The organism is Burkholderia sp. B10, from assembly GCF_004368385.1.
Taxonomy (GTDB): Bacteria; Pseudomonadota; Gammaproteobacteria; order Burkholderiales; family Burkholderiaceae; genus Burkholderia; species Burkholderia vietnamiensis.
On sequence record NZ_PQMX01000003.1, the window covers coordinates 114,581 to 172,251 of the forward strand.

Consider the following 57,671-nt stretch of genomic DNA (forward strand, 5'->3'; position numbering starts at 1 on the left):
GTTCGGCAACGGCTGTTCGGACGGCCGCTCCGAGGGGAGCCTGTTCAGTCCGAAGAAAGGCGCGAAAACCATTCCGATCAACGAGGTATCGCGATGAGCGGCGCACCCGATCCGACCTATGCGGCGTTCGCGGCGCTGCTCGACTATCCCGACGACACGCTCGTCGACGTGCTCGATTCGATCGACGGCCACCTGCGCGAGCGGGCGCAGCTGCCGAAGCGCGCGCGCACCGGCCTCGAGCGGTTTTTCGCGTACGTGCGTGCGCGCGACCTGCTCACGCTGCAGGAGAACTACGTCGCGCTGTTCGACCGCGGCCGCGCGACGTCGCTGCATCTGTTCGAGCACGTGCACGGTGAATCGCGCGACCGCGGGCAGGCGATGGTCGACCTTCTGCAGATGTACGAGCGCCACGGGCTGACGCTGAACCCCGGCGAGCTGCCCGATTATCTGCCCGTGTTCCTCGAATACCTGTCGCGCCTGCCCGCGCCCGACGCACGCACGCTGCTCGCCGAGACCGGCGACATCCTCACCGCGCTTGCCGGCCAGCTCGCGCGGCGCGGCAGCCATTACAGCTTCGTCGTCGGCGCGCTGCTGCCGCTCGCCGGCCTCGCGCCGGTCGAGCCGCCGGCCGCCGCGGACGACGACGTGGCGGCCGTGACGCCCGGTGCGGACGACTACCGCGCGCTCGACGCGTCGTATGCGGACGAAGCCGTGCGCTTCGTCGGCGCGGCGACGCCGGCCGAGCAGACGATCCAGTTCCACGACAAGCGGCCCGCCCGCAGCGCGTGAGCGCGGGCCCACACTTGGGGAAACACATGAACGCTTACTTGCATCAGTTCCTGTTCGGGATCTACCCGTACATCTGTCTCGCCGTGCTGCTGGTGGGCAGCCTGATCCGCTTCGACCGCGAGCAGTACACGTGGAAAAGCGACTCGTCCCAGCTGCTGCGGCACGGCATGCTGCGGCTCGGCAGCAACCTGTTCCATTGGGGCGTGCTCGTCGTCGTGCTCGGGCACTTCGGCGGGTTTCTCGCGCCGCACTGGCTGGTGTCGCCGTTCATGTCGGCGTCCGGGCACCAGCTCGTCGCGATGGTCGCGGGCGGCGCGGCCGGCGTCGCGGGGATCGTCGGGCTGACGATCCTGATCTGGCGGCGCCTCGGCGACGCGCGCATCCGCAGCAACAGCCGCACGTCCGACATCGTGATCGTGCTGATGCTGTGGGTGCAGCTCGCGCTCGGGCTCGGCACCGTCGTGCTGTCGACGCGTCACATGGACGGCGCGATGTTCGAGCAGCTGACCGACTACGTGAAGGGCGTCGTCACGTTCCGCCCGAACGTCGCGAGCCTGCTCGTCGGCGTGCCGCTCACGTACCGGCTCCACATCCTGCTCGGCTTCACGATCTTCCTCGTGTCGCCGTTCACGCGGATGGTTCACATCTGGAGCGGGATCGCTTCGGTTGCGTACCTGATCCGCCCATACCAGCTCGTGCGCAAGCGCTGAGGAGACCCGCATGAACGACGTTCTCTGCGAAGCCGCGACCGCGCCGCTCGCCATCAACGGCGTCGCCTTCGACGCCGCCGCCATCGCGGCCGAAGCCGAACATCACGGCGATGCGCGCGATCCGCTCGATGCGGCGCGCCATGCGCTGGCCGTGCGTGAACTGCTGCGGCAGCGCGCGGTCGCGCTCGCGCTGATCGATGCGAGCGCACCGCTCGACGACGCGGCCGTCGACGCGCTGCTCGAGCGCGAGCTCACGCACGTGCCGCAGCCGGATCGCGCCGACTGCGAGCGCTATTACAGCCGGCATGCGGCGCGCTTCCGCCGCGGCGACATCGTGTACGCGAGCCACGTGCTGTTCGCGGTGACGGAGCGCGTGCCGCTCGCACCGCTGCGCGAGCGCGCGCAGGCCGCGCTCGCCGACGTGCTGGCCGCGCCCGATACGTTCGAAGCGGTCGCGCGCGCGTCGTCGAACTGCCCGTCGGCGCAGGTCGGCGGCAACCTCGGGCAACTGCTGCGCGGCGACACCGTGCCGGAGTTCGAGGCCGCGCTGTTCGACGGCGACGCACTCGGCGTGCTGCCGAAGCTCGTCAATACGCGCTTCGGCTTTCACATCGTGCGCATCGAGCGGCGCGTGCCGGGCGCCGCGGTGCCGTTCGACGAAGCCGCCGGCCAGATCGCCGAGTACCTCGCGCAATGCGTGCGTCAGCGCGCGATGCGGCAGTACGTGGCCGTACTCGCGGGCGCCGCGCGCATCGAAGGCGTCGCCTTCGACGGCGCGAGCGGTCCGCTCGTTCAATGAAACGGAGGTCGGCATATGGCCGTTCACCAAGCTAATGCCGGTCTGCCCGCCCAGGCGCAGACCGTTCCGCTGCGCGCGTGGTCGGTGTTGGCCGCCAGTACGCTCGCGTTCATGGTGTGTTTCGTCGTATGGATGATGTTCGGCGTGCTCGGCGTGCAACTGCGCGCGGACCTCGGCCTGAACAGCACCAAGTTCGGGCTGCTCACGTCCACGCCGGTGCTGACCGGCGCGCTGATGCGTCTGCCGCTCGGCACCTGGACCGACCGCTTCGGCGGGCGCATCGTGATGACGGTGCTGCTCGTCGTGTGTGCGGTGCCCGTGTATGTGGTCAGCTATGCGACGCAGCTCTGGCAGTTTCTCGTGATCGGGCTGTTTCTCGGCTGCGTCGGCGCGTCGTTCGCGGTCGGCACGCCGTACGTCGCGCGCTTCTTCCCGCCGCAGCGGCGCGGTCTGGCGATGGGCGTGTTCGGCGCCGGCACCAGCGGCGCGGCGGTCAACCTGTTCGTCACGCCGCTGCTGCTCAATGCGTATGGCTGGCGCGTCGTGCCGCGCATCTATGCGATCGCGCTGCTCGCTACCGCGGTGATCTTCTGGCTCGCGTCGGCGCCCGATCCGGGCGCGGGCAAGCGCGGCGGCTCGTTGCTCGATTCGTTCAAGGTGCTGCGCGATCCGCGCGTGTGGCGGCTGTGCCAGTACTACTCGATCGCGTTCGGCGGCTTCACCGCGCTGTCGCTGTGGATCCCGCAATACCTGAAGAACGAATACGGGATGTCGCTCGTGATGGCGTCCGCGTTCGCGGCCGGCTTCTCGCTGCCGGGCTCCGTGCTGCGCGCGCTGGGCGGCGCGCTGTCCGACCGCTTCGGCGCGCATGCGGTCACCTGGTGGGGGCTGTGGGTCGCGTGGATCAGCCTGTTCCTGCTGTCGTATCCGGCGACCGACTTCGTGATCCACACGATCGACGGCACCGCGGCGCTGAAGCTGTCGATGCCGGTGGCCGGCTTCGTCGCGCTGACCTTCGTGCTCGGTGCGGTGTTCGCGTTCGGCATGGCGTCGACCTTCAAGTACGTCGCCGACGATTTCCCGGACAACATGGGCGTCGTCACCGGCATCGTCGGGCTCGCGGGCGGCCTCGGCGGGTTCCTGCTGCCGATCCTGTTCGGCATGCTGCTCGACTTCGCGCGCGTGCGCACGACCTGCTTCATGTTGCTGTACGGGATCGTGTGGGTGTCGCTGATCCTCATTTATCTGACCGAGGTGCGGCGCACGCCCGTCACGGGCTGAGCGCCTTCGCCCGACGCGCGTGCGCGACGCCCGATACCGCGGCGGCGCGCACGCGCGCACGCCGCTGCCGTTCGGCGTTTGCCGCCGCACGCAGTTCTGTCAAACTGGCGCCGACGACCACGCGCGGCGCCAGCGCTCCTTGCTTCGATTCCGCGGCTGATGAACGCAGGCGATCGCCGCTTCTCCGACGAACCGCCCGCGCCGCTTGCATGCGATGCGCGCATCCCGGACGGGACGGGAGGGAACGACACCGCGCCGCCGACGGTCAGAACCGGTGTCCGATAACGGAGGAAGTGGATGGCATCGCATCAGGGAACCGTCGATTTCATCGTCGAGCAGAGCGCATTGGCCGGCACGGTGTCGGCGCGCAAGATGTTCGGCGAATATGGAATCTACTGTGACGGCAAGATGGTCGCGCTGGTGTGCGACGATCGCCTGTTCGTCAAGCCGACGCCTGACGGACATGCGTTTCTCGGCGCATGCGAGCAGGCGCCGCCGTATCCGTCGGCGAAGCCGCATCTCGTGGTTGCGGGCGAGCGCTGGGACGACCGCGAATGGCTGTCGACGCTGATCCGGATCACCGCCGCGCAATTGCCGATGCCGGTGAAGCGCGGTCGATAGCCGTCGATAGCGGGCGGCATATTCCATCAAACAGGCGCGGCGACATCGCGCCATCCGCTGGAGCAAATCAATGGAGACATCCGAACATCCGCAGGCGCGCCGACGCGTGCGCCGTGCGTGGGCCGCATGCATCGCGATGCTGTGCGTGGGCTGGAGCACGCTGTCGTTCGGCGCGGACGGCGCGGCCGCGCTGCTCGACCGTTATCACAGCTTGGGCGAGCAGTTGAAGCACAACGCATTCCATCGCCCGCTGTACCTCGAATCGTCGGAGGCGTCCTCATCGCTGAAGGGTGACATCTACGCGGTCGTCGACTATCCGTTCGCCGTCGTGAACGGCAAGCTGAGCGATCCGGCGCAGGGCCCGGCGAACTGGTGCGCGGTGCTGATCCTGCACCTGAACACGAAGTACTGTCATGCATCGGCCGGCAGCGGCGGGCCGGTGCTCGACGTGAACCTCGGGCGCAAGATCGAACAGAAGCTGTCGGACACCTATCGCGTGCAGTTCCGCTATCGCGTGGCGGCAGCGACGCCCGACTACTTTCAGGTCGACCTGAGCGCCGACAGCGGCCCGATGGGCACGAAGGATTACCGGATCGCGCTGGAAGCGGTGCCGGTGGGCGCGTCGCGCACGTTCCTGCACCTCACGTATGCGTACGGTTTCGGCACGGTCGGCCGGATGGCGATGAAGACCTATCTCGCGACGATCGGCAGCGACAAGGTCGGGTTCACGCCGGCGAGCGGTGCGTCGGCGGGCGAGCCGCAGTATGTCGGCGGCATGCGCGGGCTGCTGGAGCGCAACACGATGCGCTATTACCTGGCGATCGACGCGTATCTCGCGACGCTCGACAAGCCGCTCGACCAGCGTCTCGCGCGCTGGTTCGACGCGACCGAGCAGTATCCGCAGCAGCTGCACGAAGTCGACCGTGCGGCGTATCTGCAGATGAAGGCGCAGGAGGTGCAGCGGCAGCAGGCGGCGCGGTGACGCGTGCTGTTGCCTGAGGCCGCCGCCGGCTGCTCGGCGGCGGTCGGTTCGACGCGCGGCCGACCGTGCGAATGCTGTGCCACCGCGCCCGTTCGACGCGGAACAGCGTGTAGGGCGGCTTGATCAGGTCGCCGCGCTCGTCGAACGCGATTTTCCTGGTCACACCGGCGACCCACTCCGCGTGCGCGTAGCCCGGTCCGCCGGATCGGCAACGCGCGCATCCAGTCAACATTGCCGCTGAACCGTCATGACGGTCATCCGTCGCTCACTGCGGGTAACGGGCGAACTGCCTCGCGACATCGCACGGTTCATCACCCGATCCGAGCGCAAGTGCGTACGTGCGAGCCGATTCCGAGAGACGGTAGCGCGCCGTGACGCCGACGAAGCTCACATCGAGGATCGACTTTTCGACCAGTTGCGCGATGCAGTCGAGCGCGGTCGGGCGGTCGACGTCGTCGTCGCAAACGACGGAGTACACGGAATCGAGCGTGAACGCATGGTCGAACCGTGCGATGCGAAGAACGACGGCCTGTTCATTGTGCGTGAGCCGCTGGAAACTCCAGTCAAATGCGGCGCGCAAGGTTCGGTGTCGCGGTTGCGCCGTGCGATAACCCCCTGCGAGCAGCAGAAAGCGTTCTTCGAGACGCTGGCGCACCCCTTCGAGGCCCAGCACGGACGCACGCTCGGCGGCGAGTTCGATCGCGAGAGGCAGCCCGTCGAGGCGGCGACAGATTTCGGCGACGAGCCTGAGCTGATGCTCGTCGACTCGCACGCCGCATCGGCTTGCGCGCTCCAGGAACAGCCCGACGGCAGGCGACTGCATCAGCCCGTCGCGGCACGACTCGTCTGCCGGCAGCGCGAGCGGTTCGACGCGGAACACGGTCTCGGGCGCGATGCGAAGGCGCTCGCGGCTCGTGAGCAGCACGCGCAAGCCAGGCCATTGGCCGATCAGCCGTTCCACGACGTCCGCCACCTCGTCGACGATGTGCTCCGCATTGTCCAGTACGAGCAGGGTGCCGGCTGGCGGCGAGGGCGCCGGCTCGATCTGCGCGACGGCCGCGAGCGATCCCGCTTCCTCGAGGTCGATGAAGACGACGTCCGACGCGCCGGTAGCGATCGTGCGGTGCGCATGTTCGATGGCGAGGCAGGTCTTGCCGACGCCGCCCGGCCCCGTCAGCGTGACCACGCGGCTGCGCGCGAACTGGCCCTCGATTTCGTCGAGCGCCGCGGCGCGCCCGAGCAGCGTTCTTCTGCCCGGCAATCGATGCCGCGGCGCGGTCATTGCATCCGCATTGCGGAAGTGCGGCGCATGCCGCTCGGTCGGTACGTCGCGTGCCGGCTCGGCTGGCGGGTCGTCGAATACCTTGAGTCGATAGCCGCGCCCCGGTATGGTGTCGATCAGTTGACGATGGTCGCCGAGCGCTTTACGGACCGCGCTCAGATGCACGTGGATGTTGTTTTCTTCGACGAACACACCGGGCCATACGGTGTCCATCAGTTCGTCCTTGGACACGATGCGTCCGGCCGCCAGCACGATCACCGATAGAATGTCGAACGCGCGCGAGCCGAGCGGCACTTCGCGTCCCGCCTTGTACAGCGCACGCATGCCGAGGTTCAGTTCGAATTCCCCCAGCGCGATGACGGAATGCTCGGGGGTGCTTCGATACTGCGGCCTGGCCGGCTGTTCCATCACCGTGTTCATAAGCATCGTCCGACAAAGTGTGAATGGGTTGCACGTGCCGGCGGGGCTCGGTGCGCGTGAGTTTCGCACCGTCATCTTATGGAGCGGCGGCTTGTCGGAGCGTTGCGATACCGTTAACGTTTGTTAATGTGCGCGGCCGGATGCCGCCGAGCCGCGCTGGCAAACGGCGGCAGGCACGCCACGCGCGTCCTGATTAAAAAAATTTAATACGGGGCGGTCGCTTCATCTGTCCCGACGAGGCGATAATGAAAGGTCAGCGCGACGGTGCACTATTTCGCCCGACCTGCACACGTCGGCGGCCTTTCTGTCAGGTCGCACACGGCGCGTGACCGACGGGCCGCCAATCCAGAAATGAAAATCCTCTTGGTCGAAGACAATCAGCAGGTGGCGGGCTTTCTGAAGAAAGGCCTGCTCGAAACCGGCCACGTCGTCGATTGGGCCGACAACGGCCGCGACGGCATGGCGCTCGCGATCGGGGAATCCTACGACGCGATCGTGCTCGACCGCATGCTGCCCGGCGGTATCGACGGGCTCAAGATCGTCGCGGCGCTGCGCGCGGCGGGCAGCAAGGTGCCCGTGCTGATCCTCAGCGCACTCGACGAAGTCGACGAACGGATTCGCGGGCTGAAGGCGGGCGGCGACGATTACGTCGTCAAGCCATTTTCGTTCGGCGAAGTCGTCGCGCGGCTCGAAGCGCTCGCGCGGCGTTCGCAGGACAACGGCTTCGACACGGCGTTGAAGCTCGCCGATCTCAGCATCGATTTGCTGTCGCGCAAGGTGACGCGCGCCGGTAAGCCGATCGTCCTCAAGCCGCGCGAGTTCAAGCTGCTCGAATATCTGATGCGCCACGCGGAGCAGGTCGTCACCCGCACGATGCTGCTCGAAAACATCTGGGAATACCATTTCGATCCGCAAACGAACGTCATCGACGTGCACGTGAGCAAGCTGCGCCAGAAGATCGACACGGGCTTCGACCGCTCGCTGCTGCGGACCATCCGCAACGCGGGCTACATGCTCACTGCCGCCGACTGACCCAGAGCGTCTCGCGAGATGGGAACCATGATGCTGACGGGCTACGACGTAACGACATTGAGCGACGATGGTCAGTTCGTGCTGTCGCGCCTGACGAGCCCGGGGGCGTCGGATAGCTGGCTGACGGTCACGCTGTCGGCATCGCAGCCGCAGCCGGAAAGCCATGAGCGTCTGGAGCACGCGTATCAGTTGCGCGGCATGCTCGACGGCGCGCATGTCACGCGGCCTCACGCGCTGCTGCGCGACGAGCGCAGCGCGACGCTCGTGCTCGAGGATCCGGGCGGCAGATCGCTTCGCATGGCGCAAGCGGGGCCGTTGCCGATAGGCCGGTTCCTTACCCTTGCCGTCAACCTCGCGTCGGCGCTGCGCTCCCTGCACAGCCGCGGCCTCACGCACAACGACATCCGGCCGGGCAACATTCTGATCGACGACGCGACCCACGCCATCGCGCTCACGGGCCTCGGCCTCGTCTCCCGTGCGCCGCGCGAGCGTCCGCGCGACGGCCCGCCCGCGATCGCCGTCGAAGCGCTCCCGTATCTGTCGCCCGAACGCACCGGGCTGATGAACCGCTGGTCCGACTCGCGTGCCGATCTGTACTCGCTCGGCGTCGTGTTGTACGAAATGATGACGGGGAAGCTGCCGTATCGGGCCGCTTCGGCGGCCGAGTGGCTGCATTGCCATACGGCGCAAGTGCCCATTCCGGTGGCCGAATGCATCGACGGCGTGCCCGCGCAACTGAGCGCGATCGTTGCACGCCTGCTGTCGAAGGACGCGGCGCAGCGCTATCAGACCGCAGCAGGGCTCGAACACGATCTGCGGCGCTGTCTCGACGCATGGCGCACATCGGGCGGCGTCGAGGCGTTCGCGCCGGGCGCCGCCGATGCGCCCGATCAGCTGCAACGGCCGTTTCGTCTCTATGGACGCCAGAAGCAGCAGCACAAGCTCGAAGCCGCGCTGGAGCGCGTCGTGCAAAGCGGCGAGCCTGGCGTGGCGTTGGTGTCGGGTTATTCGGGCATCGGCAAATCGACGCTCGTGAGCGGGTTGCGCATGACGCCTGCCGCGTCGCGCGGATGGTTCGCGTCGGGCAAGTTCGAACGCTACAAGCGCGACATTCCTTACGCCACGCTCGCGCAGGCGTTCCGGACGCTGATCCGCGAGCTGATCGACGACGGCATGCGCACGCACGCGGACCTGCGCCAGCGCCTGCACGATGCGCTCGGCGCGAACGGCCAGCTGATCGTCGAGCTGATTCCCGAGCTGGAGGCGCTCGTCGGGCCACAGCCGCCCGTGCCCGAACTCGCGCCGCAGGAAGCACGCATGCGCTTTCTCGCCGTGTTTACGCGTTTCATCGCGGCGTTCCCGTGCGACGGCCAGCCGCTCGTGCTGTTTCTCGACGACCTGCAATGGAGCGACGCGGGCACGTTCAGCGTGCTCGAACAGCTGTGCGGGCCGGGCGCGCGCAACGTGTTCGTGGTCGGCGCGTATCGCGACAACGAAGTGGGCGTCGCGCATCCGCTCAGACGCACAGTCGATCTCATCCGGCAGACGGGCACGCGCGTCGACGAAATCATGCTGACGCCGCTGCAGCCTGACGACGTGGCACATCTGATCGGCGACGCCCTCACGACCACGCGGCCCGAACTGGAGGGCCTGAGCCGTCTCGTGTTCGAACGCACGGGCGGCAATCCGTTCTACGTCGTGCAGTTTCTGCAATTTCTCGCCGACGAGCGCTTCCTCGCGTTCGATCGCGACTGCCGCATCTGGACGTGGGACAACGAAAGGCTGCGCGAAGCGCGTTTCGCGGACACCATCGTCGATCTGATGGTCGGCAAGATCGAACGGTTGCCGCGCGGCACGCAGGCGTTGCTCGAACAATTCGCGTGTCTGGGCGGCCGCGCGACGTCGCCGCTGCTCGCGCGCATCAGCGGCCTGGACGAGGCGCAGGTGGCCACGACCCTCGCCGACGGCGTCGAGGCCGGCCTGCTGTACCGCAGCCGCGAAGGCTATGCGTTCGTGCACGACCGCGTGCACGAGGCAGCGTATGAACTGATCCCGCCGCAGCTGCGTGCGCAGGCCCATCTGCGGATCGGCCGGATTCTCGCCGCGCAGCCGGCTGCGGACGAAGCGCGCAGCATCTTCGAGATCGTCAACCAGTACAACCGCGTCATTCCTCTACTCGACGATCCCGCCGAACGCGCGCGCGTGGTGGACTTCAATCTCGAGGCGGGGCAGCGCGCACGCGCGTCGGCGGCGTACGGCTCGGCGCTCGCGTACCTGTCGACGGGCAGCGAACTGCTCGGCGAAGCAGGCTGGGACGCGGACTATGCCCGCAAATTCCAGCTGGAATGCCAGCTCGCCGAATGCGAGTTTCTGACGGGGGCCATGGACAGCAGCGAGCGGCGGCTGGCGATGCTCGACACGCGCGCACACACGCTGGCCGACCGCGCGGCCGTTACGTTTCTGCGCGTCACGCTGTACACGGCGCTCGATCGGATGAACCTCGCGGTGCAGACGTGCCTCGACTATCTGCGGCACGTCGGCATCGACTGGAATCCGCATCCGGGCCGCGCCGCGGCGCGCGCAGAATACGACACGCTGTTGCAGGGCATCGGCGGCGCGCCGATCGACACGCTCGTCGATCTGCCCTTGCTCGACGATGCCGGACTCGCCGCGACGATGAACGTGCTGACGGCCGTGTTGCCGCCCGCGTTCTTCAGCGATGAAAACCTCGTGTGCCTCGTGCTGTGCCGGATGGCGAACCTGAGCCTGCTGTACGGCAACAGCGATGCGTCGTCGCTCGGCTATGCGTATCTCGGCATGGTCGCGGGTCCGCTGTTCGACGACTACGACGCGGGCTACCGCTTCGGCCAGCTCGGCCTCGCGCTCGTGGACAAGCGCGGGCTGGACCGTTTCAAGGCGCGTGTCTACATGTGCTTCGCGTATCACGTGACGCCGTGGACGCGGCCGATCCGCACCGGTTTGCCCTTGCTGCGCCGCGCGTTCGAAGTCGCGAGCGAAGGCGGCGACCTGACCTACATCGGCTTCAGCAGCTGCTGCACGGTCACGACGCTGATCGCCGCGGGCGAGCCGCTCGCGGAAGTCGAGCAGGAAGCGCAGCGTCGTCTGCAGATCGTTCAGGCCGCGAAGTTCGGCCTCATCGTCGACATCATCACCGCGCAGCTCGCGCTGATTCATTCGTTGCGCGGCAACCTCGACGCGCATGACGCGCTTCCCGATCGCTTCGACGATGCCGCATTCGAGCAGCGCCTCGACGGCGATCCGAGTCTCGCGATCGCGGCGTGCTGGTACTGGATCCGCAAGCTGCAGGCGCGCTATCTGGCCGGCGATATCGACGGCGCGATGCATGCGGACAGTAAGGCGTCGCCGTTGCTGTGGACATCGTCGGGTCATTTCGAAATCGCCGAGTATCAGTTCTTTGCGGGGCTCGCGCGCGCAAGCTGGCACGACGGCGCGCCGGAAACCGCCCGGGCCGGGAATCTGGACAAGCTCGCCGCGCATCAGCGGCAGCTGGCGCTGTGGGCCGAGCACTGCCCGAGCAACTTCAGCAGCCGCGCGGCATTGATGAGCGGCGAAATCGCGCGCATCGCGGGCCGCGAGTTCGAAGCGATGAACCGCTACGAAGACGCGATCCGGCTCGCGCGCAAGCATGATTTCCCGCACGACGAAGCGCTCGCGCAGGAGATTGCCGCGAAGTTCTATCTGGCGCGCGGCTTTACGACGACGGCCGCCGCGTATGTCCGCAACGCGCGCCGCGCGTGGTTGCGCTGGGGCGCGATCGCGCGCGTGAAGTCGCTCGACCGGCGTTATGCCGAGCTGCTGCGCGAGCTCGTCGAGCAGGCGCCGGCGCCCGGCGTCGTCGCCGAACAACTCGACGTCGATACCGTGGTGAAGGCGTCGCAGGCGATCTCCGGCGAACTGGTTCCCGAGCGTCTGATGCGCACGCTGATGACGATCATGCTCGAACACGCGGGCGCGCGGCGCGCGCTGCTCGTGCTGCCGCGCGCCGACGCGTTGTGGATCGAAGCGACCGCGGTGGCGGGGCGCGAAGGACCGGAAGTGCACTTCGACAGCAGACCGGTGAATGCGCAGGATCTGTCGAGCGCCGTGCTGCTCGAAAGCATTCGCACGCAGCGCGCGTTGCTGATCGACGATGCGATCTGCGACCAGACCTGGTCGTCCGACGAGCATTTCGCCGCGCAGCATTCGCGTTCGGTGCTGTCGCTGCCGCTCGTCAAGCAGTCGAAGCTGATCGGCGTGCTGTATCTGGAGAACGAACTCGCGCCGGGCGTGTTCACGCCCGCGCGTCTCGCCGTGCTCAGGCTGCTTGCGTCACAGGCGGCCGTGTCGCTCGAAAATGCGTCGCTCGAAGAGAAGCATGCGTTGCTCGCCGAGAAAGACGCGCTGCTGCATGAAGTGCATCATCGCGTGAAGAACAATCTGCAATTGATCAGCAGCCTGCTGAATCTTCAGGCGGAGCGCGTGACGGACAAGGCGGTGGCCGAACTGTTCGCCGACAGCCGCAACCGCGTACGCTCGATGGCGATGGTGCACGAGAACCTCTATCGCGCGGGCAACTTCGCGCGCATCGCGATGACGGCGCACGTGAAGACCTTATGCGGTCATCTGGCGCGCGTCTACGACATGGGGCGGCTGGGCGTCGACCTGCAGATCGACGTCGACGACATTCAGCTCGACATGAACCGTGCCGTGTCGTGCGGTCTCGTCATCAACGAACTGGTGTCGAATGCGCTCAAGCATGCGTTCCCGGATCAGCGCGGCGGCGTGCTCAAGGTCGAACTCAAGGCGATCGACGACCGGCGCTGCGCGTTGATCGTCGCCGACGACGGCGTCGGCCTCGCGCCCGGCTTTTCGTTCGAACGCGATGAAACGCTCGGCTTGCGCCTCGTTCACGACCTCGTGCTGCAATTGCGCGGCCGCATCGATATCGCGCAGCAGCACGGCACCACTTTCACCATTCAATTCAATGCAGCAGAACGTTGACGGCCACACGCCATGACCAGCGCGCAAATCTTGATCGTCGAGGATGACCGCATCGTCGCGCGCGACATCGCGCAACAGATGAGCCGCGCGGGCTATGTCGTGGTCGGCAGCACGGGCAGCGGCGAAGACGCGCTCGCGCTGGTCGAAACGCTGGCCGCAGACAGCAAGCCGGATCTGGTGCTGATGGACGTGCGGCTCGAGGGCGAACTGGACGGCATCGACACCGCGCGGCGTATCCGCGAAGCGCGCGACATTCCCGTCGTATTTCTCACCGCCTATGCGGACGAAGAGACGATCCGCCGCGCGACGGCAGCGGAACCGTACGGCTACGTGCTCAAGCCCTTCGACGACATGCAGTTGCGTACCGTCGTCGAAATGGCGCTTTACAAGCACGGCGCCGAGCGGCGTTTGCGCGAGAGCGAGCAGCGCTATGCGATCACGCTGTCGAGTATCGGCGACGGCGTGCTGTCGACCGATGTGGACGGCTTCGTCACCTTCGTCAATCTCGCCGGCGAAGCGCTGACGGGGTGGTCGCGCAGCGAAGCGACGGGACGGCGGCTGAGCGAGGTCTTCAGTCTGCACGACGAGAACACCCACGCGCCGATCGAGGATCCGATGGCCGCCGTGCTGCAAACCGGGAGCGACGGCGGGCTGCCCGCGCGCACCATTCTGCGCGCGCGCGGCGGCAGCGACCTGCCGGTCGAATGCACGGGCACGCCGATGACGGACGAACGCGGCGTACGGCAGGGCATCGTGATCGTGTTTCGCGACGTGACGCAAAAGCGCCGCGCGCAGGAGGCGGAGATTCTTCGCGAGACCAATGCGCGACTCGAAATGGCGATGTACGGCTCGAATGTCGGCGTGTGGGAAATCGACATGCCCGAAGGCGATCACAAGCGCGGCTTCGCTCGCTATTCGAACATCTACGAGTGGCTAGGCTTCGACACGCCGCAGGCGCGCCTCGATTACGAAGCGTATATGAGCGTGCTGCATCCCGATCATCGCGACAGCACGGATCGCGCGGTCGCGTCGTTCCTCGAAAGCGGCGATGGCCTGTTCGAGCTGGAGAACCGGCTGCGGCATCGCGACGGCAGCGACCGCTGGGTGCTGGTGCGCGGCACCGCGCGCCGCGACGCGACGGGCAAGCCGGTGCGCTTCGTCGGCAGTCTGGTCGACATCACGGAACTGAAGATGACCGAGCAGGCGCTGCGCGCGAGCGAGGAGCGCTTTCGCGGCACCTTCGAAAACGCCGCGGTCGGCGTCGCGCATTGCGATCTCGATGGGCGCTTTCTGCGTGTGAATCAACGGTCGGGCGAGATCGTCGGCTGGCCGCGCGACGCGTTGCAGCAGCGACGGCTGCACGAGCTGATTCATGCCGATTTCAGCGTGGCGAGCACCGAGCGGTTCCGCCTGCTGACGGAAGGCAGGCTCAAGCATTATTCGGAGGAAGTGCCGCTCGTCAGGTTCGACGGGGAGCGCGTGTGGGTCACGCTGTCGGTTGCGCTTCAGCACGACGCGTCCGGGCAGACGGCGCACGTCATCGTCATCATTCAGGACATCTCCGAGCGCAAGGCGCTGGAAGAAACGGTGCGCGTCGCGAAGGATGCGGCGGAAGCGGCCAGCCGCGCGAAGGACCAGTTCCTCGCCAACATCAGCCATGAGCTGCGCACGCCGCTCAACGGCATTCTCGGCTATGCGCAGATACTCCAGCGTGACGCGCGGCTCGACACGCGCCAGCTGGCGAGCGTCGGCGTGATCGAGCAGAGCGGGCAGCATCTGCTGACGCTGATCAACGATATTCTCGACTTCGCGCGTCTGGGCGCCGGCAAGCTGGAACTGCAGGTCGGCGAAGTGTCGCTGCGCGGGTTTCTCGAGACGATCGCGGAAATCGTCGCCGTGCGCGCGCAGCAAAAGCGCCTCGTGCTGAACTATGTGGCCGCGCCCGATCTGCCCGCCGTGGTCCGTGTCGATGAGCGCCGGCTTCGCCAGGTGCTGCTCAATCTGCTCGCGAATGCCGTCCAGTTCACCGACCACGGCGAGGTCACGCTGTCGGTCAGCCGGGGCGCGGCCGGGCGCCTGCGCTTCGAGGTGCGCGATACCGGTATCGGCGTGAGCGCCGACCGGCTGGAAGCGATCTTTCAGCCGTTCGAACAGGCGGGCGATCACACGCGGCGCGGCGGCGGCGCGGGCCTGGGTCTCGCGATCAGCCGGCAACTCGTGCGCATGATGGGCGGCGAGATCGAAGTCACGAGTTCGGCCGGCGAGGGCAGCGTGTTCGGTTTTGAACTGGATGCGCCCGCGTCGGCGGCGGGGCCGTGCGAGCGCATACCGCGTCTCCAGGCGGACCGCCTCGACGGCGCGCGCCGCGTCATTCTGGTGGTCGACGATGTCCCCGCGAACCGCGCGCTTCTGGCGGAAGTGCTGGGGCAGGCGGGCTTTCGGGTGATCGAAAGCAGCGATGGGCGCGATGCGCTCGACAAGGCTGCAGCGTGCGCGCCCGACCTGATCGTTCTCGACACGGTGATGCCCTTGATGGGCGGCATAGAGACGCTGCACCATCTGCGCCGCTCGCACACACTGGGCGCGACGCCCGTGATCGTCGTATCCGCCGACGCCTCCGAACAGAACGCACGCGCGAACATCGACGCGGGCGCAAACGTGTTTCTGGAAAAGCCGCTCAATCTCGACCGCCTGTTGGGCTCGATCGCGATGCTGCTCGGCCTGGCGACCCAGCAGGGCGCCGGCCCGGCCTGCGAAGCTGACCGGCCGATGATCATTCCGCCGCGCGAGGACATGGCGGCGCTGCACCGCTATGCGCTGCTCGGCTCGATGCGCGACATCAGCCGGCACGCCGATCGTCTTGCGAGTTCGCATGAAAAGTATGAACCGTTCGCCGCGCGTTTGCGGCACCTTGCCATGACCTACGAATCGCAGGCCCTGCTTTCGTTGATCGAACATCATCTGAACAGCGAAGGGAGTTGACGATGCGAGAGCACAACATGGACGCGCCCGTCGTGCTCGTGGTCGACGACACGGCAGCGAATCTCGGGCTCGTCGTCGATACGCTGGAAGCCGAAGGGATGCGCGTGGCCGTCGCGCGCGACGGCCACGAAGCGCTGCGCCGCGCCGAACTGGTCAAGCCTGACCTGATCCTGCTCGACGTGATGATGCCTGGCCTCGACGGCTTCCAGACCTGTCGCGCGCTCAAGGACAATCCGGTCACACGGGATATCCCCGTGATCTTCATGACGTCGCTGACGCAGACCGAGGACAAGATCACGGGCTTCCGCGTCGGCGCGATGGACTTCGTGACCAAGCCGCTGCAAATGGAAGAAGTGGCCGTGCGCGTGCAGACGCATCTGCAGCTGCATGCATTGCAACGCTTGCAGCAGGAACAGAACGCGAGGCTCGAAGAAGAGGTGAGGACGCGCATCCAGGCGCAGGACGCGTTGATCGAAGTGCTGAACGGTGTTCGCAATGTGTCGAACGCGATTGCGCACGATCTGCGCACGCCGCTCACCGAACTGCGTTCGAGACTCGAGGTGCTGCTGCTCGGGTTGCGCAAGAAGGGCGACGAAGACACGCTGGGCCAGCTCGAAGTCGCGATGACCGACGTGGACCGCGTGATCGGCATTTTCAATGCGCTGCTGCGTCTCGCCGAGATCGATGCGGGCGTGCGGCGCTCGGGTTTCGTCAAAAGCGACGTCGTGACCATTCTGTCGGATGCCGTCGAGTTCTATCAGCCGGTCGCGGAGTTGCGCGGCATTTCGCTGACGCTGTTGCTGTGCTCGGAAACCGAGGTGCTGGCCGAGGTCGACCCGTTGCTGCTCGCGCAAGCGATCGGCAATCTGATCGACAACGCGCTGAAGTATGCGCAGGACAACGGCGAGGTCGAGGTGTCGCTGTGTGAGCGCGACGATCGGATCGAGGTCACGGTGTCGGATGACGGGCCCGGTATTCCGTTTGCCGAACGGTCCAAGGTGACGGAGCGCTTCTATCGCGGCGACCGAAGCCGGGGAACGCCGGGCGTCGGGCTCGGGCTTGCGCTCGTCAAAGCGGTGGCGACGCTGCACCATGGTTTTCTGGAGTTCGCCGACAACGAGCCGGGCCTTGCAGCCACCATGACGATACTCCGGTTCAGCTGAACGGCTGCGGCTCGCGGCATATCAGAATCACACGAAGCGTCGGCAGTCGTTGCGACTGCCTTCTCCATTGCGTCGCCTGAATGCGGCGACGGTCTTGAAGTCCGGCGCATGCCGGCCAGTCAAACCCCATCAGTTCAAGATCGCGCTGGCACGGTCGCGCCAGGCGACGGCTCGGCTGCACGCGATCGAGGCAGCCGCGACGTCGATCTGGAGCAGCACGGTCGGGTGATAGGGCGGCCGGCGCTCGCAGGCGTTGCCCCTTCGAATCCCAGGGAAGCCGGCTCCGGTTCTTCGACGAACGGGCTCGCTCCGGAAGCAATGCTAAGGTCGCCTGCCCAAATTCGCCGGTTGCACCGGACATTGTCGGACGCCTCCGGTGTATTGCACGCCAGACCAGCCGAGCGACTCATGGTTAGGACTCGCACGCTAGTGATTTGCGCGCGCACCCAGGAATGACGTGGCCCGCCGGATGAATCAGGTTCTCCAGAACCCTGACGCAAACGATTGGGACGATAGAGGCGCTCAAGGATGGTTGCGAAGCACCCGTTAAAGCAACAAGCAGCGGGGAACTCGATGACGGCCGAGCATCCCGGCAGAGGCTTCGAAACTGAATCGATGGGGGTATGAAACATGAGTTCCAAACGAATGACTGTCCGTACGAAGCTCACGGCGACCTTCAGCCTGCTGGCGGCGCTGGTGCTGGTGGTATCGGGTCTCGCGCTGAACGCGTTGAACGAGGCGAACAATCGTTTTTCCGGATTCGTCAGTGGAATCAACGGTCGCGCCCAGATGGCTGCGTCCGTCCGTACCGCCGTCGACGATCGCGCGATGGCCGTACGCAACCTCGTCCTGGTCACCGCGCCTGCGGACGTCGAGATCGAAAAAAATGCCGTCAGCGACGCCGAGCGGAGAGTCGAAGCCAACCTGACGAAATTCAAGGCGATGGTGGCCAGCGCGCCCGACATGAGCGAGCGGGAGCGCAGCCTGGCGGCTGAAATTCCACGCATCGAATCGCTTTATCGCCCGGTGGCGCTGGAGATCGACAGGCTTGCCGTGAGCAATCAGCGCGACGCGGCCATCGCCGAAATCGACACCAAATGCCGGCCGCTGCTTTCTACCCTGATCAAGGCCTCCAACGACTATGCGGCCTTTGCCAATGAACGTGCGGCCGAGATGGTCAGGCAGTCCGAGGATCAATTCTCGAACCAGCGCATGCTTTTGATCGGTATCTGTCTGGCGGCGGTCGCGATGGCGATGATGGCCGGCGTCCTGATTACGCGGGGCCTGCTGCGTGCGCTCGGCGCCGAGCCGGCCGCGCTGGGCGAAGTGACGCAGCGAGTGGCCGCCGGCGATCTCAGTGTGGTGGTGGGGGCGAAGGACGCGCCTGCGGGGAGCGTGCTTGCCGCAATGGGGGCGATGCAGGCCAGCCTCGTGAGGCTGATCGGGCAGGTGCGGACCTCGGCAGACAATATCGCCACCGGGTCGAGCCAGATTGCTTCGGGCAACCAGGATCTGTCGTCGCGCACCGAGCAGCAGGCGTCGTCGCTGCAGGAGACTGCGTCGAGCATGGAGGAACTCACGTCCACGGTGAAGCAGAACGCGGAGAATGCGCAGCAGGCGAGCGCGCTGGCTGCCAACGCATCGGAAGTTGCACAGAAAGGCAGCACCGTGGTCGGACAGGTCGTGGAAACGATGACCGACATTAGCCAGAGCTCGACGAAAGTCGCGGATATCACCGGGATCATCGAAGGCATTGCGTTCCAGACCAACATCCTGGCGCTCAACGCCGCGGTGGAAGCGGCGCGCGCCGGTGAGCAGGGCCGTGGCTTCGCGGTGGTCGCGAGCGAAGTCAGAAGTCTCGCCCAGCGCTCGTCGAGCGCGGCAAAGGAGATCAAGGACCTGATCAATGCCTCGGTCCAGAAGATTCAGGACGGTTCGGCGCTCGCCGGTGAAGCCGGCAAAACGATGGCCGAAGTCACGCAGGCGGTGGCTCGTGTGACCGACATCATGGGCGAGATCGCAGCGGCTTCGGGCGAGCAGAGCCGGGGGATCGAACAGGTCAACCAGGCGATCACGCAGATGGACGAGGTCACGCAGCAGAACGCGGCGCTGGTGGAAGAAGCGGCGGCGGCTTCGACTTCGCTGGAAGATCAGGGCCGTCAGCTGAGCGAAGCGGTGGCCTTCTTCCGCGTCGAGGGCACACGCGCGAGCCAGCCGGTTCCGGCTGCGCCGAAGCCGGCACGGCGTCCGGCTCCCCGCGCCGCGGCAGGCAAGGCCACGGCGCCCGTGGCGCGACCGTCCGAGCCGGCAGTCGCTGCCGCTGGCGCGACTGAAGACTGGCACACGTTCTGAGCAGACCGTCACCGATCGACAACTGGAGAAAGATTCATGAACGCAGTACTTGAAGATCCGCACACGAAGGGCACGCGCGGACAGGCCGCCGTGCGAGACACGCAGGAGTTCGTGACGTTCCGGCTGGGTGCCGAGGAATACGGCATCGACATCCAGCGAGTGCAGGAGATCCGCTCCTACGAAACCCCGACGCACATCGCCAACGCACCGGCGTTCGTCAAGGGCGTGATCAACCTGCGCGACGTGATCGTGCCCATCGTCGATCTGCGGCTGAAGTTCGCGCTGGAATCCGCCGAGTACAACGACGCGACGGTCGTCATCGTCCTGAACGTCGCGCGACGGACGGTGGGCATCGTCGTGGACGCGGTGAGCGACGTCCTGGCGCTGGCGCCGGCCGATCGCCGGCCTGCGCCCGAATTCGGGGTGATGGGCGACGCCGGGTTCATTACCGATCTCGGCTCGGTCTCGGACGAGGACGGTGACCGGATGTTGATCCTGCTCGACATTGAACGGCTCATCGAGACTGTCGACGTCGGCCGGCTCGCCTGACGCGGGCTGGGTCCATCGCTTCATTTTTCGACCGGATGGTCTGACGCGCGCCCCGGCGCATCGCGCGCCGCCCGCAACAAAAAAAATGGCGCCGCAGGCATCGAGCCCGCGGCGCCATCGGATCTCGCTGCGGCAGGTGCAACCCGCCGCAGCTCGACCGCATGCTTACATCTGCACGGTATCGGCGACTTCCTTGAAGTCTTCGATCTGGTCGAAGTTCATGTACTTGTAGATCTTGTCGCCGTTCGCGTTGAGCACGCCGATGTCGGCCATGTACTCTTCCTTGGTCGGGATCCGGCCCAGACGCGAGCAGATCGCAGCCAGTTCCGCCGAGCCGAGGTACACGTTCGTGTTCTTGCCCAGACGGTTCGGGAAGTTGCGGGTCGACGTCGACATCACCGTCGCGCCTTCGCGCACCTGTGCCTGGTTGCCCATGCACAGCGAGCAGCCCGGCATTTCGGTGCGGGCGCCGGCCGTGCCGAACACGCCGTAGTGACCTTCTTCCGTCAGCTGCTTCTGGTCCATCTTGGTCGGCGGCGCGACCCACAGCTTGACCGGAATGTCGCGCTTGCCTTCGAGCAGCTTCGACGCGGCACGGAAGTGACCGATGTTGGTCATGCACGAGCCGATGAACACTTCGTCGATCTTCGCGCCGGCGACTTCGGACAGCGTCTTCACGTCGTCCGGGTCGTTCGGGCACGCGACGATCGGCTCATGGACGTCGGCGAGATCGATCTCGATGACGGCGGCGTATTCGGCGTCGGCATCCGGCGACAGCAGCTTCGGATCGGCCAGCCACTGCTCCATCGCTGCGATGCGGCGTTGCAGGCTGCGCGCGTCCTGGTAGCCCTGCGCGATCATCCACTTCAGCAGCGTGATGTTGCTGTGCAGATACTCGATGATCGGTTCCTTGTTCAGACGCACCGTGCAACCGGCAGCCGAACGTTCGGCCGATGCGTCCGACAGCTCGAATGCTTGCTCGACCTTCAGGTCCGGCAGGCCTTCGATTTCGAGGATGCGGCCCGAGAAGATGTTCTTCTTGCCTTGCTTCGCGACCGTCAGCATGCCCTGCTTGATCGCGTACAGCGGAATCGCGTTGACGAGGTCACGCAGCGTGACGCCCGGCTGCATCTTGCCCTTGAAGCGGACCAGCACCGATTCCGGCATGTCGAGCGGCATCGTGCCGGTGGCGGCCGCGAATGCGACGAGGCCCGAGCCTGCCGGGAAGCTGATGCCGATCGGGAAGCGCGTGTGCGAGTCGCCGCCGGTGCCGACGGTGTCGGGCAGCAGCATGCGGTTCAGCCACGAGTGGATCACGCCGTCGCCCGGACGCAGCGCGATACCGCCGCGCGTGCTGATGAAGTTCGGCAGCGTCTGGTGCGTCTTCACGTCGACCGGCTTCGGATAGGCGGCGGTGTGGCAGAACGACTGCATCACGAGGTCGGCCGAGAAGCCGAGGCACGCGAGGTCCTTCAGTTCGTCGCGGGTCATCGGGCCGGTCGTGTCCTGCGAGCCCACCGACGTCATCTTCGGTTCGCAGTACGTGCCCGGACGCACGCCCCGGCCTTCCGGCAGGCCGCATGCGCGACCGACCATCTTCTGCGCGAGCGTGAAGCCCTTGCCGGTGTCGGCCGGCTGATGCGGCAGGCGGAACAGCGTCGACGGCTGCAGGCCCAGCGCTTCACGCGCCTTCGCGGTCAGGCCGCGGCCGATGATCAGCGGAATGCGGCCGCCGGCGCGCACTTCGTCGAACAGCACGTCGGACTTCACCTGGAATTCGGCGATGACCTTGCCGTCCTTCAGCGCCTTGCCTTCGTACGGGCGCAGTTCGACGACGTCGCCCATGTTCATCTGCGACACGTCGAGTTCGATCGGCAGCGCGCCGGCGTCTTCCATCGTGTTGTAGAAGATCGGAGCGATCTTGCCGCCGAGGCACACGCCGCCGAAACGCTTGTTCGGCACGAACGGGATGTCCTGGCCGGTGAACCACAGCACCGAGTTGGTCGCCGACTTGCGCGACGAGCCCGTGCCGACCACGTCGCCGACGTACGCGACCAGGTGACCCTTTTCCTTCAGCGATTCGATGAACTTGACCGGGCCGCGCTTGCCGTCTTCTTCCGGCGTGATGCCCGGGCGTGCGTTCTTCAGCATCGCCAGCGCGTGCATCGGGATGTCCGGGCGGGTGGTGGCGTCCGGCGCCGGCGACAGATCGTCGGTGTTGGTTTCGCCCGTGACCTTGAACACGGTGATGGTCAGGCTTTCCGGCACTTCCGGACGGCTCGTGAACCATTCGGCGTCGGCCCAGCTCTGCAGCACGGCCTTCGCGTGGGCGTTGCCCTTGTCGGCGAGTTCCTTCACGTCATGGAACTGGTCGAACATCAGCAGGGTTTTCTTCAGCGCGTCGGCCGCGACGGACGCGACGGCTTCATCGGACAGCAGCTCGATCAGCGGCTGGATGTTGTAGCCGCCGAGCATGGTGCCGAGCAGCTCGGTCGCGCGTTCGCGCGAGATCAGCGGGCAGGCCGTCTCGCCTTTCGCGACGGCGGCCAGGAAGCCGGCCTTCACGCGCGCGGCTTCGTCGACGCCGGCCGGCACGCGATGGGTGATCAGATCGAGCAGCGTCTGCTCTTCGCCGGCAGGCGGGTTCGTCAGCAATTCCACCAGTTCGGCGGTTTGCTGAGCCGTCAGCGGCAGGGGAGGGATACCGAGCGCGGCGCGGGCGGCCACGTGAGCACGAAAGTTTTCAAGCATGGGGGGACCTGCTGAGATTGCGTTTCAGGGGAAGGGCTTTCCAGGTACGCCGGGGCTGCTATTCCGGATACTGCGTCAATGCTTGGACGCAATTGTAGTCGCAATGTGGTCAAGCGTCAAATGTCTTATGTCTTATATAAGAGTTGGTTGCCGCGGCAGCGGTTGGCGCGTCGCGTCTTCGCCGCGATGCGGCAACGCATCGGTGCGCACGAAGGCGGCGGCCGGCGCGGGCCGGGCGCCCGGCGAGCCGGCCGTGCGTGCGGATGAGCGGACGAATCTGGTGGAAAAGCGTCGCCGCCGCTGCCAAAATGACGCCCCCGTGGCGCCCCGTGGCGAACGGCCGCGCCGGGCCGCCGCGCGTGCCGGCGGCCGGGCGCCCGGCCGGTGTCGGACCGGCGTCCGGACCGGCGTCCGGATCGCCGCGGGCCTACCTGAAAGGTGATCGTTGTGAAGTTGTCGTTTGAGGTCATGGAGGCGCTCGATGCCATCGACCGCACGGGCACGTTCGCGGAAGCGGCCGTGCTGCTCCACCGCGTGCCGTCCGCCTTGACTTATCTGGTGCAGAAGACCGAGAGCGAGCTTGGCGTCACGCTGTTCGATCGCAGCGGGCGGCGCGCGCAGCTGACCGACGCGGGCCGTCTGCTGGTCGACGACGGCCGCCGCCTGCTGCGCGCCGGGCGCGAGCTGGAGGACCGCGTCCGCGGCGTCCATGCGGGATGGGAGGCGGAGCTGCGCCTGTGCGTCGACGAAATCCTGCCGCTTGCGTCGTTGTGGCCCCACGTGCGCGCGTTCTACGCGCTGCAGATGACGACGCGGCTGCGTTTCTCGACCGAAGTGCTCGGCGGCGTGTGGGACGCGCTCGTTTCCGGGCGTGCCGATATCGCAATCGGCGCGGCCGGGGAGCCGCCGCACGCGCCGAACCTCGCCGCAAGACCGATCGGCGTGTTGCGCCACGTGTTCGTCGTCGCGCCGCAGCATCCGCTCGCCGCGCTCGACGCACCGCTCGACAGCGGCGTCATTTCGGGCCATCGCGGCGTGGTGATCAGCGACACGTCGCGCGACCTCGAACCGAAGTCGGTGGCCGTCCACGACGGGCAGCCGGTCATCGTCGTGCCGACGCTGGCCGCCAAGCTCGAGCTGCTGTGCGAAGGCCTCGCGGTCGGCATGCTGCCGGCGCCCGTCGCCGAGGAGCCGATTCGTCAGGGCAAGCTCGTCGAGCGGCGGCTGACGGGCGTGCGCGAGCATACGAACTGCTATCTCGGCTGGCGGGAGGACAAGGCCGGGCGCGCATTGAGCTGGTGGCTCGAGCAACTCGACGAGGCCGACCTGGTCGCGGCGCTGTTCGGCGCGCGCAGCGCGGCCGCGTGACGCGGGGCCGACCCACGACGACCGTGCGCGGCGGCAGCGGCGCCGAAGGCGACCGCTGCCGGAAGTGCGCCCGTCACGCGGCAGCGCTACATTTCGCCGCGCCGCCCTGTAAATGTCGCCACGGGACTCAATTCTTGTTCGAACCTGTCGTTAACCCGGAATGGCCGCTCTCGATGGGGCCGTACGCCGGCGTATGGATGTGCCGAACGATGGAATAGCCAACGCGCCGCGCAAAAGTGTCGCGCTCGTCGCGACGGCGACCGGTCGGCCGGTCGCCTTCAAGGCCGTTGAGCAGGCAACCGTTCGGCGCAAATGCAATCACATCTTGCCTGCCGTTGCAGGCGAGCCCGCAGGGTGCCCGATCGAAGTGCGCCGGCGAGGACTTTTCGTGTTGATTAGAGAATGTACCCGAACAGCTACGATGTTCCGATTGGACGCCTCGTCGCGCGTCAGATCCTGTCCTGCGACCCTGCCACGCCGGTGCGCGAGGTTGCGCGGCGCATGTTCGCCGAGCGCCGCAGCTCGATCGTCGTGATGGAGGGCCAGCAGGTCGTCGGCATCTGGACCGAGCACGACGCGCTGTCGGCCGGCGACGATCCCGACGCGCTCGACCGCCCGGTCGGCGAGGTGATGAGCCGTCCGGTGCTGACGCTCGACGCGTCGACGCCGCTGGGCGAAGCCGCGATGCGATTCAAGGAGTCGGGCGTGCGGCACTTCATCGTGGTCCGCGACGGCGCGGCGATCGGCGTGCTGACGCAGACCGACGTCGTCGTGAACCAGGGCCCCGAATTCTTCCTGCACCTGAAGCCGATCGAATCGATCCGCGTCCATCTGCCCGTGGTGGTGTCCGAGCACGATGCGCTGCCCGACGTCGTCGCGCGGATGCGCGCGCAGCGGCTCGATGCGATTCTGGTCCGCTACGACGACGGCGAGCACGGCATCCTCACCGAACGCGACGTCGTGCGGCTGCTGGCCCAGAGCGGCGTGGGAGGCGCGGTGGGCGCATGCGCGAGCAAGCCGTTGCAGATGCTGCTCGCCACGCAGAGCCTGTATGCGGCGCAGCGCTTCATGACCGAGCACAACATGCGGCACGTGGGCATTCGCGACGAGGAAGGACGACTCACTGGCCTGCTCGGCTTCGCCGACGTGCTGCTGAGCATCGAGCACGAATACGCGAACGAGCTGCGCAGCGCGCTGCGCGAGCGCGACGAGGCGCTGGGCCTCGCGCGCTTCAACCTGCGCATGGCGGACCGCGTGTTCGAATCGGCGCTGGAAGGGATCATGGTGACCGATCGCCACGCGCGGATCGAGCGCGTGAATCAGGCGTTCACGCGGCTGACCGGCTACACCGAGGACGAAGTGGTCGGCCGCAACCCGGCGATGCTGAGCTCGGGCCGTCAGACGCCCGATTTCTACAAGCAGCTGTGGCATTCGCTGACGACCGACGGCCACTGGCAGGGCGAAATCTGGAATCGCCGCAAGAGCGGCGAGCTGTTTCTCGAATACCTGACGATCACCAGCATTCGCGACAACGCCGGCGAGATCTCGCACTACGCGGCGATTTTTTCCGACATCACGCAGCGTCGCCAGGCCGAGGAGCGGCTGGGCTATCTCGCCACCCACGACGTGCTGACCAATCTCGCGAACCGCGCGCTGTTCGAGGAGCGGCTCGCGCGCTCGATCGTCCAGGCGAAGCGGCTCGGCCGCAAGGTCGCGGTGATGTACGTCGATCTCGACCGCTTCAAGCTCGTCAACGATACGCTCGGCCACAACGCCGGCGACGAGGTGCTGAAGGTGGTCGCCGGGCGCATCGCCGGGCAGGTGCTTTCGAACGACACCGTGGCGCGCATGGGCGGCGACGAGTTCGCGATCGTGCTCGAGGAGTTCGACGACGTGCGCGACGTCGGCCGCATCGCGCGCAATCTGCTCGACGAAGTCGGCCAGTCGATCGAAATCGAGGGTCGCGAGATCTTCGTGACGCCGAGCATCGGCATCAGCATCTATCCGGACGACGGCATCGACGCCGAACATCTGCTGCTGCTCGCGGACCAGGCGATGTACGGCGCGAAGAACCGCGGCAGGAACGTGTTCCAGTTCTTCGAGAGCAAGATGACGTCGTCGGCGATCGAGCAGCTCGAAACGCTCGGCGAGCTGCATCGTGCGCTCGAGCAGAACGAATTCAGGCTGTTCTACCAGCCGCAGTACGATCTGGCGAGCGGCCGGATCGTCGGGGTGGAGGCGCTGCTGCGCTGGTTGCATCCGCGCCGCGGCCTCGTCGCGCCGGGCGAGTTCATCGGGCTCGCCGAGCGCTCCGCGTTGATCGTCCCGATCGGGCGCTGGGTGCTGCAGGAGGCGTGCCGCCAGGCGCGCCGCTGGCTCGACGAAGGCTTCGAGTTCGGGCGCGTGTCGGTGAACGTGTCGGCGCGCCAGTGTTTCACCGACCATTTCCTCAGCGACCTGACGACCATCCTCAGCGAAACCGCGTTGCCGACCAAATGCCTGCAGCTGGAGCTGCTCGAGAGCATGGCGATGAACACCCGCGAGGAGATCGGCATCCTGCTGCGCGAACTCGCGATCCGCGGGATCAGCCTCGCGATCGACGATTTCGGCACCGGCTATTCGTCGCTCGTGTATCTGAAGGATCTGCCCGTCGATACGCTGAAGATCGACCGCTCGTTCCTCACGGATTGCGGGACCGGCAGCACGGACGACGCGATCGTGCGCGCGATCGTCGCGATGGGGCGCGCGCTCGGCCTGCACGTCGTGATGGAGGGTGTCGAGACCGAACAGCAGCTGAGCTTCCTGCAGGAGATCGGCTGCCATCAGGTGCAGGGCTTCCTGCTCGCGCGGCCGCAACCGGCCGAGCAACTGGCGCGAAGCGTGTCGCGCCGCGGCGCGGAGCTGCTCGTCGACTAAGGCTTCGCGCGCGGCGGCAGGCGACCTTGTGAGCCGTCCGGGCGCCGTGCGGCGCCCGTGGCTCACGAGCGCCCAAGCGCCGGCTCAATCGAAGTACGTGAGCCCCATCGCGCGCTTCACCTGCGCGAGCGTGGTGCTTGCGACGCCGCGTGCATGCATCGTGCCGCGCTTCAAAATCGCCATCACCTCTGCCTTGTCGGCTTCGAATTCGCGGCGGCGCGCGCGGATCGGTTCGATCAGCGCCTGCAGGCGCTCGTCGAGCACCCGCTTCACGACGCTGTCGCCCAGCCCGCCGCGGCGATAGTGCGCCTTCAGCTCGTCGACCTTCTGCACGTCCGGCTCGAACGCGTCGAGGAACGTGAACACGACGTTGCCCTCGACCTGGCCGGGGTCGCTCACGCGCAGATGGTTCGGATCCGTATACATGTCCTTCACCGCGCGCGTGATCTCGTCGGGCGTCGCGCCGAGCGTGATCGCATTGCCGAGCGACTTGCTCATCTTCGCCTTGCCGTCGATGCCGGGCAGCCGCGTGACGGCCGACAGCACGGCCTCGCATTCGACCAGCACCGGCTGCTCGACCGTTGCGTTGAAGCGGCGCACGAGTTCGTTGGTCTGCTCGATCATCGGCAGCTGATCGTCGCCGACCGGCACGTGGGTCGCCTTGAACGCGGTGATGTCGGCGGCCTGGCTGGCCGGGTAGGTGAGGAAGCCGGCCGGGATGTCGCGCTCGAAGCCGCGCAGCCGGATCTCCTCCTTGATGGTCGGATTGCGCTCGAGGCGCGCGACCGTGACGAGGTTGAGCAGGTATTGGGACAGCTCGGCGAGCTCGGGCACCTGCGACTGCACGACGATCGTCGACAGCGCCGGGTCGATGCCCACGGCCAGATAGTCGAGCGCGACCTCGATCACGTTTTCCGTGACGCGCTGGCGGCGCCCCATGTTGTCGGTGAGTGCCTGCGTGTCGGCGAGCAGCAGGAATTGCGTCGCGTCGTGCTGCATCTGCACGCGTGCGCGCAGCGAGCCGATGTAGTGGCCGAGATGCAGCGGGCCGGTGGTGCGGTCGCCGGTGAGGATGATCGGTCGGGCAGGGTGCGTCATGACGAGTGGGCTCCGGGTTATCGCCGCCTTCAACCATGACGCAGCCGCAGAAACGACGATGCCGCCATGGCTGGCGGCATCACGTTCGGGACATGCAAGAGGAAACGGGCCGCCTGGGTCAGGCGCGCCACCAGCGATGCAGGTTCGGCGAGGCAGGTCGGGTTTCCATCGCGCAAGTATAGCGCAGCGCGCCGGCCGCGGCCGTTCGCGCTCCGTCGCCCCAAGCTTTTTGCTCGTCAACAACCACAAAAATGATCGTTTCGCACGCGTCGGCGTGTCAGCAGAATGTCTCCGTTCCCGGTCGCGCGACGACACGCGCAGCGCAGCGGGCCGCACTTCAAGGAGACAGCCGTGGCAGTGGAAACAACTTCGATCGATACGCTGGTGGTCGGCGCCGGACAGGCCGGCGTCGCGATGAGCGAGCATCTGGGCAAGCTGGGCGTGCCGCATCTCGTGCTCGAGCGCGACCGCATCGCCGAGCGCTGGCGCACCGCGCGCTGGGATTCGCTGGTCGCGAACGGCCCCGCATGGCACGACCGCTTCCCCGGCCTGGAATTCGCGGGCCTCGATCCCGATGCGTTCGCAACCAAAGATCAGGTCGCCGATTACTTCGACGCCTATGCGCGCAAGATCGACGCGCCGATTCGCACCGGCGTCGACGTGAAGAACGTCGTGCGTAACGCCGGCAAGCCGGGCTTCGTCGTCGAGACGTCCGACGGCACGATCGAGGCGACGCGCGTGGTGGTCGCGACGGGGCCGTTCCAGCGCCCGGTCATTCCGCCGATCGCACCCGACGATGCACGCATCCACCAGATCCATTCCGCGCACTATCGCAATCCGGCGCAGTTGCCGGACGGCGCCGTGCTGGTGGTCGGCGCGGGCTCGTCGGGCGTGCAGATCGCCGACGAGCTGCAGCGCGCCGGCCGGCAGGTGTATCTGTCGGTCGGCCCGCACGATCGTCCGCCGCGCGCGTATCGCGGCCGCGACTTCTGCTGGTGGCTCGGCGTGCTCGGTGAATGGGACAAGGAAGCGGCGACGCCCGGCCGCGAACACGTGACGATCGCCGTGAGCGGCGCGCGCGGCGGCCACACGGTCGATTTTCGTGCGCTCGCGAATCGGGGCGTGACGCTGGTCGGGCTGACGAAATCGTTCGACGGCGGCGTCGCGGCGTTCGAGCCCGATCTCGCGATCAATCTCGCGCGCGGCGACGACAATTATCTGTCGCTGCTCGACGCGGCCGATGCGTATGCGGCCCGCAACGGGCTCGAGCTGCCCGCCGAGCCGCAGGCGCGTCGCATCCTGCCCGATCCGGCATGCGTGACGAACCCGCTCCTGTCGCTCGACCTCGCCGGCGCGGGCGTGACGTCGATCGTATGGGCGACCGGCTACGCGACGGACTACGGCTGGCTGAACGTCGATGCGTTCGACGCGAACGGCAAGCCGCAGCATCAGCGCGGCGTGTCGAAGGAGCCGGGCATCTATTTCGTCGGGCTGCCGTGGCTGTCGCGACGCGGCTCCAGCTTCATCTGGGGCGTGTGGCACGACGCGAAGCACATCGCCGACCACATCGCCACGCAGCGCAAGTACGTCGACTATCACGACGCAGCGCAACGGCGCGGCCACGCGAGCGCCCGGCAGGACGACGCGCGCCTCGCACCGGCCGCTGCGCGCCCGGTCGTCGACGCGATCGACTGAACCGCGGCGCGCCGCGAGCGCGCCTCCATCCGCACGTCGCCGCGCCGCCGCAGGCGCGGCGCGCGAACCCACCGACATTCGAAGGACCGCGATGAGCCAGCCCACCCACACCCGTATCCGCATGTTCAACACGAAGGATACCTACCCGAACCAGACGCTCGACAACGACCTGTGCCAGGCCGTCAGGGCCGGCAATACCGTCTACGTGCGCGGCCAGGTCGGCACCGATTTCGACGGCAACCTCGTCGGCCTCGGCGATCCGCGCGCGCAGGCCGAGCAGGCGATGCGCAACGTGAAGCAGCTGCTCGAGGAAGCCGGCAGCGACCTCACGCACATCGTCAAGACGACCACCTATCTTATCGACCCGCGTTATCGCGAGCCGGTGTATCGGGAAGTCGGCAAGTGGCTGAAGGGCGTCTATCCGATCTCGACGGGGCTCGTCGTGTCGGCGCTCGGTCAGCCGCAGTGGCTGATGGAGATCGACGTGATCGCCGTGATTCCCGACAACTGGCAGCCGGCGCAGCCGCAGGCTCGGGAGGCGCAATGACGTTCTCCATCGTCGGCCGCTGCGCCGAAACGGGCCAGCTCGGGATCGCGATTAGCTCGTCGAGCATCGCGGTGGGCGCGCGCTGCCCATGGGTGCGGGCGGGTGTCGGCGCAGTGGCGACGCAGAACGTCACGCTGCCCGCGCTCGGCCCGCAGACCCTTGATCTGATCGAGCATCAGCAACTGGCGCCGGCCGCCGCGCTCGATCGCGCGCTGAACGCGAACGGCTGGAGCCAGTATCGACAGGTGACGGCGATCGACGCGCAGGGCCGCACCGCGTGCTTCACCGGCAGCGAGGCGCTCGGCACGCATCACGCGGTGCAAGGCGAGCAATGCGTGGCGGCCGGCAACCTGCTGACCGCGCCGGCCGTGATCGACGCGATGGCGCGTGCGTTCGAACACGCGCCGGGGCTGTTGGCCGAGCGCCTGCTCGCCGCGCTGCATGCGGCGGTCGCGGCGGGCGGCGAGGCCGGCCCGGTGCATTCGGCGGCGTTGACGGTGGCCGGCGACGTGACCTGGCCGATCGTCGACCTGCGCGTCGACTGGGCCGATGCCGATCCGATCGGGCAGCTCGATGCGCTGTGGCGCGCGTATCGCCCGCAGATGCAGGATTACCAGACGCGCGCGCTGAACCCGACCGCCGCACCGAGCTACGGAGTGCCCGGCGATGAGTGACACGTCGAGCCGTACGCTGCTCGCGCGGCTGGTCGGCTTCGCGACGGTCAGCCGCGATTCGAATCTCGCGATGATCGACTTCATCCGCGACTATCTCGACGGCTACGGCGTGTCGAGCGAGCTGTTCCTCAACGCAGAAGGCACCAAGGCGAGCCTGTACGCGACGATCGGGCCGCGCGATCGCAGCGGCATCGCGCTTTCCGGGCATACGGACGTGGTGCCGGTGGACGGGCAGGCCTGGACGGTCGAGCCGTTCCGGCTGACCGAGCGCGACGGCCGCCTGTACGGGCGCGGCACGGCCGACATGAAAGGCTTCATCGCGTCGATGCTCGCGGCCGTGCCGGCGTTGGTCGCTCGGCCGCTGCATACACCGGTGCATCTGCTGCTGTCGTACGACGAGGAGATCGGTTGCGTCGGCGTTCGGCCGATGCTCGAAGCGCTCGCCGGGCGCGAGCATCGCCCGCGCGTGTGCGTGATCGGCGAGCCGACCGGGCTGCAGCCGGTGCTTGGCCACAAGGGCAAGCTCGCGATGCGGTGTCACGTGAAGGGCGCGGCGTGCCACTCCGCGTATGCGCCGCTCGGCGTCAACGCGATCGACTACGCGGCGAAGCTGATCGCCCGGCTCGGCGAAATCGGTGCGGCGCTCGCGCGGCCCGAGCATCGCGACGAGCGCTTCGATCCGCCGTTCTCGACCGTGCAGACCGGCTTGATCAGCGGCGGCCGCGCGCTGAACATCGTGCCGGCCGAATGCAAATTTGATTTCGAGGTGCGGGCGCTGCCGAGCTTCGACGCGCACGACGTGCCGAGCCAGTTGCAGCAGTACGCGCAAGGCGAGCTGTTGCCCAGGATGCGCGCGGTGCAGCCCAACACCGATATCCGTCTGCAAGCGCTCGGCGCCTATCCGGGGCTTGCCACGGCGCCGGACAGCGACGCGGCGCGGCTGATCGCGATGCTCAGCGGTTCCGACGCATTCGGCACGGTCGCGTTCGGCACCGAGGGCGGATTGTTCGGCGCGGCCGGCATGCCAACCGTCGTGTGCGGGCCGGGCAGCATGGACCAGGGGCACAAGCCCGACGAGTTCGTCACGCTCGAACAGCTGCACGGATGCGACGCGATGTTGGGGCGTCTCGTCTCGCACGTCGCTGCGTCCGCGTGATCGTCGCGGCGGCCGCACGTTTCTACCGGCCCGTCTGCTCGACGATCTGCGCAAGCCGCTCGCGGCAGAAGTCGACGAACGACTGCGCCTGCTTGGTGAGCTGACCGCGCTTGAGCCGCGCGCTCACGAGCCCCGACGGGCTCACCGTTTCGCTGAGATCGACCGTCACCACGCGCCGGCCGTCGTAGGTGTATTCGGAATGCGGGCGCGTGACGAGCAATGAGAAACCGAAGCCCTGTCCGACCATCCCGCGCACCATCTCGATCGACGGCGATGCGAACACGATGTTCGGCGTGAGCCCGAGCTCGCGGAACAGGCTGACGAAATAGGTGCGGCTCGGCAGCACGTCGAGCAGGATCATCGGCTCGACGCTCAGCTCGCGCAGCGACACGTGCGTCTGTTCCGCGAACCGGTGGTTCTCCGGCAGCAGCACGTACGGCTGCTGCGCGGGCATCAGCGGCTCGGTCTCGATCGTCCCGTCGAGGTCGTGGTCGTACAGGAACGCGAGGTCGAACGTGCCGGCGGTGAGCCCCTGTACGAGCTCGTGCTGCTCGCCGTCGCGCAGCCGGATGTTCACGCCCGGATAGCGCTCGCGAAAGCCGGCGATCAGCTGCGGCAGATAGAGCGGCGCGACCGTCTCGAAGCAGCCGATATCGATCTGGCCGGTCACGACGTCGTTGTCGGCCAGCGCGTTCTGTTCGAACTCGTGCGCGATGCGCAGCAGCTCCTGCGCCTTGCGGTAGAAACGCGTGCCGCCCGGCGTCAGCGACACGCCCTGCGCGTGATGGCGGATGAACAGCTTCACGCCGAAACTTTCCTCGAGCCCCTTGATCGCGCTGGAGATCGACGGCTGCGCGATGAACAGCTGGCGCGACGCCTCGGCGACGCTGCCGGACTCCACCGTCGTCACGAAATATTTCAGTTGCCGCAAAGTGTAGTGAGCCACGAGCACCTCTGATACGCGCCGCGGCGGCGCGTGCCGCCGCGCAGCGCATGCTGTCCGCTGGATGCGTAGCACCTTACCCGAACCCGCGCGGCGCCGAAATTTCCGCTGCAGAGCTTTTTCGTATGTCTCGGAAATATTTTTAGTATTTTCGGGTCGCGACGCGCGTGGCGCACCATCGTCTCCAATCCGGATCGCGACAAATGCGCGCACGTGCTGCGCCTCGCCGCGCATCCGGACCTGATTGCCGGCACGCACGCTCGCGCGCCGGCCGACACGGCAGGCGCGCGTTACTGCGCACGACAGGAGACTTGACCATGACGACCGCGGATCGCAACGCGTCATCGATGATAGAGAAGCACACGATCGGCTACGTGCCGCCCGCGGAACGCCACGGCAACGTGCGCGACCTGTTCACGCTCTGGTTCGGCGGCAACATCGCGCCGCTGCCGATCGTGACCGGCGCGCTCGGCGTGCAGCTGTTTCATTTGAACCTGATGTGGGCGATCGTCGCGATCGTCGTCGGGCAGGCGGTGGGCGGCGTGCTGATGGCGCTGCATTCGGCGCAAGGCCCGCAGATGGGCATTCCGCAGATGATCCAGAGCCGCGCGCAGTTCGGCTCGTGGGGCGCGCTGCTGGTCACGGTGATCGCGGCGGTGATGTACGTCGGCTTCTTCGCATCGAACATCGTGCTGGCCGGCAAGTCGGTGCACGGCATCGCATCGTCGGTGCCGGTGCCCGTCGGGATCGTGATCGGCGCGGTGGGCTCGGGGCTGATCGGGATCGTCGGCTACCGGTTCATCCACATCCTCAACCGGATCGGCACGTGGGTGCTCGGCATCGGCATCCTGGTCGGCTTCTGGATGATCCTGTCGCACGTGAGCACCGCCGATTTCTTCACGCGCGGCGGCTTCGACTTCGCGGGCTGGCTCGCGACGGTCTCGCTGTCGGCGCTGTGGCAGATCGCGTTCGCGCCGTACGTGTCGGACTATTCGCGGTATCTGCCGGAAGACGTCGGCGTCGCGTCGACGTTCTGGGCCACCTATCTCGGCTGCACGATCGGCTCGACGCTCGCGTTCATCTTCGGCGCGGTCGCGGCGCTCGCGGTGCCGGCCGGCGTCGACACGATGGACGCCGTCAAGCAGGCGACCGGCCCGCTCGGCCCGCTGATGCTGGTGCTGTTCCTGTTGAGCGTGATCAGCCACAACGCGCTGAACCTGTACGGCGCGGTGCTCGCGGTCATCACGTCGGTGCAGACCTTCGCGTACCGCTGGATTCCGACCGCGAAGGCGCGCGCCGTGCTGTCGGTCGTGATCTTCGTCGGCTGCTGCTACGCGGCGATCGGCGCGTCGACGAACTTCGTCGGCAATCTCGTCGATCTGGTGCTCGCGCTGCTCGTGGTGCTGGTGCCGTGGACGGCGATCAACCTGATCGACTTCTACGTGATTCACAAGGGCAAGTACGACATCGACGCGATCTTCACCGCGGACGGCGGCGTGTACGGCCGCTTCAATCCGCAGGCGCTGCTCGCGTATGCGATCGGGATCGTCGTGCAGATTCCGTTCATGAATACGCCGATGTACGCGGGTCCGATTCCCGCGCATCTGGGCGGCGCGGATCTGTCGTGGCTGGTTGGCCTCTTGCTGACCTCGCCGCTGTACTACTGGCTCGCGACGCGCGACAGCGCGTACCGGCGCCGGCAGACGGGCGCGCAGTTGCCGTCGTCGTCGGCGCGGTGACGCGGTGAGTGCAGAGAGGGTCGGGCGAAGCGGCGGTCGCCGTGGTGGCGGGCGATGAGGCATGGCCGGTGCGAACCGGCCATGCCGTGCGCTTCGTCGCGGGTGGTTGCCGTGCGATCGGATCGCATGGCTGCCCGCCGTCGCCGCCGGGCCACCCCGGCGAGGCGCCCGATGCGTGCGACGCCGAGTAAGGCCGTCGCGCGCAGAGCCGACGTCAGACGGCGGCGCTGCCCTGCGGCGTGACGGCCACCGACGCCTCGCCCGTCAGCATCAGGAACGTGAGCGTCTCGCGCAGATACAGGCGCACGACCTTGTCGGTGTGGCTCGTATAGCCGATCGATACGTCTTCGCCGAGATGCAGTTCATAGTCGCCGCCGCGCGTGGAGAGCACGCAGCCGCCGCTGATCGCGGGCGCCCAGATGATCTCGCCGCTGACGATGCGCTTGATGTGGCCGAGGACCGGATAGCCCTGGTCGCGCGCTTCGCTCAGCGCCGTGTAGGCATCGGAGCCGAGCACGACCGAGTACGGGCCGTCGACGCCGGCGAGCCGCAGCGCCTCGAGCGCGTCGCTGATCGCGTCCGGATATGCGCTGACGTCGGCCGGCAGCGCGAGCTTGCGGTTCGACGTGCCTTCGCGGATGCCGACGATGCCGGCCGCGGCATAGCCGTCGAAGATCGCGCCGTCTTCCGCGAAGGCGAGCCGTTGCGCGGCATCCTTGGCCGGCTGCCAGTCGGCGTCGCGCGCGCCGCGCTCGACGCTGTCGATCGCATCGCGGCTCAGCTCGAACGGCACCGTCAGTTCGACGATCGTGCGGACTTCGCGTAGCCGTGCGCTCACCAGCTCGCGCGGGGCGGCGACGTCGCACAGGTGCCCGGTGCCGACGGCCGACAGCGCGGGGCCGGCCGGCCCCTCGACGTCGACCACGCGGCGCCCGGCCACCGAGCGCTTGAACGTGCGTGCGACTTCTTCCTCGATCTGCTGCCATGCGGACGCCGAAACCGGCGCGAGTTCGCGGTGCAGGTTATTCATGGATAGGAGCTCCTTTCAGCGATCCGATATTCAGCGAGCCGTCACGACGCGGCTCGGGCGATGAGGGGACGGGCGGCGCGACGGCACCGGCATCGGCCGGCGCGGCGCGATCGGCCAGCGTTTCCAGCAGGTCGGCCGACGGCACGAAGAACAGCGAGCCGGTGACCGCGCGGCTGTAGTCGAGCAGCCGGTCGTAGTTGCCGGGCGGGCGGCCGACGAACATGTTTTCCAGCATCTGCTCGATCGGCGCCGGCGAGCGCGCGTAGCCGATGAAATAGGTGCCGAATTCGCCGTAACCCGGCCGCCCGAACGGCATGTTGTCGCGCAGGATCTTCACTTCCTGGCCGTTGTCGTCGAGCGTGGTCAGCGAGCTGTGCGAGCACGACGGCTTCACATTCTCCGGCAACTCGATGTCGGACAGCTTGGTGCGGCCGATGATGCGCTCCTGCGTCTCGACCGGCAGCGCATTCCAGCCGGCCATGTCGTGCAGGTACTTCTGCACGATCACGTAGCTGCCGCCGGCGAAGTCGGCGTCTTCGTCGCCGATCACCGTGAAGTCGACCGCTTCGCGGCCTTCCGGGTTCTCGGTGCCGTCGACGAAGCCGATCATCGCGCGCTGGTCGAAGTTCCGAAAGCCGTGCACCTCGTCGACGACGGTGACGGCGTCGCCCAGCGCGCCGAGCAATTGCGTCGCGAGTTCGAAGCACAGGTCCATCGTGTCGGCGCGGATGTGCAGCAGGATGTCGCCCGGCGTTGCGATCGCGACGCGCTCGCCGCCGCCGAATTCGCGGAACGGATGCAGCGACGCGGGCCGCGGCTCGCCGAACAGCGTGTCCCACGCGGCGGCGCCGAAGCCGCACACGCACGACAGCTTGCCCTCCGGCACGCGCTTGCCGACCGAGCGCACGAGCGCGGCGACGTCGCTGCACCACGCACGGATGGTGTCGGCATGGCCGGCGCCGGGGTTCACGGTTGCCACGACGAAGATCGCGCTGCGCGTGATCGGACTGTGGACGGCCTGCGGGAGCGGGGAGCCGGTCTGCATCGCGGGCTGGCGGTCAATCATGTCGGGACGCGCGGGCCGCGCAGATCGCGGCACACGCAGACGAACGGTTGGACTGAGTCATGCGACGGTTCTCTTTGGGCTGTGTGACATGCGAATGAAGGACGTCGTGCGCGCATGGGCGGCGGGTGCTGTGCATTCGCCCGGCTTCGTTGCGCGCGCTGCGTAACAGCGTCGAGCCTGCAATCTAGCAGTTTCGACGGATCTTTGGAACATGAGGGGGGGAATGCGGAGGCCGCCGGGAGCCGTTGCCGCGATCGGCGGTGCGCTTCGGCCGGGCAGCTTCGGCGGGCGGGGCGTCCGATGGTTTCAGTCCCTTGCTGGTATGCCGAACCCGTGCGGCATTTAACGTCGGGCCGACCAATACGGCATGAAGCACGCCGGTCGGTGGCGTTGCATACCGGCCGAGCCGCGCGTCGTTAGGGCCGTATAGAGAATGACACGAGTGATTTATGTACAACGGCAATTGGACGCATCGCATCCAATGAACTCGCATGGACGAACGACATGAACGGAGAGCGCTGATGCCGATGAAGGCGATGCACGACAACAGCAAGGGAATCGGCGACTTGCGGGCGTTGAGCTACTCGCGCCCGGACACGGGTATCGCGGCGCGGCCTGAGGGCGGGCGTAGCCGGCGTCGCAAGATCGTCGCGTTGATCACGGCGGTGCTGCCGATCGCCGTGGCACAATACGTCATGCTGAATATCATAGACGCGACGCGGCCGGCTCACGTCGCGCCGCGAAAATGAATGCACGCGCAACTATCAAGATACCGGCTCGATAACGGAGAATCCCACGATGAAGCGTCTGCTGATGCTCTGGAAAACTGCGCGACACGATCTGCGCGTGTTGTACGGTGCGCTCGCTCACCCGGATCGTCCGGTGTGGCTGATTCCGGCGCTTGCGGTTGTCGCGCTGTACGCATTCGAGCCGTTCAACTTCGCGATGCCCGTGCTGGGTTTCGTCGACGACGGCGTGCTGGTGCCGTTGGCGCTCCACATGCTCGTCCTCGGGCTGCCTGTGTCGATGCGTCGCACGTTGGCACGGCCCCATCCTGAAGATGCTTGACAGTTGCGCGCGACACCGCGCAGTACACTGATTTTCAAGTCGATCCCGTAAGCAAGGCGACGATCGACCCGGAAGCCCTTGAATGTCACGCGTGGATTTCAAGGGCTTCGCTACGTGTGGCCTGCGTCGCAGCGAAGTGCCGACGTGCTGCCACCGTTCCAACGGAAATCGCAAGAACTAGCAAGGGGCGTGACACGAAGAACGACATCGGGTGTGGGTTCTTTCTGCCTGCATCGACGCGTAAGGAACTGCAGGAGGCGAAGCGTCAGGGCGGCATGCTCCTCGACGATGTCATCAAGCGCTTGCGTGTCGAGTATCCCGAGGCGTTCCATACGGAAAAGACGTTGCCCGAACGTCGCTTCGCGCTCAAGCCCGTCACCGACGAAACGCCTCATAGCGTGGAACGCCGGTATCCGCGTCACGACCACGACACGGCCTGAACCGCCGCGCCCGTCGGATGGCAGGCGGCGCCCGTTATCACCACGGTGCCGCCGATGGACCGCTGAATCGGTGCTTCGCGATCGACGTTTCACCTGCATCACTCCACTGCGTTGCCCCCCCGCGCGCAACAGGCGCGTGCTTTGCTCGAACAGTGCGACGGTCCCCGGACCGTTCCCACTTTCGACAAGGAGGGCCTGACATGAAAGCAGTGGTATTTCACGGCATCGGCGATATCCGCATCGATACGGTGCCCGACCCGCAACTCGCGCAGCCGACCGACGCGGTCGTGCGGCTGACGGCCAGCGCGATCTGCGGCACCGACCTGCACATGGTGCGCGGCACGCTCGGCGGCATGAAGCCGGGCACGATTCTGGGCCATGAGGGCGTCGGCATCGTCGAGGCGGTCGGACGCGACGTGCGCAATCTGAAACGCGGCGACCGCGTGCTGATCCCGTCGACCATCGCGTGCGGCAGCTGCGCGTATTGCCGCGCCGGCTACACCGCGCAATGCGACGTCGCGAATCCGGGCGGCCCGCGCGCGGGCACCGCGTTCTTTGGCGGTCCGGCCGACACCGGCGCATTCGACGGACTGCAGGCGGAATACGCGCGCACGCCGCTTGCGAATGCGAGCCTGATCCGCTTGCCCGATTCGATCGACGACGACCGCGCGATCCTGATGTCCGACATCTTCCCGACCGGCTACTTCGGCGCCCAGCTCGCGGAGATCAAGCCGGGCGATACGGTGGCGGTGTTCGGTGCGGGGCCGGTCGGCCAGTTCGCGATCGCGAGCGCGAAGCTGATGGGCGCGGGCCGCGTGTTCGCGATCGACCGCATCGCGTCGCGGCTCGACATGGCGTGCGCACAGGGCGCGGAGACGATCGACTTCGCCGAGGAGGATCCGGTCGACGCGGTGCTGCGGCTTACCGGCGGGATCGGCGTGGACCGCGCGATCGATGCGGTCGGCGTCGACGCGATGCGCGCCACGCATGGGCCCGCGGCGGCCGATGCGGACGCGGCGCGCGCCTTCGACACGGAAGTCGACGCGGTGGCACCGCGCCGCAAGCCGGACGGCCGCAACTGGGTGCCGGGCGACGGGCCGTCGCAGGTGCTGCAATGGGCCGTGCGCGCGGTCGCGAAAGCCGGCACGGTGTCGGTGATCGGCGTGTATCCGGCGCAGGCCCGCGTGTTTCCGATCGGCGAGGCGATGAACCGCAACCTGACGATCAAGATGGGCAACTGCAATCACCGGACCATCACGCCGCATCTGATCGAGCTGGTGCGCAGCGGCGCGTTCGATCCGGCCGCGGTGCTCACGCGCCGCGAGCCGCTGACCAACGCGATCGACGCGTATCGCGCGTTCGACGTGCGCGAGCCCGGCTGGATGAAAGTGAAGCTGACGCCCTGACCGATGCAACCATCACGAGGAGTACTGCGATGAACGAAACGAACGCTTCCTATGACAACTGCATCGCCGCGTGCGACGCATGCGCGCGCGCATGCGACACGTGTGCGGCCGGATGCCTCGCCGAATCCGACACGAACCCGCTGGCCCGCTGCATCGCGCTCGACATCGAATGCGCGCAGTTGTGCCGCGTTGCGTCGGGCGCGATGGCACGGCGCAGCACGCTCGCGCCGCAAGTGTGCGCGTTGTGCGCGCAGGCGTGCGATGCGTGCGCGGCCGAATGCGGCCGCCATGCGCACGAGCACTGCCGGCGCTGCGCGCAGGCCTGCGAAGCCTGCGCGGCGATGTGCCGGGCGATGGCGGCGTGAGGGTTCAGCGGTTCGCGTGAGCGTTGCGGGCGACGCGCTCCAGCAGCGCGTCGAGCACCGCCATCTCGACGGGCTTCACGAGGTGATCGTCGAAGCCCTCGCTCGCGGTGCGCGCACGATCGGTCGGCCGCGCATGGCCGGACAGCGCGACGCAGGTCGTGCCGGCCAGCGTATCCATCGCGCGCAGTTCGCGCAGCAGCGTGAAGCCGTCGACGTCGGGCATCGACAGGTCGACGAGCATCAGCTGCGGCGCGAACTCGCGCGCGAGCGCGAGCGCGTCGTCGGCGTTGTACGCGACGCGCGGCGCGTGGCCTTTCACTTCGAGCAGCACGGCGAGCGTATCGGCGGAGTCGCGGTTGTCGTCGACGACGACGATGCGCAGCGGCTCGGCAGCGGGCGGCGCGATGCTGCGCGCGCCTGACGCTTCGAGCGCGGTTGCTTGGTCGGCGGGCTCGGCCGGCAGCCGCACGACGAACGTCGCGCCCTGGCCGGGGCCGGCGCTTTCCGCGGAAATGGCGCCGCCGTGCAGTTCGACGAACGACCGGCAGATCGCGAGGCCGAGGCCGAAGCCGTCCGATGCGAGCGTGCCGGTGGCGTTGCCTTGGTCGAACAGGTCGAAGATCGACTCGAGCGCGCCGCGCGCGATGCCGATGCCGCGGTCGCTGACGCGAATCACGGCTGTGCCGTCCTCCATGCGCGCGCCGATGTCGATCTGGCTGCCGTATGGCGAGAACTTCGACGCGTTGTCGAGCAGGTTGTGCAGCACCTGCACGAGCCGCGCCGCATCGCCGCGCACGACGAGCGGCGCGTCGGGTACGTCGACGCGCAGGTGCTGCTCGCGCGCCGCCAGTTTCGGCTGGACGCTCTCCACGCCACGGCACACGAGATCGCGGATCGTCACCGGCGCCGTGTCGAGCTCGAGCTTGCCGGCGGTGATGCGGCCGACGTCGAGCAGATCGTCGACGAGCCGCGTCAGCTGCCCGACCTGGCGATGCACGGCGTCGCGGCACTGCGCGAGCGCGGGCGCCGGCTCGGGCAGGCTCTGCAGCACGCCGACCGAATGACGCAGCGGCGCGAGATGGTTGCGCAGCTCGTGCGCGAGCATGGCGATGAACACGCTGAGCCGATGCGTCGACGCTTCGAGTTCGGCGAGCCGCTTGCGCTCGGTCATGTCGCGCGTGATCTTGATGAAGCCGACCAGCTGGCCGCCCGGCCCGCGCACCGCGGTGATGGTCACGCTGGCCCAGAACCGCGAGCCGTCCTTGCGCACGCGCCAGCCTTCGTCCTCGAAGCCGCCGTGCGCGACCGCTTCCTGCAGCCCGAACGCGGGCCGGCCGGCCGCGATCGCTTCGGGCGGGTAGAAGCGCGAAAAATGATGGCCGAGGATTTCGGCCGGCAGATAGCCCTTGATGCGCTCGGCGCCCTGATTCCACGTGGCGACGTTGCCTTGCGGGTCGAGCATGAATACGGCGTAGTCGGTGATCGCGCCGACGACCGTCTCGAACCGGAATTCGGCGAAGCGGTGCAGGAGATCGCGTGCATCGGCGGGGCCGAGTGGCGGATGCGGGTCGGAAATGGCGTCGTCTTGTGTCATCGGAACGGCTAATGAAAGGGGCTCGCGCGAGCGGCGGCCGGCCGACGCCGGGTGCGCCGCTGCGGCAATTGTTGGAATCGAATGGACCCGGTCGAAACCATAAGGGTACTCAATTCCCCTGATGAATGGGTGCGCATCACGCGTGCCCCCTGCGAGCGGCCGGCCCGGCATGCCGATTGCGCAGCGCTGCCACCTGCCCGCTGCGGCCCGTACGGCGGCCTTCGGCGGCGCTTCACCGTTACGAGAGGGCATCGACATGAACAGCACACTGGACCCCGACAATGAGCCGATCGGCCCCGACGAGGACAACGAGCGACGCGGCCGCGATGGACGGGCGCTCGGGCCGAGCGACTCGTCGGACAGCGGCAGCGATACGGTCGGCGCGCGGCGTCACGCATTCGACGTCGATTCGCCGCTCGACCAGCACGCGCTCGAACGCGGCGACGCGGCGCTCGACAGCGACACGGACCGTGCGGGTACCGGCGAGCGCGCGTCCGCAGACGGCGACGCGGGGCTCGACGAAGATGCGGACATCGAACCGGATCACACCGAGCGGCTGAGCGAACCGGGCAATACCGACGATCCGGATGCCGGGTCGGTCTAGCGGGCGGCTTGCGATCGGTGCATGCGAAAAAACTGCAATCGCGTTGCAGATAGTGCGGCCTGGGTAGGGGCTTTCGATGACGGGCGGCCGGTGGGGTAGGTGGCGGTGGTCGGGTACGGCTTGGTGCAGGGACGCGTGGGCCGGCGGTATCTGAATGGCGTGCCTCCGGCGTTTTTGTAGGGACCGCTGGCGCGAGCGCCGGGGGCGCGGGCATCCGAGCACGCTGGGAACCGGAAGAACCGCAAGAACCGCAAGAACGCCGAGAACGCCGAGAACGCCGAGAACGCCGAGAACGCCGAGAACGCCGAGAACGCCGAGAACGCCGAACACGCCGACAACCGCCAGAGCCACATCGATCCCGTCACCGCATCGGTCGGCGCTGCCCGCAGCTGCAACGAATGCGGCACGCAGCTTGCAACCCTTGCATCGACGCGCGCCGCGATGCGGCATCGGGCCGTGCGTGCAACGGGCGCGAACCAGGAGAGACACCATGCAACGACGATATCCCGGAGGGCAGGGCGGCCGCAGTCGCTCGTCCGACTGGCAGGAGCGCGACGAACGCGCGTACCGGGGCGTGGGACGCGGTATCACCGACGAGCCGTCGCCGTGGCCGGAAGAAGCGTACGAATCGGCATACCACCGGTTCAGGAGCGAGGACGTCGGCCCGGAGGACTGGGGCAGCGAATGGAGCGAGCGCGCCGCGCGCTCGCCGGCCGAAGAACGCAGCGCCGGATGGCGCGATGCGCCCGCCGGCGCGCGCGAGCCGGGCCGCGGCTACGGCGAACGTCGTCGCGACCCGCAACGCGCGGGCGGCGAGCGCGGCGGAGAACCGCAATGGCGTACCGGCGGCTACCGCGGCGAACGTGGCTACGACCCGCGCGACGCACGCGACGCACGCGACCCGCGCGACGACCGGCCCGGCGAAGCGCCGGACCTGTCGCGTTTCGGCGGCGGCGCGATGCGCGCTCGCACCGGCCCGAAGGGCTACACGCGTTCCGACGAGCGCATTCGCGAGGACGTATGCGAGCGGCTGGCGCGCGCGCTCGAGATCGACGTGAGCGACGTCAGCGTGGAGGTTCGCGACGGCTGCGTCGTGCTCGAGGGCACGGTGCCGACGCGCTGGATGAAGCACGACATCGAGGATCTCTCCGACGACTGCATGGGCGTGCGCGACGTCGAGAACCGCGTGCGCGTGCGTCGCGACGGCGAACACGACACGGGCAAGGTGCTGCGTCCGTCGCAACGCACGGTCACGCCGACCCGGCCGAACCCGAACACCCGCGAGCCCGAGCCCGAGCCGGAGTCCGGGTCCGCCCGCCGCGACGAAAACGGCGCCGACCGCGAGCCGCGCCATTGACGAGCGATGCGCGCGACCGATAGACCAAGGACACCGACATCGTACGCATGACCAACGGGAACAACGGGACCGACGACCTGCTTCGGGGCACGGGCGACGATCGTGACACGCGCGGCGCCGGCGCGCGCGAAGCCGGCCGCGAGCGCCGCGAGCGCGGCCTGCGCATGCGCATCGCACTGGAGCTGTGGCGCGCGATCTGGCAGTACCGCGCGCGCGTGCTCGCCGCGGTCGCGCTGCTCGTGCTCGCGAAGGCGGCGGCCATCTCGGTGCCGCTGCTGCTCAAGGAGATCATCGACGGCTTCGCCGGCGCCGCGCGCCAGCCGATGGCGCTGCCGGTGTGGCTGCTGTTCGCGTACGCGGTCGTGCGCTTCGCCGCGAACGCACTGAACGAAGTGCGCGACATGACGTTCGTGCAGGTCACGCAGCACACCGTCGCGTCGTTCACGACCCGCACCTTCGGCCACCTGCATCGGCTCGGCGCGCGCTTTCATGCGCAGCGCGAAACCGGCGCGGTGGTGCGCGACCTCGAGAAGGGCACAGCCGGGATCGGCTATCTGCTCGGCGTCGCAGTGTTCACCGTCGTGCCGACCGCGATCGAGATCGGCTCGGTGCTGGTGATCGTGATCAGCAAGTACGGCGGCGGCTTCACCGCGATCATCCTCGTCACGTTCGCGGTCTACGCGGCGTACACGATCACGCTGACACGGCGGCGGATGCGTTATCAGCGCCGCGTGAACGCGCTGGAAGCCGAATCGAATTCGCGCGTGGTCGACAGCCTGCTGAACGTCGATACGGTGAAGTACTTCGCGCGCGAGGACGTCGAGCGCAGCCGCCTCGAGCGCGTGCTCGACGCGTGGCGCGACGCCGGCGTCGACAACCAGTACGCGCTGTCGACGCTGCATATCGGCCAGAGCGCCTGCATCGGCGCCGGCATCGCGGCGGTGATGCTGCTCGCCGGCCAGCACGTCGCGCGCGGCACGATGACGGTCGGCGATCTCGTGCTGATCAACGCGTACATCATCCAGATCAGCCTGCCGCTGAACGCGCTCGGCTTCGTGTTCCGCGAGGCGAACGACGCATTGACCAACATCGAGCGGCTGTTCGGGCTGCTCGACGCGCGCGGCAAGCCGGGCGAGGACGGCGACGCACCGGGCGCGCAGCCGCTCGTGGTGCGCGGCGGCGCGATCGAGTTCGAGCACGTCGACTTCGGCTACGAGCCGAGCCGGCAGATCCTGTGGGACGTGTCGTTCCGGATTGAGCCCGGCCAGTCGGTCGCGGTGGTCGGCGGCAGCGGCTCGGGAAAGTCGACGCTCGCGCGGCTGCTGTTCCGCCTCTACCAGCCCGACGCCGGGATCATCCGCATCGACGGCCAGGATCTGCGCCTCGTCACCGAGCGCAGCCTGCGCGACGCGCTCGGCATCGTGCCGCAGGACACCATCCTGTTCAACGACACGCTCGCGTACAACATCGGCTACGGCAAGCGCGACTCGACCCGCGCGGAAATCATCGCGGCCGCGCGCAGCGCGCAGCTCGACGCGTTCATCGAGCGGCTGCCCGACGCGTACGACACGCGGGTCGGCGAGCGCGGCGTGCGCTTGTCGGGCGGCGAGCGGCAGCGCGTCGCGATCGCGCGCGCACTGCTGAAGGCGCCGCCGATCGTCGTGTTCGACGAGGCGACGTCGGCGCTCGACACGCGCTCGGAGCGCGCGATCCAGCAGGAGCTGATGCGCGTCGCGCAGCACCGCACGAGCCTCATCATCGCGCACCGGCTGTCGACGGTCGTCGATGCCGACCGGATTCTCGTGATGGAGCACGGCCGCCTCGTGGAGCAGGGCACGCACGACGAGCTGCTCGCGAGCGGCGGCGTCTATGCGCAGATGTGGGCGTTGCAGGCGAAGCAGCGCGAGCTCGAGCGCACCGAAGCGAAGTTCGCGCGGCTGCCGGTGCGCATCAATCCGCTGGTCGCGCAGGTGCTCGATTCGCTCGCCGACGCGGCCGCGCAGCGCGCGGTGCCGGTGTTTCGCCAACTGGCGGACGAGGATCTCGTCGTCAAGGCCGACGCGGCCGCGCTGCGGCGTTTCGTCTGGGAAATGTGCCGCGCCGGCATCGACGCGAGCGGCGGCGGCCAGCTCGAGGTGCGCACCGCGCGTCACGACCCGGACGCGCGCATCACGATCACGTGCGCGGGCGTCGATGCGCCGGAGCTGTCGCTGGTCGATCTCGACCCGCTGCAGACGGCGATCGAGGAGGCGGGCGGCTACGTCGTGCGCGAACGCGACGACAACGGCCTGACGCTGCACCTGTCGCTGCCGATGAGCGCGGTCGCGCCGGCCTCGACCGACGCGCAGCCCGCGGGCGCGAAGCCGCTGGACGGGCTGCGCATCGCATGCGTCGACGATCACGACGAGGCGCGCGAGGCGCTCACCGCGCTGCTGCAGACGGCCGGCGCCGACGTGCACGCGTTCGCGTCCGGACAGGCGCTGCTCGACGATCTGTGGCGCACGCGGCGCGCGGAGTGGCCGGCGCTGCTCGTCTGCGACATCGACCTCGGCGACGACGAAGACGACGGCTATGCGGTGATGAGCCGTGTGCGCCAGCTCGACGCCGAGCGCCCGCGCGACGGACGCGCACCGCTCGAAGCGCTCGCGCTGTCCGGCCACGCGCGCGAGCGCGACCGCACGCGCGCGGTGGAAGCGGGATTCCATGCTTACCTGACCAAGCCCGCGGCAGCGGCCGACCTGATCGCGACGCTGCGCGCGCTCGCAACTTCCACTGGAGAGATACATGCCGAACCTTCTGAACCCGACGATTCCCGAAACGCCGACGCAGCAGCGCGGCGGTAGCGCGTTCGCCGACCGTCAGGCCGCGGTCGCGGCCGTCGAGCTGTTGCTGCCGACCTTGTCGGCGGCGTTGCAGAGCGACTTCGTCGGCGACAGCGGCTGTCTGCACATCGTCATCATGGACCCGGCGATCGGCCCGCATGACGCGGCGTTCGAAGACGCGATCCTGTATGAGTTCTCGCTGCCCGACCCGAAGGACTGGGATGCCGACTACCGCGCATACGCCCGCGCGAAGGCGCGGCTGTCGTGGGAAACCGGCCGCGACGGCCACGTCGTGCAGGCGCTCGAACCGTACCGGCTGCGCGCGGGCGACACGAACCTGTGGGGCGCGGTCGCGCAGCACGGCATCGTGGTGGGCGTGTCGGGCGCGCAGCCCTGGTTCGACGAAGCCTTCGCCGGCTGCATCGCGCACTGCCTGCGCGCGGTCGCGAAGCATCGCGCGCAGGCCACGCCGGACGCGCTCGCGATCTGAGCGCGCGCTTGCGGGCCGGTTTTTACAGCCGGTTATAAAAAAGCCAGCGGGCGCGCGCGCCAGCGCGATGCGGCGCGGGCGCCCCGGCAGTGGCACGCTTCTCGCTGTACTACCCCGCATCGACACTTGTTCCGACAAGTGTCACGGCCTCGATCCTCAGGATTTCTTCGAACCGCTTGCAGGAGGTATATGTGAACGCGACTCACGATTCAGCCCGACCGCCGCTCGCCGGCCGCACCGCACTCGTCACCGGCGGCGGCCGTGGCCTCGGCGAGGCCATTTGCGAAGAACTTGCGCAGTACGGCGCACACGTGATCGTTGCCGATCTCGACGGCGACCGCGCCGCAGCCGTCGCCCAGCGCCTCGCGCGGCACGGCGGACAGGCGATCGGACGGCCGCTCGACGTGCGCGACGAAGCGTCGGTGCTGCAGGTCGTGCACGACGCGCGCGAGGCGCTCGGCGATCTCGACGTGATCGTCAACAACGCGGCGATCGACGTGACCGCGCCGATCGACGACGTCAGCGTCGACGCCTGGCAGCAGGTGATGATGACCAACCTGTTCGGCCCGTATCTGATGTGCCACGCGGCCGTGCCGATCATGAAGGCGCGTGGCAGCGGGCACATCGTCAACATCGCGTCGACCGCCTCGAAGCGCGCGTGGCCGAACGCCTCCGCGTACCACGCGACCAAGTGGGGCTTGCTCGGGCTGTCGCATGCGCTGCATGCGGAGTTGCGGCCCGCGGGCGTCAGCGTCTCGGCGATCGTCGCCGGCGGGATGCGCACGCCGTTCCTGCTCGACCGCTTCCCCGACATCGACGAGGACACGCTGCAGCCGCCCGAGCACGTCGCGGCCGCCGTGCGCTTCGTGCTGACGCAGCCGCCGGGCACCGTCGTGCCCGAGCTGATGGTGCTGCCGATGAAGGAGACGTCATGGCCCTGACGCGCGAGCGCCGGCTGCCCGGCGCCGTATTGCTCGACAAGGACGGCACGCTGCTCGAGAACGTGCCGTACAACGTCGATCCCGCGCGCATGCGGCTCGCGCCCGGCGCCGCGCGCGCGCTGCGCACGCTTGGCGCGACCGGCATGCCGATCGCGGTCGTCTCGAACCAGCCGGGCGTCGCGCTCGGCTACTTCCCCGAATCGAAGCTTGGCGCGGTCCGTCAGCGTCTCGCCGAACTGTTCGAAGAGAACGGCGCGGCGCTGGCGGATTTTTTTTACTGCCCGCATCACCCGGCGGGCAGCGTGCCGCGCTACACCTGCGACTGCATCTGCCGCAAGCCGCGCCCCGGGATGGTCCGGCGCGCGCTCGCGACGCTCGGCGCACTCGCCGAGTCGAGCTGGATGATCGGCGACATCCTCGACGACGTCGAGGCCGGTCGCACCGCGCGCTGCGGCACGATTCTGGTCGACTGCGGCAACGAGACCGAATGGCGGCTCGACGCCGCACGCACGCCGCACCACGTGGTCGACCGGCTCGATCTCGCGGCCGACATCGTCGTGCGCGAGGTCGCGCGGCGTCACGGCACGTGGGTGCGGCGATGAGCACCGCCTGGGATCGTGCGCGCCGGATCCTGTGCGTGCGCCTCGACAGCCTCGGCGACGTGCTGATGACGACGCCCGCGCTGCGCGCGCTGAAGGACGGCGGCCGCGGCCGCCAGCTCACGCTGCTGACGTCGCGCAGCGGCGCGGCGCTCGCCGGCCACCTGCCGATGGTCGACGACGTGTGGACGTACGACGCGCCGTGGGTCAAGCATCCGGAAGCGCGCGGCGATCCGGTGGCCGATCTCGACATGGTCGACCGCCTGCTGGCCGGGCGCTTCGATGCGGCTGTGATCTTCACCGTCTACAGCCAGAGCCCGCTGCCGGCCGCGATGATGTGCTGGCTCGCGGGCATTCCGCTGCGGCTCGCGCATTGCCGCGAGAATCCGTACGAGCTATTGACCGACCGCGTGCCCGAGACCGAGCCGGAATCGCACGTGCGCCACGAGGTCGCGCGCCAGCTCGCGCTGGTGCGCTCGATCGGCGCGACGACCTCGGACTGGCGCATGGCGTTCGAGCCCGGCGACGCCGCGCGCCGCGCGCTGCACGCGCGGCTGCGCGCGGCGCTGCAACGGCTCGGCGGGCCGCGCGACCCGGCGCGCGCGCGCTGGCTGGTCGTGCATCCGGGCGCGAGCGCCGCGTCGCGGCGCTGGCCGGCCGAGCGCTTCGGCGAGGCGGCCGCGCGGCTCGCGCCGCTGTTCGACGGCATCGCGGTGACCGGCAGCGCGAGCGAGCGCGCGCTGGTCGAAGCCGTGTGCGAGCGCGCCGGGCCGCGCGCGGTGCCGCTCGCCGGCGCGCTGCCGCTCGGCGAGCTCGGCGCGCTGATCGAAACGGCCGACCTGCTGCTGTCGAACAACAGCGGCCCCGTGCATCTCGCGGCCGCGCTCGGCACGCCGGTCGTCGACCTGTACGCGCTGACCAACCCGCAGCACACGCCGTGGCGCGTGCCGCACCGCGTGCTGAACGTCGATGTGCCGTGCCGCAACTGTTATCGCAGCGTGTGCGATCAACCGGGGCATCCGTGCCTGCTCGGCGTGAGCGTCGATGACGTCGTCGCGGCGACGCACGCGCTGCTGCGCGGCAGCGAGCGTCATGCGCTGCGTGCGGCCGCGCGCGCCGCCGCACACGGCGCCGCGCCGGTCGCGGTGAACGCCTCGAACGTGATCCCCTTCGCGCACGCCATCACCAGGAGCTGACGCATGCCCGAACCCATTTATACGCTGGGTATCAACGCCGCCTTTCACGACAGCGCCGCGTGCCTCGTGCGCGACGGCATCGTGATCGCGGCCGCCGAAGACGAGCGATTCACGCACGTGAAGCACGCGAAGCGGCCGGTGCCGTTCTCGACGTGGGAGCTGCCGTTTCACGCGATCGACTACTGTCTCGCGGAAGCCGGCATCGCGCTCGCGGACGTCGATCACGTCGCCTATTCGTACGACCCGTGGCTCGAGCTCGATCGTCACGGGGCCGAGCCCGAACTGACGCTGCCGCTGCAGCCGTCCGCCCATGCGCCGCGCGCCGACGGCGCGTCGCCGTGGCATCCGCTGTTCCTGTCGTCGATCGTGAACGCGTCGCGCCAGCTCGCGGGCGGCGCGCCGCACCATCTGCAGCGGCGCTTTCGCGGCGTCAGGCACGACGGGCCGTTCCGCTGGCACTTCATCGAGCACCATCTCGCGCACGAGGCGAGCGCGTTTCTCGCGGCGCCGTACGACCACTGCGCGGTGATGACGATGGACGGGCGCGGCGAGCGCGCGACCACGAGCTACGGCCTGTTCGACGGCAAGTCGTACCGGCGCCTCGGCCAGGTGAACCTGCCGCATTCGCTCGGGCTGCTGTACGAGCGCGTCACGCACTACCTCGGCTTCCTGCATTCGTCCGACGAGTACAAGGTGATGGCGCTCGCGTCGTACGGCAAGCCCGTGTATGCCGACGAGATGCGCAAGCTGGTGCGCTACGCGGGCGACGGACGCTACGAGATCGTCGAAGGCGACCTCGCCGCGCTGTTCGGCCCGCCGCGCGAACGCGGCGGCCCGATCGAGCCGCATCATTGCGACATCGCGCATGCGTTGCAGCTGGTGCTGGAGGAAGCGACGCTGCAGGCGGTCGAATGGCTCGCCGCGCAGACCGGCGAGAAGCAGCTCGCGATGGCCGGCGGCGTCGCGCTGAACTGCGTGATGAACGCGAAGATCCGCGACCGCGGCCCGTTCGACGACGTGTGGGTGCAGCCGGCCGCCGGCGATGCGGGCACCGCGCTCGGCGCCGCGCTGTGGACCGACTTCCGGATCCGCGGCGCGCGCGGCGACTGGCGCATGGACCACGCGTATCTCGGGCCGTCGTACAGCGACGAGGCAATCGAAGCGTTCCTCACCGAAGCGCAGCTGCCGTACCGGCGGCTCGATGACGTCGCCGGACAGACGGCTGCGTTGCTCGCGGCGAACCGCGTGATCGGCTGGTTCCAGGGCCGCATGGAGTTCGGCCCGCGCGCCCTCGGCGCCCGCTCGATCCTCGCATCGCCGACCGATCCGGACATGCAGCACAAGCTGAACCGGATCAAGGATCGCGAGGATTTCCGGCCGGTCGCGCCGGTCGTGCTCGAAAGCCATGCGCACGAGTGGTTCCGGGGCGGCCGCCGCACGCCGCTGCGCGCGCCGTTCATGCTGTTCGTCTACGACGTCGCGCCCGGCGCCGAAGCGACGATTCCGGCCGTGCGCCACATCGACGGCACGGCGCGCGTGCAGACCGTCGACGAAAGCCAGCATCCGCTGCTGCATGCGCTGCTGTCGGAGTTCAACGCGCTGACCGGCGTGCCGGTGCTCGTCAACACGTCGTTCAACACGCGCGGCGAGCCGATCGTCTGCTCGCCGCGCGACGCGATCGAATGCTTCTGGACCTCGCCGCTCGACGCGCTCGTGATCGGTTCGTTCCTGCTGGAGAAGCCGCGACATGAACATGCGTGACACGCAACAGGCACCGGTCGTGTCGGTCGTCGTGCCGACCTATCGTCGGCCCGATCTGCTCGAACGCTGCCTCGACGCGCTGTGCGCGCAGGCGTTCGACCCGACGGCCTACGAGATCGTCGTGGTCGACGACGATCCGGCCGGCAGCGCGCGCGCAGTCGTCGATGCGTGCCGCGCGCGCGTGAGCGACGTGCCCGTGATCCGCTACATGAGCGCGCCGGACACGCAGGGGCCGGCCGGCGCGCGCAACGTCGGCTGGCGCAGCGCGCGCGGCGGGCTGATCGCGTTCACCGACGACGACACGATTCCCGACCCCGCGTGGCTGCGTCATGGTTCGGCAGCCCTGCTGGCCGAGCCGTCGGCGTCGGCGGCGGCGGGGCGCATCGACGTGCCGCTGCGCCCGCGGCCGACCGATTACGAACGCGATGCGGCCGGCCTCGCGCATGCGGAATTCGCGACCGCCAACTGCTTCGTGCGGCGCGCGGCGCTGGAGCGCGTCGGCGGCTTCGACGAACGCTTCACGCGCGCGTGGCGCGAGGACGCCGACCTGATGTTCGCGTTGCGCGAGCACGCGGGGCCGATCGTCGAGGCGGAGGCCGCGCGGATCGTCCACCCCGTGCGCCCGGCGCGCTGGGGCACCAGCATCGGCCAGCAGTCGAAGGTGTATTTCGACGCGCTGCTGTACAAGAAGCATCGCGTGACTTACCGGCGGCACATCCGGCCGACGCCGCCGTGGAATTACTACGCGGCCGTGCTGTTCGCGCTCGGCGCGCTCGGCTGCTTCGCCCTCGGCTGGCGCGCGGCCGGCATTGCCTGCGCGCTCGTGTGGGCCGCGATCACGGCCGCGTTTTGCATCAAGCGGCTGCGCGGCACGCAGCTCACGCCGTCGCACGTGGCCGAGATGATCGTCACGTCGATCGCGATTCCGCCCGTGTCGCTGTACTGGCGGCTGCGCGGCGCGCTTCATTTCCGGGTGTTCTTCCTATGACGCACGATTCGGCTTCATCGTCCGGTCCGACGCGCATCGCGGTGTTTCGCGCGCTGCAGCTCGGCGACATGCTGTGCGCGGTGCCGGCGCTGCGCGCGCTGCGGCGCGGCGAGCCGGAGGCGCGCATCACGCTGATCGGGCTGCCGTGGGCGCGCGAGTTCGCGTCGCGCTTCTCCGACTACATCGACAATTTCATCGCGTTCCCCGGTGCGCCGGGGCTCGCCGAACAGCCGGCCGCCGATGCGGCCGCACGCGAGGCCTTCGTCGCCGAATGCCGCGCGCGCGATTTCGATCTCGCGATCCAGCTGCACGGCAGCGGCGCGCACACCAACGCGATCGTCGCGTCGCTCGGCGCGGCGCGCACCGCCGGCTTCGTCCCGGCCGACGGCGGCACGACCGCGCTCGACTGCTCCATCGTGTGGCGCGACGACGAACCCGAAGTCACGCGCTACCTGTCGCTGATGCGCAAGCTCGGCTATCGCGACTGGGGCGATTACCTGGAATTTCCGCTCGGCGGCCTCGACTATGCGCTGTGGCACGTGCTGCGCGACGAGCATGCGCTCGAGCCGGGCCGCTACGTGGTCGTCCATCCGGGCGCGCGCATGGCGTCGCGGCGCTGGCCGGTCGAGCGCTTCGCGCGCACCGCGCGGCAGCTTGCCGACGACGGCTGGCAAATCGTGCTGACCGGCACGCGCGCGGAGCTCGCGCTGGCCAACGCGTTTGCGGAGCAGCTCGCGCGGCCGTGCGTGAACCTGTGCGGCCGCACGCCGCTCGGCGCGATGGCCGCGCTGATCGCGCGCGCGCGGCTGCTGTTGTGTAACGACACGGGCGTGTCGCACGTCGCGGCGGCGCTCGGCACACCGAGCGTCGTCGTCGCATGCGGCAGCGACACGGCCCGCTGGGCGCCGCTCGACGCCGAACGTCATCGCGTGCTCGCGAGCTATCCGGCCTGCCGGCCGTGCATGTTCGACACGTGCCCGTACGGGCACGAATGCGCGATCGCGATCGGCGTCGACGACGTGATTCACCAGGCGGGCACGCTGCTCGCCCAGGAGAGACGTCATGTCACGTAAACGGTTGCGCGTGCTTACCTGGCACGTGCACGGAAACTATCTGTATTACCTGTCGCAGACGCCGCACGATTTCTATCTCGTGACGCGGCCGCAGCATCCGCCCGGCTATGCCGGGCGCGTCGGCCATCTGCCGTGGGGCGACAACGTGTTCGAAGTGCCGGCCGAATGCGTGCGCGACACCGAGTTCGACTGCGTGCTGTATCAGCATCACAGCCACTACGCGCAGGATCGGCTCACACTGTTGAGCGACGCGCAGCGCGCGCTGCCGACGCTGTTCGTCGAACACGATCCGCCGCGCGAGCATCCGACCGACACGCTGCATCCGGTGCAGGACCCGAACGTCCTGCTGGTGCACGTGACGCCGTTCAACGCGCTGATGTGGGACAACGGCGTCACGCCGACGCGCGTGATCGAGCACGGCGTGCTGGTGCCCGACGACGTCGCGTATCACGGCACGCTGCCCAAGGGCGTGACGGTCGTGAACAACCTCGCGCGGCGCGGCCGGCGGCTCGGCGCGGACCTGTTCGAGGAAGTGCGTCGCAACGTGCCGCTCGATCTGGTCGGCATGGGCTCGGCCGAGCTGGGCGGGATCGGCGAGGTGCCGAACCCGGCGTTGCCGCAGTTCCTGTCGCACTACCGGTTCTTCTTCAATCCGATCCGTTACACGAGCCTCGGGCTCGCGGTGATCGAGGCGATGATGATCGGGCTGCCGATCGTTGCACTGGCAACGACCGAGATGGCGCAGCTCGTGAAGACCGGCAGCAACGGCGTGGCCGACACGCGTCCGGCCGCGCTGATCGATGCGATGCGCATGCTGATCCGCGACGCGGACCTCGCGCGCGAGTGGGGCGCGGCCGCGAGGCGCGACGCGCGCGAGCGCTTCGGGATCGAGCGGTTCGCGCGCGACTGGGACAGCGCGTTGCGCGACGTCGCGGCGTAGCGGCCGCGGCTACTGGCTTGCCGCGGTCGGCGGCGCGGCGGCGGCCGATGCGGCCGACCCTGTCGACGCGCCGGCCGAGCCGCCCGCCGTGGCGGCGCCGCTCGTCGCGGCGCCGGGCGCGCCGCCGCTCACCGCATTGCGCTCGTGCTCGGGCAACAGCGCGAGGCGGTTGTACAGCGTCTTCAGGCTGATGCCGAGCGCCTTCGCGGTGCGCGGCTTGTCGCCGTTGAAATGCCGCAGCGACGCGACGATGAAGCGCTGCTGCGTATGCGCGAGCGTCGCGCCGATGTGCAGCGTCATCGCGTTGTGACGCACTTCCTCGCGCGGCGGCTGGCGACGCGGCAGCTGCAATTCGATCTGCTCGTCGGCCAGGATGAACGCGCGCTCCAGCGCGTTGCGCAGCTCGCGCACGTTGCCGGGCCACGTATAGGCGCGCAGCGCCTTCATCGCCTGCATCGACAGGCGCTTGCGCGTGCGGTGCCGCGCATTCAGCCGGTCGATGATCTGCACCGCGATGTCGCCGACGTCGTCCTCGCGCTGACGCAGCGCGGGCACGTGCAGCGCGATCGTCGCGATCCGGTAGAACAGGTCTTCGCGCAGCCGGCCGCTGCGCACGGCATCGACCGGATCGTGATGCGTGGCCGCGACGATCCGCACGTCGAGCGGAATCGGCTCATGACCGCCGACGCGCATGATCGTGTTGGTTTCGAGCGTGCGCAGCAATTTGACTTGCAATTCCGCGGGCATTTCCGCGATTTCATCGAGAAACAGCGTGCCGCCGCGCGCGGCTTCGAACATGCCGACATGTTGCGCGACCGCGCCGGTGAAACTGCCTTTTTCGTGACCGAATAAATGCGACTCCGCAAGATCTTTCGGAATCGCGCCGCAATTGACCGGCACGAACGGCCCGCGCCGACGCGGGCTCATGTCGTGAATGAGCCGCGCAACGATGTCCTTGCCGGCGCCGCTTTCGCCTACTACGAGCACGCTGACGCGCGTGGCCGCCACGCGCGAGATTTTATGCAACAAATCCTGGATTGTTTGCGAGCGGCCGAACAGTCGCGTGCCGTCATCGTCGGATTTCGACATAAGTGTTATCGCTTTGGGAAGTTTTGACCGAAACCGTCGAGGCATGCAGAAAAAGTGACATGGTGTACGTCGCTTTTTATGGGTCAAGGATACCGTTTATGACGCACTCGATAGATTGAATATTGCAATGCGAGTTTCGCAAACAGATAGATTTATTCGATGATCGCCGAATGCGCGACACGCTTCTTCTATACTGCTAAGCACTCGTTTGTCATGGCGGACAAACTCCCATTTATTCGCATGCAATGCGGGTCGCATCGCCGAGTGCCCGGCGTTGCACTCGCAGCGCACGCCCGCCGCGGTTCCGGTCGAATTTCTACCGGCCGCCTCACCAGGAGCTTCGATGCCTTATGTGCTGATCGTCGAAGACGATGCCGATACGCGCGCGATGCTCGCGGCGCTCGCGCAGGCGCAGCAGCTCACCTGCGACACGGCCGCGACGCTGGAAGAAGCGCGCACGCTCGTCTCGACGCATACCCCCGATCTCGTGCTGTGCGATCTCGTGCTGCCCGACGGCAACGGGATGGATCTGTTCGATGCATTGCCCAAGCGCGGGCATTGCGAAATCGTGCTGACCACCGGTCACGCGAGCCTCGAAACCGCGATCGACGCATTGCGTCGCGGCGCGACCGACTACCTCGTGAAGCCGCTCAACATGCAGCGGCTGAACAGCATCTTCGCGCGCGTGCCGCGCACCACTGCGCTGCACGAGGAGATCGCCGAACTGCGTTCGGAGTTGCAGCGCCTCGGCCGCTTCGGCCGCATGCTCGGCAGCTCGCCGGCGATGCAGGCCGTCTACGATGCGATCGGCCGCGTCGCGCGCACCGAAGCGTCGGTGCTGCTCACCGGCGAGTCGGGCACCGGCAAGGAGCTGGCCGCGCAGACGGTCCACGATCTGAGCCTGCGCCGCCGCGGCCCGTTCCTCGCGGTGAACTGCGGCGCGATCGCCGCGAATCTCGTCGAAAGCGAAATGTTCGGCCACGACCGCGGCAGCTTCACCGGCGCGGAGCGGCAACACAAGGGCTTCTTCGAGCGCGCCGACGGCGGCACGCTGTTCCTCGACGAAATCACCGAGATGCCGCTCGAATCGCAGGTCAAGCTGTTGCGCGTGCTGGAGACGGGCCGCGTCACGCGGCTCGGCTCGACGCGCGAGATCGACGTCGACGTGCGCATCGTCGCGGCCACCAACCGCGACCCGGAAGCCGCGATGGCCGACGGCAAGCTGCGGCCCGACCTCTATCACCGGATCAACGTGTTTCCGATTCCGCTGCCGTCGCTGCGCGAGCGCGGCGACGACATTTCGATGCTCGCCGATGCGTTCCTGCAGCGCTACAACGAGGAAAGCGGACGGAACCTGCGCTTCGCGCCGGCCGCACGCGAGGCGTTGAAGTCTTACGCATGGCCCGGCAACGTGCGCGAGCTGCGCAACTTCGTGCAGCGCGCGAGCATCTTCAGCGATGCGGACGTGATCGAAACCCTGCCGCCGCCGATCATGGAAGAGCTGTCGAACATGGTCGACTCGCAGGACGACCGCGTGACCGTGCCGTTCGGCACGCCGCTCGAGGAGGTCGACCGCAAGCTGATCCTCGGCACCATCGCGCAGTGCGGCGGTGTGAAGGCGCAGGCGGCCGAAGTGCTCGACGTCAGCCTGAAGACGATCTACAACCGGCTCGCGCAACTCGAAGGCGAGGTGGAGAAGCCGGACTCCTGATGCAACCGCCGGCGCACTCATGCACGTGCGCGCTGCCGCGCGTCGTCGTCGAGGCGGCGCCGCATGCGTTCGACGTGCGGCGGGATCGCACGCCGTTCGCGCAGGATCCACGGCAGGCCGGCAAGCGCGGGCAGGATCCCGCGCTCGCGGCGCAGCCGCGGCAGCATGCGCACGGTATGCGCGAACGCGGCGCCGGCCGGCCATCTGAGCCATGCGGTCCACACGTCGTTGCGGGTCGATACGCTGCGCCGCGCGCGCGC

Annotated in this window: 46 protein-coding genes and 2 pseudogenes (2 of these 48 running past the window's edge); 37 read left to right on the top strand and 11 right to left on the bottom strand. The window is 68.1% G+C overall.

What is annotated here, in order from left to right; translation table 11 throughout:
* From narH to C3Y15_RS02620, 7 genes are all read left to right on the top strand, one after another.
* Positions 1–97, top strand: partial view of a nitrate reductase subunit beta gene (gene narH, locus C3Y15_RS02590; protein WP_011879805.1) — the final stretch only. 1,433 nt of this gene lie to the left of the window's left edge; 97 of the gene's 1,530 nt are visible here — the last part of the coding sequence; its start codon lies beyond the left edge, outside the window; it ends in the stop codon at positions 95–97.
* The gene (gene narJ, locus C3Y15_RS02595; RefSeq protein ID WP_046428923.1) at positions 94–789 is read left to right on the top strand and encodes a nitrate reductase molybdenum cofactor assembly chaperone; all 696 of its coding nucleotides are present in this window, start codon (positions 94–96) and stop codon (positions 787–789) included. Before narH ends, narJ begins: the two co-directional genes overlap by 4 nt.
* Before the next feature lie 26 nt (positions 790–815).
* The gene (gene narI, locus C3Y15_RS02600) at positions 816–1,499 is read left to right on the top strand and encodes a respiratory nitrate reductase subunit gamma (protein WP_046428926.1); all 684 of its coding nucleotides are present in this window, start codon (positions 816–818) and stop codon (positions 1,497–1,499) included.
* Between the two features lie 10 nt (positions 1,500–1,509).
* Positions 1,510–2,298 carry a peptidylprolyl isomerase gene (locus tag C3Y15_RS02605; protein ID WP_011879808.1) on the top strand — a complete coding sequence of 263 codons (789 nt, stop codon included), beginning with the start codon at positions 1,510–1,512 and terminating at the stop codon, positions 2,296–2,298.
* Positions 2,299–2,313: 15 nt separating this feature from the next.
* The gene (locus C3Y15_RS02610; protein WP_124259733.1) at positions 2,314–3,579 is read left to right on the top strand and encodes a nitrate/nitrite transporter; all 1,266 of its coding nucleotides are present in this window, start codon (positions 2,314–2,316) and stop codon (positions 3,577–3,579) included.
* Positions 3,580–3,876: 297 nt separating this feature from the next.
* A complete protein-coding gene (locus tag C3Y15_RS02615) occupies positions 3,877–4,200 on the top strand; it encodes a TfoX/Sxy family protein (protein ID WP_011879810.1) in 324 nt (107 codons plus the stop codon).
* A 70-nt stretch (positions 4,201–4,270) separates the two neighbouring features.
* Positions 4,271–5,182 carry a hypothetical protein gene (locus C3Y15_RS02620; RefSeq protein ID WP_124259734.1) on the top strand — a complete coding sequence of 304 codons (912 nt, stop codon included), beginning with the start codon at positions 4,271–4,273 and terminating at the stop codon, positions 5,180–5,182.
* 58 nt (positions 5,183–5,240) lie between these two features.
* On the opposite strand, the pseudogene C3Y15_RS32130 reads toward C3Y15_RS02620, so the two are convergent.
* A pseudogene (locus C3Y15_RS32130) lies at positions 5,241–5,354 on the bottom strand (branched-chain amino acid ABC transporter substrate-binding protein); the annotation flags it as partial.
* A 93-nt stretch (positions 5,355–5,447) separates the two neighbouring features.
* The gene (locus tag C3Y15_RS02630; RefSeq protein ID WP_224383403.1) at positions 5,448–6,884 is read right to left on the bottom strand and encodes a winged helix-turn-helix domain-containing protein; all 1,437 of its coding nucleotides are present in this window, start codon (positions 6,882–6,884) and stop codon (positions 5,448–5,450) included.
* A 351-nt stretch (positions 6,885–7,235) separates the two neighbouring features.
* On the opposite strand from C3Y15_RS02630, the gene C3Y15_RS02635 reads away from it, so the two are divergent.
* Genes C3Y15_RS02635 through C3Y15_RS02650 form a run of 4 tightly spaced genes read left to right on the top strand, consistent with a single transcriptional unit; the run spans position 7,236 to position 17,083 of the window.
* Positions 7,236–7,916: a response regulator transcription factor gene (locus C3Y15_RS02635; protein ID WP_011879813.1), complete on the top strand. Its 681-nt coding sequence runs from the start codon at positions 7,236–7,238 to the stop codon at positions 7,914–7,916.
* 18 nt (positions 7,917–7,934) lie between these two features.
* Positions 7,935–12,938 carry an AAA family ATPase gene (locus tag C3Y15_RS02640; RefSeq protein ID WP_224019454.1) on the top strand — a complete coding sequence of 1,668 codons (5,004 nt, stop codon included), beginning with the start codon at positions 7,935–7,937 and terminating at the stop codon, positions 12,936–12,938.
* Between the two features lie 12 nt (positions 12,939–12,950).
* Entirely contained in the window at positions 12,951–15,920 is a 2,970-nt protein-coding gene (locus C3Y15_RS02645; protein ID WP_011879815.1) for a PAS domain S-box protein, read from the top strand.
* A 2-nt stretch (positions 15,921–15,922) separates the two neighbouring features.
* Positions 15,923–17,083: a hybrid sensor histidine kinase/response regulator gene (locus C3Y15_RS02650; protein WP_045579547.1), complete on the top strand. Its 1,161-nt coding sequence runs from the start codon at positions 15,923–15,925 to the stop codon at positions 17,081–17,083.
* Positions 17,084–17,113: 30 nt separating this feature from the next.
* Here C3Y15_RS02650 and C3Y15_RS32135 read toward each other — a convergent pair.
* Positions 17,114–17,382 (bottom strand): annotated as a pseudogene (locus C3Y15_RS32135) (transposase); the annotation flags it as partial.
* A gap of 331 nt (positions 17,383–17,713) precedes the next feature.
* On the opposite strand from C3Y15_RS32135, the gene C3Y15_RS02660 reads away from it, so the two are divergent.
* Positions 17,714–19,435, top strand: a complete 1,722-nt coding sequence (locus tag C3Y15_RS02660) for a methyl-accepting chemotaxis protein (RefSeq protein WP_043292587.1) — start codon at positions 17,714–17,716, stop codon at positions 19,433–19,435.
* 36 nt (positions 19,436–19,471) lie between these two features.
* Positions 19,472–19,984, top strand: coding sequence for a chemotaxis protein CheW (locus C3Y15_RS02665; protein WP_011879818.1), 513 nt, complete (start codon positions 19,472–19,474; stop codon positions 19,982–19,984).
* Between the two features lie 165 nt (positions 19,985–20,149).
* Here C3Y15_RS02665 and acnB read toward each other — a convergent pair whose 3' ends face one another.
* On the bottom strand, positions 20,150–22,735 hold the full coding sequence (gene acnB, locus C3Y15_RS02670; RefSeq protein ID WP_011879819.1) for a bifunctional aconitate hydratase 2/2-methylisocitrate dehydratase: 2,586 nt from the start codon (positions 22,733–22,735) through the stop codon (positions 20,150–20,152).
* A gap of 447 nt (positions 22,736–23,182) precedes the next feature.
* Between acnB and C3Y15_RS02675 the strand changes: the two genes are divergently transcribed.
* The gene (locus tag C3Y15_RS02675) at positions 23,183–24,103 is read left to right on the top strand and encodes a LysR family transcriptional regulator (RefSeq protein ID WP_011879820.1); all 921 of its coding nucleotides are present in this window, start codon (positions 23,183–23,185) and stop codon (positions 24,101–24,103) included.
* 402 nt (positions 24,104–24,505) lie between these two features.
* Positions 24,506–27,019, top strand: coding sequence for an EAL domain-containing protein (locus tag C3Y15_RS02680; protein ID WP_124259735.1), 2,514 nt, complete (start codon positions 24,506–24,508; stop codon positions 27,017–27,019).
* 84 nt (positions 27,020–27,103) lie between these two features.
* Here C3Y15_RS02680 and trpS read toward each other — a convergent pair whose 3' ends face one another.
* Positions 27,104–28,117, bottom strand: coding sequence for a tryptophan--tRNA ligase (gene trpS, locus C3Y15_RS02685; RefSeq protein WP_124259736.1), 1,014 nt, complete (start codon positions 28,115–28,117; stop codon positions 27,104–27,106).
* A 351-nt stretch (positions 28,118–28,468) separates the two neighbouring features.
* Here trpS and C3Y15_RS02690 point away from each other — a divergent pair, with 351 nt between their 5' ends.
* From C3Y15_RS02690 to argE, 4 genes are all read left to right on the top strand, one after another.
* Entirely contained in the window at positions 28,469–29,812 is a 1,344-nt protein-coding gene (locus C3Y15_RS02690) for an NAD(P)/FAD-dependent oxidoreductase (RefSeq protein ID WP_043292738.1), read from the top strand.
* Positions 29,813–29,903: 91 nt separating this feature from the next.
* Positions 29,904–30,359, top strand: coding sequence for a RidA family protein (locus tag C3Y15_RS02695; RefSeq protein WP_011879824.1), 456 nt, complete (start codon positions 29,904–29,906; stop codon positions 30,357–30,359).
* Positions 30,356–31,033, top strand: coding sequence for a DUF1028 domain-containing protein (locus tag C3Y15_RS02700; RefSeq protein ID WP_124259737.1), 678 nt, complete (start codon positions 30,356–30,358; stop codon positions 31,031–31,033). Before C3Y15_RS02695 ends, C3Y15_RS02700 begins: the two co-directional genes overlap by 4 nt.
* A complete protein-coding gene (argE, locus tag C3Y15_RS02705; protein WP_124259738.1) occupies positions 31,026–32,189 on the top strand; it encodes an acetylornithine deacetylase in 1,164 nt (387 codons plus the stop codon). Before C3Y15_RS02700 ends, argE begins: the two co-directional genes overlap by 8 nt.
* A 22-nt stretch (positions 32,190–32,211) precedes the next feature.
* Here argE and C3Y15_RS02710 read toward each other — a convergent pair whose 3' ends face one another.
* Positions 32,212–33,135, bottom strand: coding sequence for a LysR substrate-binding domain-containing protein (locus tag C3Y15_RS02710; RefSeq protein WP_034195632.1), 924 nt, complete (start codon positions 33,133–33,135; stop codon positions 32,212–32,214).
* Positions 33,136–33,449: 314 nt separating this feature from the next.
* On the opposite strand from C3Y15_RS02710, the gene C3Y15_RS02715 reads away from it, so the two are divergent.
* Positions 33,450–34,871, top strand: coding sequence for a cytosine permease (locus C3Y15_RS02715; protein ID WP_045579553.1), 1,422 nt, complete (start codon positions 33,450–33,452; stop codon positions 34,869–34,871).
* 214 nt (positions 34,872–35,085) lie between these two features.
* Here C3Y15_RS02715 and C3Y15_RS02720 read toward each other — a convergent pair whose 3' ends face one another.
* Together C3Y15_RS02720 and C3Y15_RS02725 are read right to left on the bottom strand one after the other, a co-directional pair.
* The gene (locus C3Y15_RS02720; protein WP_011879829.1) at positions 35,086–35,901 is read right to left on the bottom strand and encodes a family 1 encapsulin nanocompartment shell protein; all 816 of its coding nucleotides are present in this window, start codon (positions 35,899–35,901) and stop codon (positions 35,086–35,088) included.
* The gene (locus tag C3Y15_RS02725; protein ID WP_060715327.1) at positions 35,894–36,967 is read right to left on the bottom strand and encodes a Dyp-type peroxidase; all 1,074 of its coding nucleotides are present in this window, start codon (positions 36,965–36,967) and stop codon (positions 35,894–35,896) included. The genes C3Y15_RS02720 and C3Y15_RS02725 overlap by 8 nt, the downstream gene beginning before the upstream one ends.
* A 491-nt stretch (positions 36,968–37,458) precedes the next feature.
* Here C3Y15_RS02725 and C3Y15_RS02730 point away from each other — a divergent pair, with 491 nt between their 5' ends.
* The 5 genes from C3Y15_RS02730 (at position 37,459) to C3Y15_RS02750 (ending at position 40,246) form a co-directional block, all read left to right on the top strand.
* Positions 37,459–37,716: a hypothetical protein gene (locus C3Y15_RS02730; protein ID WP_043292589.1), complete on the top strand. Its 258-nt coding sequence runs from the start codon at positions 37,459–37,461 to the stop codon at positions 37,714–37,716.
* A gap of 49 nt (positions 37,717–37,765) precedes the next feature.
* A complete protein-coding gene (locus C3Y15_RS02735; protein ID WP_011879832.1) occupies positions 37,766–38,035 on the top strand; it encodes a hypothetical protein in 270 nt (89 codons plus the stop codon).
* Positions 38,032–38,475 (top strand): hypothetical protein, encoded by a 444-nt coding sequence (locus C3Y15_RS32140; RefSeq protein WP_224383405.1) that lies wholly within the window; start codon positions 38,032–38,034, stop codon positions 38,473–38,475. Before C3Y15_RS02735 ends, C3Y15_RS32140 begins: the two co-directional genes overlap by 4 nt.
* A 200-nt stretch (positions 38,476–38,675) precedes the next feature.
* Positions 38,676–39,881 carry a zinc-dependent alcohol dehydrogenase gene (locus tag C3Y15_RS02745; protein ID WP_046428944.1) on the top strand — a complete coding sequence of 402 codons (1,206 nt, stop codon included), beginning with the start codon at positions 38,676–38,678 and terminating at the stop codon, positions 39,879–39,881.
* A 29-nt stretch (positions 39,882–39,910) separates the two neighbouring features.
* Positions 39,911–40,246 (top strand): ferredoxin, encoded by a 336-nt coding sequence (locus tag C3Y15_RS02750; RefSeq protein ID WP_011879835.1) that lies wholly within the window; start codon positions 39,911–39,913, stop codon positions 40,244–40,246.
* Between the two features lie 4 nt (positions 40,247–40,250).
* Here C3Y15_RS02750 and C3Y15_RS02755 read toward each other — a convergent pair whose 3' ends face one another.
* Positions 40,251–41,840, bottom strand: a complete 1,590-nt coding sequence (locus C3Y15_RS02755; protein ID WP_060042789.1) for an ATP-binding protein — start codon at positions 41,838–41,840, stop codon at positions 40,251–40,253.
* A gap of 256 nt (positions 41,841–42,096) precedes the next feature.
* Here C3Y15_RS02755 and C3Y15_RS02760 point away from each other — a divergent pair, with 256 nt between their 5' ends.
* The 11 genes from C3Y15_RS02760 (at position 42,097) to C3Y15_RS02810 (ending at position 54,611) form a co-directional block, all read left to right on the top strand.
* Complete coding sequence (locus tag C3Y15_RS02760; protein ID WP_011879837.1) at positions 42,097–42,444, top strand: hypothetical protein; 348 nt, start codon at positions 42,097–42,099, stop codon at positions 42,442–42,444.
* A 490-nt stretch (positions 42,445–42,934) separates the two neighbouring features.
* Positions 42,935–43,801 carry a BON domain-containing protein gene (locus C3Y15_RS02765; RefSeq protein ID WP_059581667.1) on the top strand — a complete coding sequence of 289 codons (867 nt, stop codon included), beginning with the start codon at positions 42,935–42,937 and terminating at the stop codon, positions 43,799–43,801.
* Between the two features lie 164 nt (positions 43,802–43,965).
* Positions 43,966–46,644, top strand: coding sequence for an ABC transporter transmembrane domain-containing protein (locus tag C3Y15_RS02770; protein ID WP_166677033.1), 2,679 nt, complete (start codon positions 43,966–43,968; stop codon positions 46,642–46,644).
* Positions 46,586–47,113: a hypothetical protein gene (locus C3Y15_RS02775; RefSeq protein ID WP_043292740.1), complete on the top strand. Its 528-nt coding sequence runs from the start codon at positions 46,586–46,588 to the stop codon at positions 47,111–47,113. The genes C3Y15_RS02770 and C3Y15_RS02775 overlap by 59 nt, the downstream gene beginning before the upstream one ends.
* Before the next feature lie 191 nt (positions 47,114–47,304).
* Complete coding sequence (locus tag C3Y15_RS02780) at positions 47,305–48,054, top strand: SDR family oxidoreductase (protein WP_011879841.1); 750 nt, start codon at positions 47,305–47,307, stop codon at positions 48,052–48,054.
* On the top strand, positions 48,045–48,656 hold the full coding sequence (locus C3Y15_RS02785) for an HAD-IIIA family hydrolase (RefSeq protein WP_011879842.1): 612 nt from the start codon (positions 48,045–48,047) through the stop codon (positions 48,654–48,656). The genes C3Y15_RS02780 and C3Y15_RS02785 overlap by 10 nt, the downstream gene beginning before the upstream one ends.
* Positions 48,653–49,849, top strand: a complete 1,197-nt coding sequence (locus C3Y15_RS02790; protein ID WP_011879843.1) for a glycosyltransferase family 9 protein — start codon at positions 48,653–48,655, stop codon at positions 49,847–49,849. The genes C3Y15_RS02785 and C3Y15_RS02790 overlap by 4 nt, the downstream gene beginning before the upstream one ends.
* Before the next feature lie 3 nt (positions 49,850–49,852).
* On the top strand, positions 49,853–51,610 hold the full coding sequence (locus C3Y15_RS02795; RefSeq protein WP_059460760.1) for a carbamoyltransferase C-terminal domain-containing protein: 1,758 nt from the start codon (positions 49,853–49,855) through the stop codon (positions 51,608–51,610).
* A complete protein-coding gene (locus C3Y15_RS02800) occupies positions 51,597–52,598 on the top strand; it encodes a glycosyltransferase (RefSeq protein WP_045579557.1) in 1,002 nt (333 codons plus the stop codon). The genes C3Y15_RS02795 and C3Y15_RS02800 overlap by 14 nt, the downstream gene beginning before the upstream one ends.
* Positions 52,595–53,671, top strand: a complete 1,077-nt coding sequence (locus tag C3Y15_RS02805) for a glycosyltransferase family 9 protein (RefSeq protein ID WP_059456165.1) — start codon at positions 52,595–52,597, stop codon at positions 53,669–53,671. The genes C3Y15_RS02800 and C3Y15_RS02805 overlap by 4 nt, the downstream gene beginning before the upstream one ends.
* Positions 53,661–54,611 carry a glycosyltransferase gene (locus C3Y15_RS02810; RefSeq protein ID WP_059460759.1) on the top strand — a complete coding sequence of 317 codons (951 nt, stop codon included), beginning with the start codon at positions 53,661–53,663 and terminating at the stop codon, positions 54,609–54,611. Before C3Y15_RS02805 ends, C3Y15_RS02810 begins: the two co-directional genes overlap by 11 nt.
* Before the next feature lie 9 nt (positions 54,612–54,620).
* Here C3Y15_RS02810 and C3Y15_RS02815 read toward each other — a convergent pair whose 3' ends face one another.
* On the bottom strand, positions 54,621–55,700 hold the full coding sequence (locus C3Y15_RS02815) for a sigma-54 dependent transcriptional regulator (RefSeq protein WP_059460758.1): 1,080 nt from the start codon (positions 55,698–55,700) through the stop codon (positions 54,621–54,623).
* A 343-nt stretch (positions 55,701–56,043) separates the two neighbouring features.
* Between C3Y15_RS02815 and C3Y15_RS02820 the strand changes: the two genes are divergently transcribed.
* Positions 56,044–57,411 carry a sigma-54 dependent transcriptional regulator gene (locus C3Y15_RS02820; protein ID WP_124259739.1) on the top strand — a complete coding sequence of 456 codons (1,368 nt, stop codon included), beginning with the start codon at positions 56,044–56,046 and terminating at the stop codon, positions 57,409–57,411.
* A gap of 17 nt (positions 57,412–57,428) precedes the next feature.
* On the opposite strand, the gene C3Y15_RS02825 is transcribed toward C3Y15_RS02820, so the two are convergent.
* Positions 57,429–57,671, bottom strand: the 3' end of a protein-coding gene (locus C3Y15_RS02825; protein WP_059460757.1) for a glycosyltransferase. The gene runs 675 nt beyond the window's last position; only the last 243 of its 918 coding nucleotides appear in the window; the start codon falls outside the window, past its right edge; its stop codon occupies positions 57,429–57,431.

Excerpts from the sequence above, each read along its gene's own strand:
- narJ (WP_046428923.1), top strand. The coding sequence starts at position 94 with ATGAGCGGCGCACCCGATCCGACCTATGCGGCGTTCGCGGCGCTGCTC.
- narI (WP_046428926.1), top strand. The coding sequence starts at position 816 with ATGAACGCTTACTTGCATCAGTTCCTGTTCGGGATCTACCCGTACATC.
- C3Y15_RS02605 (WP_011879808.1), top strand. The coding sequence starts at position 1,510 with ATGAACGACGTTCTCTGCGAAGCCGCGACCGCGCCGCTCGCCATCAAC.
- C3Y15_RS02610 (WP_124259733.1), top strand. The coding sequence starts at position 2,314 with ATGGCCGTTCACCAAGCTAATGCCGGTCTGCCCGCCCAGGCGCAGACC.
- C3Y15_RS02615 (WP_011879810.1), top strand. The coding sequence starts at position 3,877 with ATGGCATCGCATCAGGGAACCGTCGATTTCATCGTCGAGCAGAGCGCA.
- C3Y15_RS02620 (WP_124259734.1), top strand. The coding sequence starts at position 4,271 with ATGGAGACATCCGAACATCCGCAGGCGCGCCGACGCGTGCGCCGTGCG.
- C3Y15_RS02630 (WP_224383403.1), bottom strand. The coding sequence starts at position 6,884 with ATGAACACGGTGATGGAACAGCCGGCCAGGCCGCAGTATCGAAGCACC.
- C3Y15_RS02635 (WP_011879813.1), top strand. The coding sequence starts at position 7,236 with ATGAAAATCCTCTTGGTCGAAGACAATCAGCAGGTGGCGGGCTTTCTG.
- C3Y15_RS02640 (WP_224019454.1), top strand. The coding sequence starts at position 7,935 with ATGGGAACCATGATGCTGACGGGCTACGACGTAACGACATTGAGCGAC.
- C3Y15_RS02645 (WP_011879815.1), top strand. The coding sequence starts at position 12,951 with ATGACCAGCGCGCAAATCTTGATCGTCGAGGATGACCGCATCGTCGCG.
- C3Y15_RS02650 (WP_045579547.1), top strand. The coding sequence starts at position 15,923 with ATGCGAGAGCACAACATGGACGCGCCCGTCGTGCTCGTGGTCGACGAC.
- C3Y15_RS02660 (WP_043292587.1), top strand. The coding sequence starts at position 17,714 with ATGAGTTCCAAACGAATGACTGTCCGTACGAAGCTCACGGCGACCTTC.
- C3Y15_RS02665 (WP_011879818.1), top strand. The coding sequence starts at position 19,472 with ATGAACGCAGTACTTGAAGATCCGCACACGAAGGGCACGCGCGGACAG.
- acnB (WP_011879819.1), bottom strand. The coding sequence starts at position 22,735 with ATGCTTGAAAACTTTCGTGCTCACGTGGCCGCCCGCGCCGCGCTCGGT.
- C3Y15_RS02680 (WP_124259735.1), top strand. The coding sequence starts at position 24,506 with ATGTACCCGAACAGCTACGATGTTCCGATTGGACGCCTCGTCGCGCGT.
- trpS (WP_124259736.1), bottom strand. The coding sequence starts at position 28,117 with ATGACGCACCCTGCCCGACCGATCATCCTCACCGGCGACCGCACCACC.
- C3Y15_RS02695 (WP_011879824.1), top strand. The coding sequence starts at position 29,904 with ATGAGCCAGCCCACCCACACCCGTATCCGCATGTTCAACACGAAGGAT.
- C3Y15_RS02700 (WP_124259737.1), top strand. The coding sequence starts at position 30,356 with ATGACGTTCTCCATCGTCGGCCGCTGCGCCGAAACGGGCCAGCTCGGG.
- argE (WP_124259738.1), top strand. The coding sequence starts at position 31,026 with ATGAGTGACACGTCGAGCCGTACGCTGCTCGCGCGGCTGGTCGGCTTC.
- C3Y15_RS02715 (WP_045579553.1), top strand. The coding sequence starts at position 33,450 with ATGACGACCGCGGATCGCAACGCGTCATCGATGATAGAGAAGCACACG.
- C3Y15_RS02720 (WP_011879829.1), bottom strand. The coding sequence starts at position 35,901 with ATGAATAACCTGCACCGCGAACTCGCGCCGGTTTCGGCGTCCGCATGG.
- C3Y15_RS02725 (WP_060715327.1), bottom strand. The coding sequence starts at position 36,967 with ATGATTGACCGCCAGCCCGCGATGCAGACCGGCTCCCCGCTCCCGCAG.
- C3Y15_RS02730 (WP_043292589.1), top strand. The coding sequence starts at position 37,459 with ATGGACGAACGACATGAACGGAGAGCGCTGATGCCGATGAAGGCGATG.
- C3Y15_RS02735 (WP_011879832.1), top strand. The coding sequence starts at position 37,766 with ATGAAGCGTCTGCTGATGCTCTGGAAAACTGCGCGACACGATCTGCGC.
- C3Y15_RS02745 (WP_046428944.1), top strand. The coding sequence starts at position 38,676 with ATGAAAGCAGTGGTATTTCACGGCATCGGCGATATCCGCATCGATACG.
- C3Y15_RS02750 (WP_011879835.1), top strand. The coding sequence starts at position 39,911 with ATGAACGAAACGAACGCTTCCTATGACAACTGCATCGCCGCGTGCGAC.
- C3Y15_RS02755 (WP_060042789.1), bottom strand. The coding sequence starts at position 41,840 with ATGACACAAGACGACGCCATTTCCGACCCGCATCCGCCACTCGGCCCC.
- C3Y15_RS02760 (WP_011879837.1), top strand. The coding sequence starts at position 42,097 with ATGAACAGCACACTGGACCCCGACAATGAGCCGATCGGCCCCGACGAG.
- C3Y15_RS02765 (WP_059581667.1), top strand. The coding sequence starts at position 42,935 with ATGCAACGACGATATCCCGGAGGGCAGGGCGGCCGCAGTCGCTCGTCC.
- C3Y15_RS02770 (WP_166677033.1), top strand. The coding sequence starts at position 43,966 with ATGCGCATCGCACTGGAGCTGTGGCGCGCGATCTGGCAGTACCGCGCG.
- C3Y15_RS02775 (WP_043292740.1), top strand. The coding sequence starts at position 46,586 with ATGCCGAACCTTCTGAACCCGACGATTCCCGAAACGCCGACGCAGCAG.
- C3Y15_RS02785 (WP_011879842.1), top strand. The coding sequence starts at position 48,045 with ATGGCCCTGACGCGCGAGCGCCGGCTGCCCGGCGCCGTATTGCTCGAC.
- C3Y15_RS02790 (WP_011879843.1), top strand. The coding sequence starts at position 48,653 with ATGAGCACCGCCTGGGATCGTGCGCGCCGGATCCTGTGCGTGCGCCTC.
- C3Y15_RS02795 (WP_059460760.1), top strand. The coding sequence starts at position 49,853 with ATGCCCGAACCCATTTATACGCTGGGTATCAACGCCGCCTTTCACGAC.
- C3Y15_RS02800 (WP_045579557.1), top strand. The coding sequence starts at position 51,597 with ATGAACATGCGTGACACGCAACAGGCACCGGTCGTGTCGGTCGTCGTG.
- C3Y15_RS02805 (WP_059456165.1), top strand. The coding sequence starts at position 52,595 with ATGACGCACGATTCGGCTTCATCGTCCGGTCCGACGCGCATCGCGGTG.
- C3Y15_RS02810 (WP_059460759.1), top strand. The coding sequence starts at position 53,661 with ATGTCACGTAAACGGTTGCGCGTGCTTACCTGGCACGTGCACGGAAAC.
- C3Y15_RS02815 (WP_059460758.1), bottom strand. The coding sequence starts at position 55,700 with ATGTCGAAATCCGACGATGACGGCACGCGACTGTTCGGCCGCTCGCAA.
- C3Y15_RS02820 (WP_124259739.1), top strand. The coding sequence starts at position 56,044 with ATGCCTTATGTGCTGATCGTCGAAGACGATGCCGATACGCGCGCGATG.